Here is a 56,337-nt window from a genome sequence, read left to right on the forward strand (position 1 = left end):
GCCCGTCACCGCCGCCGGCGACAGCAGCGACCCGCACCCGCAGCCGCTCTTTACCTACGTGATCGAGGGACTGGCGAAATACGGCCTGGCTTATATCCACGTCATCGAAGGCCAGACCGGCGGCCCGCGCGACTTCCAGCAGGGCGAGACACCGTTCGATTATCAGGCACTGCACGCCGCCTACAAGGCTGCGGGCGGCAAGGCTGCCTGGATGGTCAACAACGGCTACGACCGCGAAATGGCGATCGAAGCTGTCGACAGCGGCAAGGCCGATATCGTTGCCTTCGGCCGTCCCTTCATCTCCAACCCCGACCTCGTTGCACGGTTGAAGCTGAATGCCGAGCTGACGCCGATGGATCCCGCCAAGCTCTACGGAGCCGTCAACGGCGCTGAAGGGTATACGGACTACCCGACGCTCGACAGCGCCGCCTGATCGCAAACCATATCCAAGGAAAATCCCGCCACGATGGCGGGATTTTTTGCGAACGGCTCAAAGACTGCCTATCGATTCCAGCGTCGCACGAACCGCGACATCGATGGGTGTCTGCGGCTCCTCGCCGATCGCAGCCACGAGCCGGTTGTTCGGCATCTGCAACGGTTCCGACCAGAGATAGCGCATCTCGCGCAACTCGCGCATGAAGCCGACGAACGGCGCTGCCAAGGGAAGCAACCACCAGGGGAAACTTCCCCGCTTCAAGGGCCGACCTGCGACTCGCTCGATTGATGCCACCATCTGTCTCCCGTCGGCATCCCAGAAACCCCGCATATGGTAGACGGCAAAGACCGGCAGGCGGTCGCCTTGCTCGAGAAGCCGGATCATCGTCTCCGCAACATCCGGCACATAGGCCCATTGATGGCCGATGCCCGGCTTGCCGGGATAGGTAACCGAGGCGACCGGCTTGCCTGATTTGACCAACCCTTGCGAAAACCAGCTGCTATCCGCGTGCGGCCCGAAATAGTCGCCCGCCCTGACGATGATGACAGGCACGCCCTGCCCCGCCGCCACCTGCAGGCGCCGTTCCATCTCGACGCGGATCGCGCCCTTTACGCTTGTCGGATGCTGGGGGCTTTCCTCGGTGATTTCCGGAAAGGTATCGGGACCGAAATTGTAGATCGTACCGGGCAACACGATCCGGGCACCAACGGCCTTTGCGGCTGCGACCGTATTATCGATCATCGGCAGGACCAGCTTGCCCCAGTTGACATAACCGGGGGGATTGACCGCATGGACGATGACACTGACGCCTTGCGCTGCCCGAAGCACATCGGCGGCATTCATCGCATCGCCTTTCACCCAGAGAAAGTCCGGCAAGCGGGAGGCGGCCTTTTCCGGGTCACGGTTCATTGCCACGACCTGCCAACCCCGTGCGGAAAGCCCGCGCGCTACGGCACCGCCGATACCACCCGTTGCGCCGAGTACCATTGCCGTTTTCTTCATGTCTATCTGATTTTGCATCGTCGTCTCCATTGGTTCGATGAAGAGACAATGCGCCCAAAGGCCACATAAACGAAATTGCCGAAATATGTGGACATGCTATACGAATATGCATGATTAGGAACGAACCCAGCTGGGACCTCTACCGCAGCTTCCTCGCCGTGCTCCAGCATGGATCGCTGTCGGCGGCAGCGCGCGAGCTCGGACTGACGCAGCCGACCATCGGACGTCACATTGACACGCTGGAACAAACGATCGGTGCCGAGTTGTTCACCCGCTCGCAGCTTGGCCTGCTGCCAACGGATGCCGCCGCCGACTTGAGACCCTATGCCGAGGCGCTACAATCGACTGCAGCCGCCTTGCTGCGAAGCGCATCCGCACGGCGCGACCGCGTATCGGGCACGGTCCGCATCAGCGCCAGCGAAGTCATCGGCGTCGAAGTGCTGCCGCCGATCCTTGCCGACCTGCAGGAGGCACATCCCGACCTGACGATAGAGCTGTCGGCCTCCGACACGGTGGAGGACCTGCTGCACCGACAGGCCGACATCGCCGTGCGGATGGCCGAGCCGTCGCAGGCGGCCCTCGTCGTCCGGCGCATCGGCGATATTCCGATAGCGTTCTTCGCCCATCGCCAATACCTCGAACGCCATGGGGTACCCACCACTCTCGAGGAGTTGGCCGGACACAGGCTGATCGGCTTCGACCGCCAGAGCGCCTATATCCGCTCAATGATACGCCGCTACCCTATTCTCGATCCCCAGCGTTTCTCGTTTAAAGCCGACAGTACGCTGGCGCAGATTGCCGCCATCCGGGCCGGCGTCGGCATCGGCCTCTGCCAGTCTCCGCTTGGAAATGCCAATCCGGACCTCGTTCGCCTGCTGCCGGAGGTAAGCCTGCCGCTTGGAACCTGGGTCGCCATGCATGAAAACCTGAAGGGATCGCCGCGATGCCGCGTCACCTTCGATGCGCTCGTGGCGGGATTGCTGGCCTATGGCGGGGAGAAACGGGTGGATGACGCCAGAAGAGTGACTTGAAGCCCGCCACCGCGGCAGGCCGTCATTTCGCTCAAGCGTCGGGCGATGCGCCCTCGCCGCTTTTTGTCCAGCTGCTATCGACGACCTCGGTTTCCGGCCTGTCGCCGCCGTCGGTATATTCCTCGTGCCACTTGCCCTTGTCATCCTGATAGCTGATCTCGGCCGGCTCGCCGCCGACCTGCTGTTCCGCCGCCACGATGCGCGCCGCCTGCAGCGCATCGGAGTGTGTCGGAAACGTCTCCGAGTAGACGTCCAGAAACTTGTAGGCCCAGCCGCCATCATGGGGAACGACTTCGTAGGTGACCTTGACCATATCCCTGTCTCCCGTTTCCTGCCCAAACCGTCCGTCTTCCCGATAAATCGAGCAGGCAGACAAGGCCCTCCCAAGCCTGTCAGCACTATCCCACCAAATGCCCTCAACTTCAACTTGAGCGGCGACCGACGCTTGATGTAGCGCCTCATTGCTTTAGATAGGACGAAACATTGAAGGGGCCGGGGGCCCAACAAAGGGGCCGGGGCCGTTGACGATATCGACTATTCTGAAGGAAGAGCGGCTGTTGCTGGTCGCCGTCGCCGTGGCTGTCGCCGCGTATTTCCTCGAGCATGCCGTGCTCGAGATGGGCCAGATGGCAGCTGTGATTAGCGCGGTCGTTTTGATCGCTACCATCGTCATCGCCTCGATGCGCGTCGCCCACCATGCCGAAGTCCTGGCGACAAAGGTCGGCGATCCCTACGGCACGATGATCCTGACACTGGCCGCCGTTGCCGTCGAAGTCATCATCCTCGCCATCCTGATGACCGGCGAAAGCTCGCCTACGCTGGTGCGCGACACGATCTATTCCGCAGTCATGCTCGACATCAACGGCATTCTCGGGCTGGCCGCCCTGCTGGGCGGGCTGAAGCATGGCGAGCAGTCGTACAATGACGATTCCGGCAAGACCTACGGTGTGATGATCCTCACGGCCATCGGCATATCGATGATCGTCCCGGAATTCGTGCCGCACGACAAATGGCACTATTATTCCGCCTTCACGATCTTTGCGATGATAGCACTCTACGCCCTCTTCCTGCGCATGCAGGTCGGCCAGCACAGCTATTTCTTCAGCTACAGCTATCCGCGCGCCGAAAAGAAGCGCAGCACGCACGAGGCCGAGGAGACGGAAGATTCGACCACCGCGTCGATCGTCACCATCCTCGTCGGTGTCGTCATCATCGGCGTGCTCGCAGAGTTCATGTCGGCCTTCATGAGCGTCGGGTTGAAGGATACCGGTGCGCCACCAGCCGTCGCCGCTGTCGTCGTCGCGGCAATCTCCGCCGCCCCCGAAATTCTCACGGCCCTCCGAGCAGCTTTGCGAAACCGCATGCAGGCGACCGTCAACATCGCCATGGGCGCCTCTCTGTCGACAGTCATTCTCACAGTGCCCGTCATGGAAGGCATCGCCCTCTACACCGGCCAGCCCTTCGTCATGGCGATGTCGCCGGTGCAAACCGTGATGGTCGTCATCACCCTCGTCGCCGCCGCTATCAATCTCAACGACGGCGAGACAAACGCCATCGAAGGCATGACCCATTTCATCCTCTTCGCCACCTTCGTGATGCTTACGGGATTAGGGCTTTGACTGCGATATCAAGGCGATAGGTGCGCGGGCGGAATCACGCCGGCAGCGAGTTCATGCGGGATGGCAGGTTGGACACCCGGCTTGCATTTGGATCCCCGGATCAAGCCCGAGGATGACGACGCGGCGGGGATGGCGGCGCTGTTGGCTTCGGTAGTGTGGTGCGCAGTTCGCGTGGGACTTGCCAGGCGAATGAACGTCCGTAAATCGCCGCCTCGCCCGATGCCTATTTTTGCCAAGCCAAGACCACCGAACTTCGTCATCCTCGGGCTCGACCCGAGGATCCACGCCCAAGCGCTGCGGGATATCAATACGCTCTGTCGTCAATTCGACGCATAGACACGCATCGGCCATCGTTGCGGACGGTTTGTCGAGATCGGACACCCGTTGCGCGCAATGTGCGGCGGCCATCGAGTCAGCGTATTTGGCGTTCCACAGAAGCCGACCAACGGGCTTGCGTATGGATCCTCGGGTCAAGCCCGAGGATGACGATGCCGAGGGGGTGGCAGCGCTGCTGTTGGCTTCGGTGGTGTGGTGCGCAGTTCGCGTGAAGGACTCGCCAGACGGAAAAACGTCCGTAACTCGCCGCCTCGCCCCGACGTCTCATTCTGCCAAGCCAAGACCACCAAACTTCGTCATCCTCGGGCTCGACCCGAGAAAGCGCATTTATACCAAAAAGGCCGCCATCGCTGACGGGCCTTCAAAATCTCGAGAGATCTGAAGCTTACTTGCAGGCGCCGCAGAAGCGCTGGATACGGCGGCAGGCTTCTTCGAGCAGATCTTCGGACGTCGCGTAGGAGATGCGGAAGTTCGGGCCGAGACCGAAGGCCGAACCGTGAACGACGGCAACGCCTTCGGACTCCAGCAACTCCGTGACGAAATCCTCGTCGTTGGTAATGACCTTGCCCGATGGCGCGGTCTTGCCGATCAGGCCGGCGCAGGACGGATAGACGTAGAATGCGCCTTCCGGAACCGGGCAGGAAATGCCCTTCGCCTGGTTGAGCATGCCGACGACCAGATCACGGCGGCCCTCGAAGATCTTCTTGTTTGCGGCAATGAAATCCTGCGGACCGTTGAGCGCCTCGACAGCCGCCCACTGGGCAATCGACGAAGCACCGGATGTCTGCTGGCCCTGGATCATGTCCATGGCCTTGATAAGCGACAGCGGGCCGGCAGCGTAGCCGATACGCCAGCCGGTCATCGCATAGGCCTTGGAGACACCGTTCATCGTCAGCGTCCGCTCATAGAGCGAAGGCTCGACCTCCACCGGAGTGACGAATTTGAAATCGCCGAAAGTCAGGTGCTCGTACATGTCGTCGGTGAGGACCCAGACATGCGGATGCCGGACCAGCACGTCCGTCAGCGCCTTCAACTCGGCGTGGCTGTAGGCCGCGCCTGTCGGGTTGGACGGCGAGTTGAACAGGAACCACTTCGTCTTCGGCGTGATCGCCTTTTCGAGATCGGCCGCCGTCAGCTTGAAATTGTTTTCCTGGGTCGCCGCCACGAAGACGGGCGTACCGCCGCACAGTGCCACCATCTCCGGGTAGGATACCCAGTAAGGTGCCGGGATGATGACTTCATCGCCCGCGTTCATCGTTGCCATGAAAGCATTGAAAAGAATCTGCTTTCCACCGGTGCCGACGATTGTCTGCTCCCAGCTGTAGTCGAGGCCGTTCTCGCGCTTGAACTTCGCCGCAATAGCCTTGCGCAGTTCAGGGATGCCGGAGACAGGCGTGTACTTCGTCTCGCCGCGATTGATCGCGTCGATGGCAGCCTGCTTGATGTTGTCCGGCGTGTCGAAGTCCGGCTCGCCGGCGCCAAGCCCGATCACATCGCGTCCCTTGGCTTTCAGCTCGCGCGCTTTCTGGGAAACGGCGATGGTGGCGGAAGGCTTCACACGGGAAAGAGCGTCGGCAAGAAAGGCCATGATGATCGGTCCTATTCGGTTGAGACAACAGAAACGCTGTGGGACCAGTTTTCTGCGGTAAGGTCTATGTCGAATGTACAGCCGCGTTTCAAGCAGAAAGGCGTCACCGGGACGTTATTTGTGTAACTCGCGCGCGCGGCCTATCACACGATGGCGTGAGACGCGACGGCAATGGCTTGAACCTGCCCTCTCCGCCCCCAGATCTCTCTGCTATCGATCCCGGGAGAAACAGATGACCCTTTCCACCAGAATGCGCGTCGCGATGCTATCTGCAGCTCTGCTGTCGGCCGGACCTCTGGCGGCGGCCGACGACATGGAGGTCATCAAGACGGACAAGGTCCGCGTCCAGGTCGAAACGATTGCCAGCGGACTGGACCACCCCTGGGCAGTCGAAGTTCTCCCCGACGGCGCCTATATCGTGACCGAAAGGCCGGGCGCGCTCAGGATCGTCCGCAACGGCACGATCGAGGCACCGATCTCCGGCCTGCCGAAGATCGCGGCAACCGGTCAGGGCGGGCTGCTCGACATCGCCCTCGATCCGCAATTTGCCACCAGCCGCACCCTGTATTTTAACGCCACCATTGCCGGCCCCGGAGGAACAGGCACCGCTGTTTACAGCGCACGTCTCTCCCCGGACGAAAAGCAGCTGACGGACGTCAAGCGCCTGTTCCTGATGAACCGCCTCAGTGGCGGCGGGCTGCAATTCGGCGCTCGCATCGCCATAGCGGCCGATGGCAGCCTGTTCGTCGGCCTTGGCGACCGTGGCGAGATGGATCGCGCGCAGGATTTCGAGGATGACGCCGGCTCCATTATCCACATCAATACCGACGGCAGCATACCGGCCGACAATCCGTTCAGGAAAAATCCAAAGGCACTGCCGGAAATCTGGTCCAAGGGTCATCGCAACCCGGAAGGCCTCACCTTCGACAGCGCCGACGGAACGCTGTACAGCGTGGAGCACGGCGCAAAGGGCGGCGATGAGATCAACCACCCCGAGGCCGGCAAGAATTACGGCTGGCCTGTCATCACCTACGGCCGTGACTACTCCGGCGAAAAGATCGGCGTCGGCACCGAAAAGGAGGGCATGGAGCAGCCACTGTTTTACTGGGATCCCTCGATCGCGCCTGGCGGACTTGCCGTTTATCGCGGCAAGATGTTCCCCGAATGGAACGGCGACTTCCTGGTGGCCGCGCTGAAATTCAAGCTGCTTTCGCGGCTGGAAAAGGATGCCTCCGGAAAAATAGTCGAGCGCGAAAGGATGTTCACCGGCGCGTTCGGACGGCTGCGGGATGTCATCGTTGCCCCCGACGGCGCATTGCTTCTTACAACCGACGCAACCGACGGCGCGCTCATCCGGATTTCCCGCGCCGTCGATTGAGCCCTGCAGCCGCACAACCTGACCTTGCCTGCCTGAAAAGCAGCTGCTAACAAGCCGCACTCCATCAGGGTGCACTCGCGCCTAGTCTGCCCTCCCCATAAGTTCCAGTTGCATGACATGACGCGCGTTCAGGCGAATCTTCTTCTATTGCTCGCAGCCGCGATCTGGGGCGGCGGATTCGTCGCCCAGTCGACGGCGATGCAGGCCATCGGGCCGCTCTGGTTCATCGGCCTGCGCTTTGCCGTGGCCGCAGTCGTCATCCTTCCGTTCGCCTGGTTCGAAAACCGCCGCGCCGCCACGCCCGTCAGCCCGAAACACTGGCGCGCCTTTATCCTGATCGGTCTTGCGCTGTTCGGAGGTGCTGCCACGCAGCAGATCGGGCTCCTGACCACCAGCGTCACCAATTCGAGCTTTATCACCGGCCTCTATGTTGTCTTCGTGCCATTGATCGCCGTCGGCATTCTCCGGCGTCCGCCACACTGGATCGTCTGGCCGGGCGCCCTGATGGCGCTGCTGGGCATTTTCCTGTTGTCCGGCGGCGCGCTGTCGCGGCTGACGGTCGGCGATATGCTGACGGTCGTCTGCGCCATCTTCTGGGCCATCCAGATCACTCTCGCCGGCACCGCCGTGACCGAGAGCGGCCGCCCGCTGATGCTGTCCGCCGTACAATTCGCCGTCAGCGCCGTGGCCGGGCTTGTTATCGCTGCGGCGCTGGAGCCGATCAGCTTCGACATCATACGCGCCTCGCTCGGTGAAATCCTCTATGTCGGCGTTTTTTCGTCGGGGCTCGCCTTCGCGCTGCAGGTCATCGGCCAGCGCTATACGACGTCGTCGCAGGCAGCGATCTTCCTATCGTCGGAAGCGCTGTTCGGCGCCTCGCTTGGGGCGCTTCTCCTGGGGGAAACCATCTCGCCGATCGGCTATGTTGGCTGCGCCCTGATGTTTGCCGCCATGCTCGTCGTCGAGATCGTCCCCGAGGTCCTCCGGCGACGGGATCGAACCGGCTGAATTCGCGAAAAAATTTGCGCACGAAATCCGTTGTCGACGATGGAAAAAAGCTACGCGTAGCCTGGCTGGTGAAAAATTGCCGCCGACGGCAGCACACTCCGCGCAAGTCATGGGATCGAGGCGCTTCCGACGCTTTAAAGTTTCCCTTGCCAAAGGCGAACAAAGACAGCACACTTGACCCGTTCAGGCGTTTTACGAGCTTGGAAAGTCCTAAAAAGAATTGCGCACCGGGAACGCAAATATTCCGGTCCGCCTCGTCCAAGAGCGATGTTTACAGGTCGTCTTTGGGCAAGGCTCGAGAGACGGGACAATTCCTTAAAATTCGAGAACCGCCTGAAAACTCCCGCAAGGGGTTGAGACACTGGTGCTGTCCGCGGGCATGGCGGGCAGCGAGAGAGGGACATAAGGCATGGCCGAGACTGGCATCGTGAAATTTTTCAACATCGACAAGGGCTTCGGCTTCATCAAGCCTGACAACGGTGGCGCGGATATCTTCGTGCATATCTCTGCCGTACAGGCCTCCGGCCTGGATGGACTGACTGAAAACCAGAAAGTCAGCTTCGACACGGAGCCGGATCGTCGTGGCAAGGGGCCGAAGGCCGTCAACCTGCATGTTTCCGCGTAAACCGGGTCTCTGCCTTTACACGAAACTCAGGCAGAGAGAGCCATCAATATTCAGTCTGGGTTCACCTTGCTGCCGCTAGATTGGCACAATCGAAGCATACGAAACAATTGTTCAAGTTTCTCTGCAAGGACAGGACCATGAAGACTCTCGGAAAGACCATTATCTTGTCGGCCGCTGCTGTCGCATTGACGGTGGCGTCCTTGACACCGGCTGCTGCCGACGATCGCTGGCATCATCACGGCAACGGCTGGGGCTTCGGCGCTGCTGGCCTCGCCACCGGCCTGATTGTCGGCTCGGCTATCGCCAGCCAGCCACGCTATGTCGAACCCGGCTACTACTATGACGACGGCTACGCGCCGCCGCCCCCGCCGCGCTACTATTACCCGCGTCGCGCTTACTACGCACCGCCACCCCCGCCGCCGGCCTACTACGCTGGCGGCCTGCGTCCGTGGTCGCCTCAGTGGTCGCGGTATTGCTATGACCGGTATGCCACTTTCGACGGCCGGACCGGCACCTATGTCGGCTACGACGGCGCACGTCACTTCTGCACCGCCGGCTGAGCGATCATCCGCCATCATACAAAAGCGTCGCCCTCCGGCGGCGCTTTTTTTATGCCGAGGTCACAGACCTCGCAGGTAGGGATTGCTGCGGCGCTCCTCGCCGATCTGCCCGCCCGGCCCATGGCCGCAGATGAAGCCGACGGCATCGCCAAGCGGCAGCACCTTGTCGCGAATGGAGTCCAGCAGCTGCTGGTGATTGCCGCCCGGGAGATCCGTACGCCCGATCGAGCCGTGAAACAGCACGTCGCCGACATGGGCGAAATTCTGCACCTTGTTGAAATAGATGACGTGGCCAGGCGAATGGCCGGGCGTGTGGAACACCTGGAACTCGTGCTCGCCGAAGGAGACGATATCGCCGTCCTTGAGGAAGCGGTCCGGAATGACGTTCTGGACACCCTCGATGTTGAAGGCCCGACCGCGAGCCTCAATCTGCCCGAGCAATGGCAGATCGTCCTCGTGGGGTCCGATAATCTCCAGCCCCAGCGCCTCCTTGACCTCCTTGGCACCGCCTGCGTGGTCGATATGGCCGTGGGTCAGCCAGATCTCCTTCAGCGTGATGCCGTTTTCCTTGACGGTCTGCAGGATCACGTCGACATCGCCGCCGGGATCGACCAGTACCCCCTCCTTGGTGTCGGGATCGAACAGGATGGTGCAGTTCTGCTGGAAGGGAGTTACCGGAATGATGCCGGCCTGGAGCATGCCCATGGACGCCTCGCGCGTTGAGTGACGATAAGGATCGATATAACGTCAAATGCCGGTCGGGGCAGCCCAGAGACGATAGAAAAGAATGCTCTGTCCTATCCTCTCCTCCGCCGACAGGTGAGCAGCCAGGCTAAAACCCTGCAAACACTGGATGACGTTCATTCCGTGAACGACACCGCCGCCGCTCTGCGCTAGGTTATCCCTGTCCCAAAAGAGGAAGGATGTGCCAAGGTGCCACGCCAGACGAACGAGAACGAGAAATCGGACCTGCTGTCGACGCCGCTTCAGGATACCGGGGGCATCGATTTCGAGATCATTGAGCTTCTCTTCTTCGCCTATCGCGATTTCGTCTCGGATCCGGACGCAATTCTGGCCATCGGCGGCTTTGGCCGGGCTCATCACCGCGTGGTGCATTTTGTTAACCGTGAACCGGGCATGACCGTTGCGGACCTTCTGGAAACTCTCAAGATCACCAAGCAGAGTCTGGCGCGGGTGCTCAAACAGTTGATTGATTCGGGTTATATTCATCAGGTTGCCGGCGACGAAGACCGGCGACAGCGCAGGCTCTATCCAACCAGAACAGGGCGCGACCTCGCGCTGGCGCTGGCCGAGCCGCAATCGCGCCGTATTGAAAAGGCATTCGAAGGAAGTTCGGCTCCGGCGCGAGACAGCGTCAAGGCCTTCCTGCGGGGGATGCAGGATCGACAGAAAAACGAGACGGATTGAATGACGACAAAAATGCCCATTTCGGACGATGCCCCGCACCTTCTGGTGGTGGACGACGACACCCGTATCCGGGTCCTTCTCAACCGCTACCTGATGGAGAAAGGCTTTCGCGTGACTGTTGCCGCCGAAGGCGCAGAGGCCCGGCGCAAGCTCGAAGGTCTGGATTTCGACCTGATCATCATGGACGTCATGATGCCCGGCGAATCCGGCATATCGCTCACCGCAGCCCTGCGGGAGATCAAGAACATCCCGATCATCATGCTGACGGCTCTCGCCGAATCCGATTCCCGCATTGCCGGCCTGGAGGCAGGAGCCGACGACTATCTCTCCAAGCCCTTCGATCCGCGCGAACTGGTGCTTCGCATCACCAACATCTTGAAACGAAACTCGCCGGCCGATGCACCGAAGATCGAACAGGTGATGTTCGGCCCCTATACCTTCTCGCTGTCGCGCAAGGAATTGAAGCGCGCCTCCGAGGTCATACGGTTAACCGACCGCGAGCAGGACATCATGCTGCTGTTTGCAAGGAAAGCCGGCGAAACCATTCCGCGCCATGAATTGATCGGCGATGATGCCGATGTCGGCGAGCGCACCATCGACGTCCAGATCAACAGGCTGCGCCGCAAGATCGAGGACGATCCTGCAAACCCCGTCTGGCTTCAGACGGTGCGCGGTATAGGCTACCGTCTCAGCATCGACTAGACTGAAGCGGACAGAGCCGGCAGGACCCGTAACGATGGCAGCATTCGACACGATCAGGCGCAACCACGAGCACGTGCCGACGTCGCGCATCAAGTCGGCAAACCGCTGGCTGCGTCGCCGCCTGCCGACCGGTCTCTATACGCGCTCGCTGCTGATCATCATCATCCCGATGATCCTGCTGCAGGCCGTCGTCGCCGCCGTGTTCATGGAGCGCTACTGGCAGATGGTGACCCAGCGGTTGTCGATGGCGACGACCCGCGATATCGCCAGCATTATCGACATCATCCAAACCTATCCCCAGGATGCCGACTACACCGAAGTCACCCGTATCGCTCGCGACAAACTCGGGCTCAGCATATCGATCGAGGCTAACAGCGAACTGCCGAGGCCGCTTTCCAAACCGTTCTTCTCCATCCTCGACGATATCCTCAGCGAGGAAATCCATGAGCAGATCAACCTGCCCTTCTGGATCGATACGGTCGGTGATTCCGGCGTCGTCGAAATCCGCATAAAGCTGAAGGACAAGGTCCTGCGGGTCTTTGCCCGCCGCAGCCAGACCTATGCCTCTAACACCCAGATCTTCATTTTCTGGATGGTCGGCACCTCGTTGGTGCTCATCATTATCGCGGTTCTGTTCCTGCGCGGCCAGATCAGGCCGATCGAAGCGCTGGCCAGGGCCGCCGAGAGCTTCGGCAAGGGCCAGAAGATGGAAACCTTCCTGCCACGCGGCGCCGACGAAGTCCGCCGCGCCGGCCTCGCCTTCATCCTCATGCGCGAGCGCATCGAGCGCCAGATCGAGCAGCGCACGGCGATGCTGAGCGGCGTCAGCCATGACCTGCGCACTGTCCTCACGCGGTTCAAGCTGCAACTGGCGCTGGCCGGCGACAATCCTGACCTCGCGGGCCTCAACGAGGACGTCGAGGACATGCAGAGCATGCTTGAGGGCTACATGGCCTTTGCTCGTGGCGAAGCGGAGGAGGACGTCGGAAGCCTGAAGCTGACCGATCTTTTCGACAGGCTGGAGGTCGATTTCAGCCTGCATGGCAAGTCGTTCGCCTATGAACTCGAAGGCGACAACGTCGTCTCCGTCCGCCCCAACGCCTTCAACCGGCTGGTCACCAACCTTGCCTCGAATGCACGGCGCTACGCCAATACCCTGCGTATCGAGGCCAAGCACAGCGCCCGCTGGCTGACGGTCGTTTTCGATGACGACGGCCCCGGCATTCCGGCCGCCAACCGCGAGGACGTCTTCAAGCCGTTCTTCAGGCTCGACGCCGCACGCAATCTGGACAATTCCGGCACGGGCCTCGGTCTGTCGATCGCACTCGACATCGCCCGCAGCCATGGTGGCAACATCACGCTCGGTGACAGTCCTCTTGGTGGCCTGAGAGCCACCGTCCGTATTCCTGCCTGAGGAGGCCCTATGACGTTCGATCTTTCGGCAATGACCTGGCTGAATGAACCGCCTTTATCGGAGTTGCGCGACGGACGACTGTTCGTCCGGTCCGGCGAAAAAACCGACTTCTGGCAGGGTACCTATTACGGCTTCCACCGGGACGACGGCCACTTCCTGCACCAGCCACGCCACGGCGATTTCACGGCCAGCGTCAGCTTTTCGGGCCATTACGAACATCTCTATGACCAGGCGGGCCTGATGATCCGCCACGACGCGACGCACTGGGTCAAATGCGGCATCGAATTTACAGATGGCGCCAAGCATTTCAGCGTCGTCGTCACCAACGGGCATTCCGACTGGTCGGCCTTCAGGCTCGATCACGACTTCGATGCCTTGTCGGTGCGTGTGACCCGCAACGGCGACGCGCTGTTCATCCAGTACCGCACGGACGCAATGACCGACTGGCGCATGGCAAGGCTCGCCTATTTCAACCCGGCGATCACGGAGTTGATGGTCGGCCCGGCCTTCTGCTCACCGCAGCGCGCCGGCTTCGAAGCGGAGTTTTTCGATTTCAGCGTTACCGACCCAGTGTCGCGGGATATCCACTGAGCGGCAATGCCGTTCACATCATCCGGCGCCCGTTCGGCGCGCCACGCTCGACAGCGGCAAGCACGATGGCGCCTGCCTCGTCCTCGAAACCGAGGGTGAGCACTTCCGAGCGGAACGGCCCGATCTGGCGTGGCGGGAAATTGACGACGCCGAGCACTTGGCGACCGATCAACGTTTCAATTGTGTAGTGGACGGTGATCTGTGCCGAGGATTTCTTGATGCCGATCTCCGGGCCGAAATCGATTTTCAGCTTGAAGGCCGGCTTGCGTGCCTGCGGAAAATCCTCCGCCTCGACGATCGTGCCGACGCGGATGTCTACCTTCTCGAAATCGCCATAGGTGATCTCTTCGGTCATGGGGAGCTCCGTTGTGTCAGCCAGCCAGTTCCTGCGCACGCAGACGGGCAGCAGCGATCGCCTCGTCGAACAACGGCTGCATGCCGTCCTCTGCCATCAGCACGGCGAGAGCCGCTGCGGTGGTGCCGCCCGGCGAAGTGACGTTCTGGCGCAGCCTCGACGCATCGTCGGGGAGCTGGTGAAGAAGTTCGCCAGCTCCCGCGACGGTTTCCCGTGCAAGACGCATGGCGAGGTCCGCCTGCAGGCCAAGCTTGCGACCTGCCTCCGCCATGCATTCCACGAGATAGAAGACATAGGCCGGTCCGCTTCCGGAAACAGCCGTGACGGCATCGATATCTGCTTCCTCGGGCACCCATTCGACGGGGCCGGAAACTTTCAGGAGATTCTGGACGATCTGGCGACGGCGCTCGTCTGTCGCCTCGTTGGCATAGGCGCCGGTGACGCCACGACCGACCATGGCCGGCGTGTTCGGCATGGCGCGGACCATGGCTGCCTTGCCGAGATGGGTCTCGAGGAAAGCCAGCGTCTTGCCGGCCGCAACGGATACGATGACTGTCTCAGTGCCCACGGCATGGCGCAGCGACGGCAGCACCGCTTCCATCACCTGCGGCTTCAGCGCCAGAAAAAGAACGCCGGCCTCTATACCCTCGGGCAAACTGGTGACATGACGGGCGCCGGCTTCCGCAATCATCGTCAGCATCGGGGCTGCCGGACCCGGATCGACGACGATCACCGAAGAACCGGCAACACCGCTCTTCAGCCAGCCAGTCAGCAGCGCGCCGCCCATATTACCAGCACCGACCAGAACGATCGGCCCCGAAGAAGGGACGGAAGCGGCGGCAGGCGTCATATCAGCACTCACCAACGGTTTCGAACAGGACAGCTTCCATCGCGCTCTTGGCCTCCATGCCGGACCAGACGACAAACTGGAAGGCCTGATAATACGCTTCGCAGGTTTCAAGACCGTTGGAAAGCAGCACTTCAACCTGACGGTTGGTCGGCTCGGCGCCACCGGCGAGCAGCAGCGACTGGCGGAAAATCACCACGTCTTCCTGGCGCCACAGGTCGAAATGACCCATCATCACCTGGCCGTTGATGCAGGAGAGCAGACGGATGACTTCGTTGACGCGGGTTTCTGCGACCTTGATGTCGAACGCGCAGGCAATGTGCAGGGCCTCGCACTCTTCCATCCATGAAAACGACACGTGATAATCGGCCCAGTGGCCGGCTACGGTCATGGCGATCTCGTCTTCGCCCGACCTCTCGAAGGACCAGTCGTTATTGGCAGCGACGAACTCGATCATATCGACCGGGTTGGACTGGCGCTCAAGTTCAATTTCCATCAGGCTCATACAGCACCTTTTCAACCGGAGTGAATGCAGCTGCTTGTGCTTCAACACACTACCCTGCAGACAGTAACTCCGGCACAACCACTGGGATGATGTTGAACGGGGCCAGTATATCGTGACCACCATGCCCGGAGCTTACCAAGGCCGTTCCGAATCATCATTTAAAATCAGTGTATAGGCGCTGTAGGCCGGCGCCATCCCCTCAAATTACAAATCCCCGATCCGCCTGTGGAAAGGTGTTGCGAGATCGATTCAGAAGCGAGTCATAAATGACTCTGGCGATTGAGTTTTTTGTACATGTCCACAGGTCTTAAAAAATTCGTTCAAATGATAACAAAACGGGCATGGTGGAGATCCACCATGCCCGTCGGACCAGCCTTGGGGGCTGAAATCACTTTGCCTTGGCGGAAAGCTTCGCCTCGAGCGCTTCGATACGGGCCTTGAGCGCATCGTTTTCGTCACGCGCCTTGACCGCCATTTCGCGCACGGCTTCGAACTCCTCGCGCTTGACGATGTCCATGCTGTTAAGCCAGCGTTCGGCCTGGGCATTGAAGGCGGTTTCGATTTCGCGGCGGACGCCCTGCGCGGCGCCAGCGGCATCGGTCATCAGCTTGGCGAATTCATCCATGATGCGGTTCGGTCCTGTGGTCATGCTGCTCTCCTTTGCGGCCAACGGCCCGGTGAAGGGTTTTCACCTCCAAGATAGTGTTGAGTTAGGATTTCGGAAGTCCCGTTGCAAGCGGTTTAAGCCGTGGGCAACTCAGCACAGCGCTTGCAATTGTCATGGTTCGGTTTAATCGACATCATCATGCCTCGTTTCGGCAGCATGTTCAGCGCGCATTATTGGATCGATCACCTTGCAGACACCCGCCCTTCTTATGGCAATGATTCCCTTCCCGGATATCGATCCGGTGGCCTTCTCCATAGGTCCGCTGGCGATACACTGGTACGGACTTGCCTATGTCATCGGCATCCTGCTCGGCTGGGGCTATGCGAGGCGTCTGGTCACCAACGAACGACTGTGGCGTGATGGCAAGGCGCCGATGACCATTGCCCATCTCGATGACTTCGTTGTCTGGATTGCACTCGGCATCGTGCTTGGCGGTCGCATTGGCTACGTGTTGTTCTACGACATGCAAGCCGTCAGCGAAAATCCGCTGCGCGCATTCGAAATCTGGAACGGAGGAATGTCGTTCCATGGTGGCCTTATAGGCTCGACCGTCGCGATGATCCTGTTCTCCCGCCGCAATGGCATTCCGATGTGGAGCCTGTTCGACGTCATCGCCACCGTCGTGCCGATCGGACTGTTCTGCGGACGCATCGCCAATTTCGTCAACGGCGAACTCTGGGGTCGCGTCTCGACGGTGCCGTGGGCTATCGTCTTTCCGACAGGCGGGCCGCTCAGCCGTCATCCGAGCCAGCTCTACGAGGCAGGCCTCGAGGGCATCGTGCTGTTCCTGGTGCTGTTTGTCATCACCCATTGGCTGCTGACCCTGAAGCGACCGGGCCTCACCAGCGGCGTTTTCGTCACCGGCTATGCGCTGTCGCGCATCTTCGTCGAGTTCTTTCGCGAACCGGATGCGCAGCTCGGCTATCTCCTCGGTACCGACTGGCTGACCATGGGTATGGTGCTGTCGCTGCCGATGATCCTGCTCGGTCTCTGGGCTGCCATACGCGCTGTTCGGGCTGTCCGGGCCGATACCATCCAGCGACATCCAGTCTGAGCGTTTCGGGGGAGATGCGATGACAACCGCGCTAGGGGAAAAGATCAAGACCATCATCCGCGCCAACGGGCCGATCAGCGTCACCGATTATTTCTCGCTGTGCCTCGCGGACCCGCAGCACGGCTACTACCGCACGCGCGAACCCTTCGGCCCTTCCGGCGACTTCGTGACCGCGCCAGAGGTCAGCCAGCTGTTCGGCGAGATGATCGGCGTCTTCATGGTGCATGCCTGGCAGCGCCACGGCACGCCGCCGGGTGTGCGCCTTGTCGAGATCGGCCCCGGTCGCGGCACGATGATGTCGGACATGCTGCGCGTCATTCGGCGCCTTGCACCGCTGCTCTACGACAGCATGCAGGTGCATCTGGTCGAAACCAGCGAACGACTGCGCGACATCCAGCAGGAGACGCTGCAGTCCCATGGCGCCAAGGTCGCCTGGCATGTGGATTTCAACGACGTCCCCCATGGCTTCACGCTGCTGGCCGCCAACGAGCTGTTCGATGCCATCCCGATCCGCCAGTTTGTACGCACCGCAACGGGCTTTCGCGAGCGGGTGGTGGTGCTCGACATCGATGACGAGCTCAGCTTTGCTGCCGGCATCGCAACCCTCGATCCAGCACTGATGCCTGAATCCGCGCCCAAGACGCCGCTCGGCACTGTCTTTGAAATCGCCCCTGCCCGCCAGGCGGTGATGAGCGCCATCTGCGAGCGGCTCGGCAGCAATGGCGGCACTGCCGTCATCATCGACTACGGCCATCTGTCGACGGGTTTCGGCGACACGCTGCAGGCCGTGCGGATGCATGAATACGATCCGCCGCTCGCCCATCCCGGCGAAGCGGACCTCACCAGCCACGTCGATTTCCAGAGCCTTGCCGAAGCAGCGCTCGCCGAAGGCATCCACGTCAACGGTTGCGCCTACCAAGGCGATTTCCTGATAGGGCTCGGACTGGCGGACCGCGCCGGTGCGCTTGGCCGGGGACAGGACGGCACGGTGCAGCGCGATATCCAGCTAGCCGTGGACAGGCTGGCCGGCGCTGGCGAAGGCAAGATGGGGGAACTGTTCAAGGTGCTGGCAGTTTCCAGTCCGGCCATCGACCTGATGCCGTTCCGCCCGGTGGATTGACAGCCCGCCTGCCGTGGGGAAAACATCTGCGCCATCGAAGCAGCGGACCGCACGCCAGGCAACGGCTGCGCAAGCCAGACGAAACCGGACGTGAAGGACGACTCATTGCTGCAACCTCTGGAAAGCCCGCTGCTGGCGGCAATCGGCCGTCCCGGCATCCGCCACGGCTACTTTACCCGACAAGGCGGCGTCTCCGAGGGTATCTATCGTGGCCTCAATGTCGGACTCGGCTCCCGCGATGAGCGGGCTGCGGTCGAGGAAAACCGCCATCGGGTCGCTGCGTGGTTCGGCCAGCCGGTCGAAAGGCTCGCCACCGTCCATCAAATCCACTCCGCCGACGTCGTTACCATCGATGCCGGCTATGACGGCACAAGACAGCAGGCCGACGCGCTGGTGACAGCCGTGCCCGGCATAGTGCTCGGCGTGCTGGCAGCCGATTGCGGCCCGATCCTTTTTGCCGATGCCAAGAACCGGGTGATCGGTGCAGCCCACGCGGGATGGAAGGGTGCGCTGACAGGCGTACTCGAAAACACCATCGACGCGATGGTGTCGCTTGGCGCAGAGCGCAGATCGATCGTTGCCTGCCTCGGCCCGTCGATCAGCAGCAGCAGCTACGAAGTCGGCCCGGAGTTCGTCGAACGCTTCCTCGCCCATGATCCGGCCTACACGCGCTATTTCTCGGGGTCGGCCAATCAGGGCCACGCGATGTTCGACCTGCCGGCCCTCACCATCGACCGGTTGACGGCAGCCGGCGTCACGGCCGAAAGCCTGGGCCTTTGCACCTACCCCGATGCCGACCGCTTTTTTTCCTACCGCCGCACGACCCATGAGCGCCAGGAAGACTACGGCCGGCAGATCTCAGCCATCGCAATCGAGGACACGTTTTAACATGGCCCTGCACTTCGAACGCACCGAATTCGCCGACCGCCTCGCAAGGTTGACGGCAAAGATGGAAGAGGAGAAGCTCGACGCGATGCTGCTCTTTGCCCAGGAGAGCATGTACTGGCTGACAGGCTACGATACCTTCGGCTACTGCTTCTTCCAGACGCTGGTGGTAAAGGCGGACGGCACCATGACGTTGCTGACCCGCTCGGCAGACCTGCGCCAGGCGCGCCAGACTTCCATCATCGAGGACATCCACATCTGGGTCGACCGCATCAACGCCGACCCGACGCTCGATCTGAAGAACCTGCTGAGCGAAATGGACCTGCTCGGCGCCCGCATCGGCGTCGAATACGATACGCACGGCATGACCGGCCGCGTCGCACGCCTGCTCGACGATCAGCTGACATCGTTCGCCCAGCTGGTCGATGCTTCCTACCTCGTCGGCCGTCTCCGGTTGGTAAAGAGCCCGACCGAACTTGCCTATGTCGAGCGCGCGGCAGCCCTTGCCGACGATGCGCTGGATGCGGCGCTGGCATTGACCGGGCCCGGCGGCGATGAAGCCGCGATCCTTGCAGCCATGCAGGGAGCGGTATTTTCCGGCGGAGGCGACTATCCGGCCAACGAATTCATCATCGGCTCCGGCATCGATGCCCTTCTCTGCCGCTACAAGGCGGGCCGTCGCAAGCTGGATGCCAACGACCAACTGACGCTGGAGTGGGCCGGTACCTACGCCCACTACCATGCTGCCATGATGCGCACGATCGTCGTGGGCGAGCCGACACATCGCCACCGCGAGCTGTTCAGCGCCTGCCTCGAAACTATCCAGGCCATCGAGACCGTGATGAAGCCGGGCCATAACTTTGGCGACGTGTTCGACATGCATGCGAGGATCATGGACGAGCGCGGCCTGGCGCGGCACCGGCTCAACGCCTGCGGCTATTCCCTCGGCGCCCGCTTCTCGCCCTCCTGGATGGAACAGCAGATGTTCCACATCGGCAATCCGCAGGAGATCGAGCCCGGCATGTCGCTGTTCGTTCACATGATCATCATGGATTCCGACACCGGCACGGCGATGACCCTCGGCCAGACCTACCTGACGACCGCGGACGCTCCCAAAACTCTTTCGCGCCATCCGCTCGAATTTCTTAACCGGTAAGGGCGTATCCTGTCTCTTCGAGCGGGAACGAGGATCAAGCCGATGCTGTCCTGTCACCCGCCGGCTCAACCGGGCGATGAAGGGACGCAGGAACCATGGTGTCTGTCAGGTCGATACCGATCATCGTGGTCGCATTCGCGGCCTTGTCCGCCTGTAACACGACCGACGCGCTGACACCTCGGGTCGGTATCGGCGACGATGTCGCCTCCGCCCCGGTCACCCAGCGCGAGGTCGAGCGGATGGCGGCGGCTCCCCACCAGCCGACTTATGGCGCCCAGACCCGGGACAGCTATCAATCCAGCTACCAGCAGCAGGGCTACAGCACCACCGGCAGTTCATCCGCAACGCTGGACGAGCAGGCCGATGCGCTGCGCAGCGGCGGCCGCAACCCGGTTGCGTCCAAGCCGCTCCACGATGGCATGTCGCAGGGTCAGGATGACGCGGAAAATTCCCTGCCGTCGCAATCCGACGAGCAACGCGAGGCCGAGCGTCGACTGAGCGACCCGCAGCCTGCGCAAGAGCAACAACAGGCCGCCGAGCAGAGCGATCAATCCGACGCCGGGCAACAACAGCCCGATGGCGAGCAGCAGCAAGCATCGCTTCCGCCGGCTGCAGCGAGCGACGGCAACACCATCCGCTTCCTGCCGATTATCGGAGGACCGGTTGAGGCCGTTACGCCGCTATCGCGACAGCTGGGCGTTGAGGCGCGCGCCAACGGGCTGACGATCAAGGGATCGGGCGACACCGCCGCCGCCTACATTCTGAAAGGCTACCTCACGACCTTTGCAGACGGCCCCCAGATCACCGTCTCCTACGTCTGGGACGTGCTGGACAGCACCGGCGGACGCCTGCACCGTATCCAGGGCACGGAGAGCGTACCGCTGAAGCGCGGCGATCCATGGGCCGCTGTTCCGCCCTCCGTCATGCAGAAAATCGCCTCGAAGACGATCGCCGAATTCAATGGCTGGCGTCAGACACGCGGTGGATAGCATCCCCCCTACACACAATTCTGGGCTTCACTTGTCCTAAGCCCTTGCATTCGAGACCGGGGCGGTTAAAAGCGCGGCTATCAAACTGGAAATGGGCGGACCAAAATGAAGGTTTTCGCAGGGAACTCGAACCGGCAACTTGCCGAAGCGATCTGCAATTATCTCAACGTGCCCTTGGGCAGGGCAACTGTCCGCAGGTTCGCAGACCAGGAGATCTTCGTCGAGATCCAGGAAAACGTCCGCGGCGAGGACGTCTTCCTTGTACAGTCTACTTCATATCCTGCTAATGATCACCTGATGGAACTGCTGATCATGATCGACGCAATGCGTCGGTCTTCCGCTCGGCGCATTACTGCCGTTCTTCCCTATTTCGGTTATGCCCGCCAAGACCGCAAGCCCGGTCCGCGCACGCCCATTTCTGCGAAGCTGGTGGCCAACCTAATCACCGAGGCCGGGGCTGACCGTGTTCTCACACTCGACCTTCACGCCGGGCAAATTCAGGGCTTCTTCGACATCCCGACAGACAATCTTTACGCCTTGCCAATCCTGACGCGGGACATCAAGGCGCATTACGACATCAGCAACATCACTGTTGTTTCCCCTGATGTCGGCGGCGTAGTTCGCGCACGGGCGCTTGCCAAAAGATTGGACTGTCTGCTCGCGATCGTTGACAAGCGGCGCGACCGCCCGGGCGAATCCGAAGTGATGAACATCATCGGCGACGTCCATGGCAAAGATTGCATCTTGATCGACGATATTGTTGATTCCGGCGGTACGCTAGTCAACGCCGCCGAAGCATTGTTGAAGAACGGCGCCCTTAGTGTCACCGCTTACATTACCCATGGGGTGTTGTCCGGTGGCGCCGTCACCCGCGTAACATCGTCGAAACTGAAAGAGCTGGTCATCACCGACTCGATCCAGCCGACGACAGCGGTACAATCTGCCCACAACATCCGCGTCATCTCGACGGCGAGCCTCATGGGCGAGGCGATAAACCGGACCAGCCTGGAAGAATCAGTTTCCAGCCTGTTCGACTGAGACTGCCGTCACCGCAAATGTATGACTCCTAGACCCTTTTCACCAAGGGGATCGCGCAGGCTTCGCCTCCGTCGAACATTCGTGAGCGCGTCAGAAACCTTTTCTCGCGGCCGTTGTCGAGCGAGAACATGCCGCCCCTGCCCGGCACAACGTCGATGATCAGCTGTGTGTGCCTCCAGGCTTCGAACTGGCTGCCGGATATGTAGACCGGGACGCCGCCGATCTCGCCGAGCTTCACGTCATGATCGCCGATCATGAACTCCTCCACGGGGTAGCACATCGGCGACGATCCATCGCAGCAGCCGCCGGACTGGTGGAAAAGCACGTGGGGATGGTCGACCTGGATTTCGCGGATCAACTCCAGCGCCGCATCGGTCGCCAGAACCCTCGGTTCGCCATTGATGGTTTCGGACATCTCGCCTCCTGCAAACGCTTTGCCCTCCCCCTTTGTCAGGGAGAGGGCCGATAGCTTCAGCCATTCGCACCGCTCTCAGAAGAAACCGAGAGCCTTTGTGCTGTAGCTCACCAGCATGCTCTTGGTCTGCTGGTAGTGATCGAGCATCATCTTGTGGTTTTCACGGCCGACGCCCGACTGCTTGTAACCGCCGAATGCCGCATGGGCCGGATAAGCGTGGTAACAGTTGGTCCAGACACGTCCCGCCTGGATTTCGCGGCCAAAGCGGTAGCAACGGTTGGCGTCACGGCTCCAGACACCAGCACCGAGGCCGTAAAGGGTGTCGTTGGCGATCTCCAGCGCTTCCTTGTCGTCCTTGAACATCGTCACCGAGACCACGGGGCCGAAGATCTCTTCCTGGAACACCCGCATCTTGTTGTGGCCCTTGAAGATCGTTGGCTTGACGTAGAAACCGTTGGCGAGTTCGCCGCCGAGGTCGTTGCGCGAGCCGCCAGTCAGCACTTCCGCGCCTTCCTGCCGGCCGATGTCGAGATAGGCCAGGATCTTTTCCAGCTGCTCGCTGGAGGCCTGCGCGCCGATCATCGTGGCGCTGTCAAGCGGATTGCCCTGCTTGATCGCCTCGACGCGCTTGACGGCCTTTTCCATGAAGCGGTCATAGATCGATTCCTGGATCAGCGCCCGGCTGGGGCATGTGCAGACTTCGCCCTGGTTGAGCGCGAACATCGCAAAGCCTTCCAGCGCCTTGTCGAGGAAATCGTCGTCCTGCGACATGACGTCGTCGAAGAAGATGTTCGGCGACTTGCCGCCCAGTTCCAGCGTCACGGGGATGAGGTTCTGGCTAGCATACTGCATGATCAGCCGGCCCGTCGAGGTTTCGCCGGTGAAGGCAATCTTGGCGATGCGCGGGCTGGTGGCCAGCGGCTTGCCAGCTTCGAGGCCAAAGCCATTGACGATGTTGAGAACGCCGGCAGGAAACAGGTCGCCGACCAGTTCGGCCCAGATCAGCAGGGACGCCGGCGTCTGTTCGGCAGGCTTGATGACCACGCAATTGCCGGCAGCAAGCGCCGGCGCGAGCTTCCACGCGGCCATCAGGATCGGAAAATTCCATGGAATGATCTGGCCGACGACACCGAGCGGTTCATGAAAATGGTAGGCGACCGTGTCGTGGTCGATTTCGCCGATCGAGCCTTCCTGGGCACGGATGCAGGCCGCGAAATAGCGGAAGTGGTCGATTGCCAGCGGAATGTCGGCCGCCATGGTTTCGCGGATCGGCTTGCCGTTATCCCAAGTCTCGGCCTTGGCGAGCAGCTCTAGATTGTCCTCCATACGCTGCGCCACCTTCATCAGGATGTTCGAGCGCTCCGTGGTGGACGTCTTGCCCCAGCTATCCTTGGCGGCATGGGCGGCGTCGAGGGCAGCGTTGATGTCCTTCTCGTCGGAGCGAGGAATTTCGCAGAGTTTGCCGCCGGTCACGGGGGTGGTGTTGTCGAAGTATTTTCCGGAGATCGGCTCGCGCCACTGGCCACCGATGTAGTTGCCGTATTTCAGCTTGAACGGCGACTCGACGATTTTCTGATGCAGCATGTCATTCTCCCTGGGTGAACTGATCCTGCGGATCGATGGGAGGAACCTGCACCCGGAAAGGCGCCTGAGGTAGAGCCGGCAATCAATGCCGCAGTGCACAGTGTTTCACTTGTGAGACAAGATGATGCCTATGCGACAGGCAAACGATCACACGATAGGCAACATCTACCCGGTCGGCTCGGTCCACACAGCCTCATGAGACTGCGTGCGAGCCGTATTGCCCATCGTCAGCTCCGACTGAAATGTCAGTGAAGCGCGAGCTTCTTCATCTTGCGGTGCATCGTCGCGCGACTGATGCCGAGCTGCTGGGCTGCCTGGGAAACGTTGCCGTGGTTGCGCGACAGCACGCGGCGCAGGGCTGCGCGTTCGGCCTCCATGAGGTCTGCGCCATCGTCACTGCGATCCTCGTGCAAGGCATCGGATGCCGGCAGTCCAGCCTTTATCCGGGCATCGTCGAGTTTGAGCGCCAGCCTTGCAGCGCGGGTGGCGCCGAGAATGAGGTCGTCCTTGTCGACGGCCAGAAGCGCTGCCGCCGGATTGCTGCCGCTTGGAACCATGACAATTCGGGAGCCGCGAAAAGCGCTGCGGAAGAGATTGGTCTCGATGCGAAGCGCGGCATCGCGCACCGCCTGCGACAGGATGGCCAGCGCCATTTCGTTGACGTCCTCGCGGCAGGTCGAAATATCGAGCGCGGCCGTCAGCTGCCCACGATGGTCGCGGATCGGCGCAGACGTGCAGCTGAGATTGATGTTCGAAGAGAGAAAATGCTGGTCGCGATAGATAGTCACCGAACGCTCGTCGGCCAGTGCTGTACCGATGCCGTTGGTCCCGGCGCTGGCCTCGCTCCAGACGGCGCCAGGCCAAAGCCCGAGGCTGCGAAAATCCTTGTCCTCGCTGCCGGTTCCGCGCCGCTCCAGCGCAACGCCCTTGCTGTCGGTGAGAAGCAGGCAGCAGCCGGCCTTGCCGACCGTCAGGAACAGGCGGTCGAGCTCGTCGGTCGCTTCGACGATGAGTTGTGCCGATTGCTCCCTTGCCAGCCGGAACTCCTCATCCGTCAGGCGCAGCGGTGCGCGGTTCTGCTCCGGCGCCAGCTGATACATCGACATGCAGCGGTGCCAGGAGGCTATGATCGGTGAACTCGCCGCAGCCGATTTAAGCTGCGCGCTGGCGTAGACCCGCTCCGCATGAGCCATCTCATTGTGCATGCGCCCCTCCCAAGGCTTCGAAGCTGAAATCTTCGCGCGAAACGCCGGCAAGCGCAATGCCTAAGTGCAGCTTGCCCTTGGTATCGGCACGTGAAGGGCAGCTCCTCGAAAAGGCGTCGTCACTTTGCCGGGGTGATTACCTGGCCATTGACGGTGAAGGCGCCATCCTCGGTCACAGTCACATCCCAGCGCTGCCGGCCGTCCGGATCGGTCTTGGCAAATCCCTTCGCCATCATCATCCCAAAGGAGATCTGGTTAAGCTCAGCGTCGGTCTTTGCGGCATTCTGGACGAAGGCGATAGTCTTGTCGTAGTCGCGGGAAAGCACGCTCATCTGCAACGCGTAGCGATTGGTTTGCTGGAGGTTGGAGACAACCTTGCCGGAGACAGCGATATCATAAACGCTGGAAACCGCGCTGATCTCGGGAAAGTCGATCGTCAGCTTGTCGTTTGGAAAGATGGCACTGCCGATCTTCCGGCCGCTTTCAGTGGACAGGCCCTCCGGCGTCGAGAAATCGGTGTTCAGCAGTATGTCGGCAGCCGCCGCGAAGTTCATGTCGGGGATACCGACTTCCACCACGGTCGTGTCGGGCACCAGCGCCTCGTAGCCCTCTGGCACCAGGCCGGAAGCAAGCTTCAGCTTTTCCGCCCTCAGCCCGAAGCCGATGCTGGACGCTTCGGTCAGGCCGTTCATCTTGAAGGAGTAGGTGAGCTTGTCCAGCGACGCCGTCCCGACATCGGTCAGTACCGAGAGATTGCTGGCGACGGCGGTTTCCTCGAGCGAGCCGAACAGCGGCAGCGCATTGCGCACCAGCTTCTGGAATTTTTCGCCACCGCGCTTCGACAGCTTCTTGGCTTCGGCGTGTTCGAAAACAAAGCGGATGAGATCGCGCAATGCATTGATCGGTACGCCGGTCGCCTTGGCGTCGAATGTCATATTGTCCGCCTTGATCTCGGCATTGCCCGAGGCCTGGCCGGCGATCTTCTCGTAAAAGCTGGGCATCGCACCGCTGGCGAGCATATCGACGGTGCCCGGCCTGGCCGTATCGATGGACGAGAACTTGTAGGTCATGCCGGCAGCGCCAGCCTCGACCTTTTGAGCCCCTGAGATCGAGGACATTCTGAAGTCCCTCGCCGTCGCATCCAGCGAGCGCATGTAGCTGATCGCAGGATCGAACACCCCGCTATAGACCATCGACCCCATCTGATATTGGATATCGGTCGCCGGCCCGTCGCCCAGCTTGGAATGAGCGGAAATATCGAGGGAATTGTCGCCATCGATGTTCCACAAGCCCTTCTCCGCAGGCGCCGCGAACATCGTGAGCGGCTTAAGGCCGGAAATCGTGAAATCAGGGGAAGGAAACCGGTCGAGCAACTTCGTGAGGTCGTAGGTAACCTCGTAACGATTGCCTATCGGCTTGACGGAGAGGAAAGTGCTGGCGATATCGTGGGGCAGGAACGCGCTGAGCGAGTTACGCAGATCCTTGGCACCCTGCTCGTTCACCTCGGCGCCGTAAGATGCGCCTGAAAGACCGGTTGTCAGAACGATTGCAGCAGCGATGGTCCGGTAACGCATAACAACTCTCCCTATGCCGTTGCACCGGGCGACTGTGAAAGACGACGCTACAACCTGTCAACCGTCGATCCGCCGAAACCCGACCGCCTCCGATATTATCCATGCGACGCGGATCGGTTCCGCACTTCGGTAAATGCCCAAGTCTCGCATGTCGGAGAAACCGCAACCGATTTTCCGTAGAATACCCGGCGCAAATAGCCTGACATTCCCGTCTCCAGAAGACGAGGCCAAACCGCTTTTCGGCGTTAATATCGCGTTTCCGTCGCGATGCGGCCGGTAGTCTTGCGTTTTACAGTCTTTTGCCCTATACGCCACGCGTCCGCGCAGACACCCTTGGAGGCAATGCGGATGGGGCCGGTTTCGGCCGTCCTCCGGTCTTGCCACGCGGTTCACCGCAAAGGCCAAGACTCTCCAGTAATCTTGAAAGGAATTGCCATGAGCAACCAAAGCTATCAGCTCAAGGCCGACGCACGCGAACGGGTCGGTAAGGGGTCCGCCCGTGAACTTCGCCGCAAAGGTCTCATTCCTGCTGTCATCTATGGCGACAAGCAGGCTCCCGTTTCCATCACCTTGAACACCAATGAAGTCACCAAGCGCGTTCACGCCGGTGGCTTCCTGACAACGATCGTAACGGTCGAAGTCGACGGCAAGTCCTACCGCGTCCTGCCGAAGGACTACCAGCTCGACCCGGTCCGTGACTTCGTTCTGCACGTCGATTTTCTGCGCGTCTCCGGCAACACCCAGGTGACCGTTGAAATCCCGGTTCACTTCCTCAACGACGACAAGGCCCCTGGCATCAAGGTCGGCGGCGTTCTCAACATCGTTCGCCACGCCGTTGAAGTCACCTGCCCTGCCGACAAGATCCCGGAATCCTTCTCGGTCGACCTGACCGGCCTGAAGATCGGCGACAGCATCCACATTTCGGACGTTACACTGCCGAAAGATGTACAGCCTGTGATCACCGATCGTGACTTCACGATTGCCACGATCGTTCCGCCGGTAGTCGACGTCGTTGAAGACGAAACGACAGAAGAAGAAGGCACTTCGGAAGAGTAAGCTTTTCCGAAAACGTCGAAGAGATCAGAACCCGCCATCCTCAACGGACGGCGGGTTTTTTCGTGCCTGCAACCAAGTTGGGACCATTGGCCTCGGGCACCGCAGTACCACACCGTTAACCCCGCCGTTTCAGCAACCCTTAACAAATCTGTGAAACTTTACGCCACAGAGTTGCAGCCGTCCGATCGACATCGCTCGAGCGCCACCTTCAACCAGGGGAAGATTCGGACGCGATGAACAATTCCGTCGAAAACAGGTTTTTTGCGATCGTCTGCGGCGCCCTTCTGGTCTTTGTCGCACCGCTGTTCGTGCTGTTCCTGTTTCTCTCGTCGGAACGCGCCGAGAAGGAAATCCGCGATCACATCACGGTCTTGCTGGCCGCCAATGCACAGGCGCTTGCCAAGCCCCTCTGGGATCTGGACGAGGATACCATCACCCAGGTCAGCGCCACCACTGTCTCCGAGGGCGAGCAGGTCCAGGTCAATGTCCGCGATACATCCGGCCAGTTGGACATCACCCAGTCGACCATTCCCAAATCCTTCGACGGCAAGCTGGAATCGATCTCGCGCGCCATCACCTACAACACGGTGGACGGCAAGAAGACGCTCGGCACCATCACCGTTCTCTACCCGCAACTCGGCATCTTCGACGGACTGAAGCACGAAGAGATCGTCTTCATCTCGATTTTCATCTTCGCCGTACTGACCGTTTTCGGAACAGCCCTGATCGGTAACCGGATATTTGTCATCCAGCCGCTGATGCGGCTCGCCCATGCCATCGAGGCGACACGCCAGCTCGGCTCCCGCCACCACGTCGACTGGCAGTCGAACGACGAAATGGGTCGGCTGGCGCGCAGCTTCAACGAGATGCAGATCAAGCTGGAGCGCGAGGAGACGGAGCTGAAGCTCGCCCATCGCGGCGCAACCGATACCTACAACCTCACGCCCGCCATGCTGTTCTCCCTCGACGAGAACGATTGCATTTCCGCCGTCAGTGATTACTGGCTGGCCGCGACAGGCTACCGACGGGAGCAGGTGCTCGGCCGCCCCTTCGCCAGCCTGCTGATGGAACAGTCCCGCGAGAAATACATTCAGCGAAAGCAGCAACACGGCCGGGCCGCACCGCAGATCGAGGTGACGGTCAAGTTCCCCTGTATCGACGGCCGGATCATGGACCTGCTCATCCTGGAATCGACAGCCGTCAAGGGCGGACGGTCGCTGTCGGTCATGACGGATGTCACCGAACTCAAGCAATCCGAAGACCGCAATCTGCGCCAGGCGATCACCGATCACCTGACCGGCCTCCTGAACCGCCAGGGTTTCGAGACCGCGCTCGATGCCAAGATCAACGAGGCAGACCTGCGTCACCGGGAACTCGCCTGCCTGTTTATCGATCTTGACCGTTTCAAGTGGATCAACGACAATCTCGGCCACGCTGCCGGCGATGCAGCACTGTGCGAACTTGTCGCGCGCCTGCAGGCCCACCTATCGCCGGGTGACATCGCAGCCCGCCTCGGCGGAGACGAATTTGCAATTCTGATCTTGTCCGAAGACGCGGAAGAAAAGGCACTCGCCATGGCAGCCAGCGTCGCAGAGATCTTCGCAGCCCCGTTCGTCGGCGACGCCCGCCTGAGCGCCAGCATCGGTATCGCTATCTATCCGCGCCACGCTGCCAACGCCTCCGAATTGCTGCAGAAGTCCGACATGGCCATGTATGCCAAGAAACGCGAGGGCAAAAATGGCGCGCAGATCTTCGACAACAGCATGCTGGACGACGCACGTGGCCGCGCCGAGGTCGAAACCTTCATCGAGACTGGGCTGACCGAAGACTGGTTCGAGGCTTACCTGCAGCCGATCGTCAACATCGAGGATCGCGCGATCGCCGGCTTCGAGGCGCTCATGCGCCTGCATCATCCGCAGAAGGGCATCCTGCCGCCAAAGCCGATCATCGATATCGCCGAGGAAACGGGATCCATCATCCGCATCGGAACGCGGATCATGGAAAAAGCCATCGCCAACCTCGCCCGCATCTCCAAGCTCGACGGGATGCAGGATGTCTATCTCGCGATCAACTTCTCGCCGCTGCAGTTCGAGCCGGCACTGCCGGCCCTGATCGCCGGTTTACTCATGCGCCACGAAATCAAGCCGCAGCGGATCGTCATCGAGATCACCGAGGCGGTCCTGATGGACGACAATCCCGAGGTCCGCAACATCATCAATGAGATCTGCAGTTTCGGATGTCGCATCGCACTGGACGATTTCGGGACGGGCTATTCGTCGCTGAGCTACATCAACCGCTTTCCAGTCGACATCATCAAAATCGACCAGTCGTTCACCAAGGCCATCAACGACGCGTCTCCGGACGTCCGTCGCAAGAGCCGGATGCTGGTCGAAAGCATCACGACCCTGTCGCACAAGATGAACTGTACGGTGATCGCAGAAGGCATAGAGACCGAGGACGAGTGCGCGACGCTGATCGCCATGGGTATCGACTATGGCCAGGGCTATCTCTTCCACAGGCCACAGCATCCGGATGCGCTGATGGAAACGCTGGCAGGCCGCATGCCCGGCGGTCGCAGCAGCATGGCCATCGCATCCTGAACCTCGCGCGGGAGAAGCCCATGATCAAAATGCTTTTGCCTCTCCTGATCGCCTCCCATCTCACCGTCACGGCCGAGGCGCAGACCGTATCCTTCGTGACCGAAGAATATCCGCCCTTCAGCTACCGCGAAGGAAGCGACATCAAGGGCGCTGCCGTCGACCAGATCAAGCTGCTGATGCGCGGATTGAACGACTTTACCATCGACGTCGTCCCTTGGGCTCGCGCCTATTCACAAGCCCGCACGACACCGATGAACTGCGTATTTGCAACTGCCCATACAACGGAGCGCGATGCCCTGTTCAAATGGGTGGAGCCACTGCTGATCGACCGCAATTTCCTCGTCAAGCATACCGGCACCGCGGTGAACGCTGCAACCCTCGAGCAAGCAAGGCAGTTTTCCGTCGGCACCTGGCGCGAGGACTATACGGAGACCCTGCTGCGCAATCTCGATTTCCCGAAGATCGACGTTGCCACCACCATGTCGGCGACGCTGAAAAAACTGATGAACGACCGCATCGACATGATGCCGCTATCGGAACCCTACATGGACAAGCTGATCAAGGAGGGCAAGCCGCTGGAGCGCGTCGTCCTCTTATCGCGCCAGGTGATTGGCATCGCCTGCCACAAGGATTTTCCGGAGGATTTGCGCCAGAAGATGCAGGTTGCCTTGACCGCACTGATCGCCGACGGAACGCAGAAGCAACTCTTCGAGCAATACGGCATGGCGCTCGAAAACTGACGCTTGGCCCCCTCACCCGTCAGAAAATCCGTCTTGACTTGACGACCCATTCGCGTCGATGAACGGCTCCGTCATCTGCGAAAGGACGACAGCCATGCTTCTTATCGCCGGCCTCGGCAATCCCGGCCCCCAGTACAAAGCCAATCGCCACAACATCGGCTTCCTGGCCGTCGATGCCATCCACCGTCGCCACAGCTTCTCGCCCTGGACGAAGAAGTTCAAGGCCGTCATTGCCGAAGGTGAACTCGATGGCCAGAAGGTACTGCTGATCAAGCCGCAAACATTCATGAACCTGTCGGGCGAGTCCGTCGCGGAGGCGATGCGCTTTTACAAGCTGCAGCCTTCGGATCTCGTCGTCATCTACGATGAACTCGATCTCGTTCCGGGCCGCGCACGGCTGAAGACGGGCGGCGGCCATGGCGGACACAACGGCATCAAGTCGATAGACGCCCATGCCGGCCGGGAATATCGCCGCCTTCGCCTCGGCATCGGCCATCCCGGCGTCAAGGACCTGGTACAGAGCTACGTGCTCGGCGACTTCGCCAAGTCCGACAAGACCTGGCTCGAGCCTCTGCTCGAAACGCTGGCCGACCACGCCGACATGCTTGTCCGCAACGAGGACTCGCAGTTGATGAACAAGCTGGCGCTCGCTGTCGGCGACAAGTCGTCGGAAGAAAAGGCACCGAAGCTGGCCGCATCGGGAAAGCCACCAGGCCAGTCGCACATCCGCGCTGCACGCAATTTCAACCAGCCCAAGGCCCTGCCGACCACAGGACCGATGGCGGACATGCTGAAGAAGTTGTTTGGCGGTAAGGACGGCGACCAATGACCGGCAGCGGGGAAGCAGGGTTTGCCGTACGCCAGGCCGAAGCTTCGGACCTTGACCAGCTTCTCGACCTCTACCGGCAACTAAACCCCGCCGATCCCGAACCGACGGCGGATGCGGCGCAGACCGCTTACGCAGAAATGCTGGCGCAGCCGGGCCTCCGTGTCTTTCTCGGGACCGCCGACCATCGACCGGTGTCCACGGCAACGCTTCTGATCATCCCCAACCTTACCCGTGGAACTCGACCTTACGCTCTCATCGAAAATGTCGTGACGCTGGAGGAGCAACGCAGCAAAGGCTATGGGCGCACTGTTATGCTGCACGCCATTGATGTCGCCTTTACCGCCGGCTGTTACAAGGTGATGCTGCTGACAGAGCGGCAGCGCGAACATATACATCGCTTCTATGAAAGCTGCGGTTTCACCCAGAACAAGGCCGGCTTCCAGATCCGCAACGATTGAACGTCAAAAGAGGATAGCCTCCCAGGCAACAATGCTCTCCCCGCCTATTCCTCCGGCTCGGTGGTGAACATCAGCGGGAATCCGGCTTCCTTGCCGTAGTCGGTGGCTTCCTTGGCCTTGGTCTCGGCAATGTCCTTGGCGCATACGACGATGACGCAGGAACCCAGTTGATGGGCTGTCATCATCATCCTCGCTCCGGTTTCCTCGCTCATGCGGAACACGGCCTTCAGCACCATGATGACGAAGTCGCGCGGCGTAAAATCGTCGTTGATCAGGATGACCTTGTACATCTTGGGCTGCTCAAGCTTAGGCTTGGTCACGGTCTTGGGTTTGAGGTTTGTACTGCTGGCACTCATGGAAAATCCGTCTCCTGAAGACGCCGGAGCTCTGCTGGGCTCGACTTGGCCTTATATTGCGCTGCGACAGGCTGTGTTCAAGCGGACAATGTTCAAGAACGAACATGCGTGTCTTACAAGCTGAGGCCCCTGCTCGATAACCAGCGCGGCCGATGGGCAAACCATAGCGCCCCCGATAGAATCGACCGGCCTTTTGACGTTATCGCGCCGCCTTTCAATCCCATCGCCTCGTCGCGGATTGTAGGGCAAATCCGCCATACCTTCAAGACAACGGCCCTGCAGGTGCCGAAAGGCTTGACCGCCCTGCTCCTTTATCTCATACGCACAGAACATTTCCAGTAAATCAGGTGTCACAGCCATGGGCTTCAAATGCGGTATCGTCGGCCTTCCGAATGTCGGTAAGTCCACACTCTTCAATGCGCTGACCAAGACGGCGCAGGCTCAGGCGGCCAACTATCCGTTCTGTACCATCGAACCGAACACCGGCGAAGTCGCCGTGCCGGATCCGCGCATGCAGAAGCTGGCCGGTATTGCGGGCTCGAAGGAAATCATCCCGACCCGCATTTCCTTCGTCGACATCGCAGGCCTCGTGCGCGGAGCCTCCAAGGGCGAAGGCCTCGGCAACAAGTTCCTCGCCAATATCCGCGAAGTCGATGCTGTCGTGCACGTGCTGCGCTGCTTCGAAGACGACGACATCACCCACGTCGAAGGCCGCATCAATCCGGTCGGCGATGCCGAGACAATTGACACGGAACTGATGCTGGCCGATCTCGAGAGCCTGGAGCGCCGCACCGAGCAGACTCGCAAGCGCGCCAAGAGCAACGACAAGGAATCGATGACGCTGTTGCCGATGATGGACGCGTCGCTCGCGCTCCTCAACGAAGGCAAGCCGGTCCGCACCCTGCTGCCGAAACTCGACGCCGAAGAGCTGGAGATCCTGAAGGGGCTGAACCTGCTGACGTCGCACCCGGTGCTCTACGTCTGCAACGTCGCCGAAAGCGATGCGGTCAGCGGCAACGCTCATACTAAGGCCGTGGAAGAAATGGCCAAGGCGCAAGGGTCGCAATGCGTCATCATCTCGGCTGCCATCGAATCCGAAGTGGCGCAGCTGCCGGATGAGGAATCCAAGGAGTTTCTGGAGGCCCTCGGTCTAGAGGAAGCCGGTCTCGACCGCCTGATCCGCGCCGGCTACAGCTTGCTCGACCTCATCACCTACTTCACCGTCGGCCCCAAGGAAACGCGCGCCTGGACGATTGCGCGTGGCACGAAGGCACCGGCAGCGGCCGGCGTCATCCACACCGATTTCGAACGCGGCTTCATCCGCGCCTTCACCATCAGCTACGACGACTACATCAACTTCAAGGGTGAAGTCGGCGCCAAGGAAGCTGGCAAGGGCCGCGACGAAGGCAAGGAATACGTGGTCCAGGACGGCGACGTCATCCACTTCCGCTTCAACACCTGATCCGGCGCAAGCCGTATCGCGCGAAACGAGAGGAGACCGCGATGGCTGACGAGAGACTTGCATTCGAAGATTTCACCGTCGGCCGCAGCTTTCCGCTCGGCCCGATGGCGGTGGCGTCGGCGGAAATCATCGCATTCGCGCAGGAATTCGATCCGCAGCCGATGCATCTTGACGAGGAAGCCGGCCGCGCCAGCATCCTCGGAGGCCTTGCAGCGTCGGGCTGGCATACCTCGTCGATGTTCATGCGGATGATGTTCGACAGCTTCCTGTGCCGTTCGCTTTCCGAAGGCTCGCCGGGCATCGACCTCATGGAATGGCGCAAGCCGGTCCTCGCCGGCGATACGCTGTCCGGTCGTTCCACGGTACTCCAGTCCCGTCCCATGCGGTCCCGCCCGGGGATCGGTATCGTCAAATTCCGTCACGAGGTGGAGAACCAACGCGGCGAGATCGTCAGCCTCGGGGAAAACTCCATCATGTTCCGCATCGAGACTGCGGCACGGGGTCCGGCATGACCATGGCGGAGACCTATGCCATCGGCCTCAAGGTCGATATCGGCACCTATACCTTCGACGCGGATCGCATCGTCGCCTATGCGACGCGCTTTGACCCTCAGCCTTTCCACGTCGATCCGGAAGCGGCGAGACAATCGCTGTTCGGCGGCCTCTGCGCCTCTGGCTGGCACAGCTGCTCGGCCTGGATGAAGACCTTCGTCGCCTTCTGGAACGAAGAAACCGCCCGCCTCGAAGGCCAAGGGCTGAAAACGCCGAAACTCGGCCCCTCGCCCGGCTTCAAGAACCTGCAATGGCTGCGACCGATCTTTGCCGGCGACACGGTGCGCTATTCGGTGACGCTGTTGTCGAGCCGCAGCCTCGCCTCGCGCCCGGGATGGATCATCAACACCATCCTCTGCGAGGGCGGGAACCAGGACGGCATCCCGGTTCTCCGTTTCGAAAGTAGCGTCCTCGAATTCGAGTGACGCCGCTCTCGATGGCTCGGGAACCGGCTAGTGGCCCGAGAATTCCACCAGCGTGTGCACGGCCACATCCAGCGCTTCGAGCTTCCGGCGACCACCGAGATCCGGCAGGTCGATGACGAAGCAGGCAGCCACCACCTCAGCGCCCATCTGCCGCAGCAACTGCGTCGCGCCGACAGCGGTGCCGCCGGTGGCGATGAGGTCGTCGATAAGGATCACCTGTTCGCCGGGCATGACCGCATCGCGGTGCATCTCCATTTCGTCGAGGCCGTATTCCAGGCTGTAGGCGATGCTGACTGTTTCATGGGGCAGCTTGCCCTTCTTGCGGATAGGGATGAAGCCGGCAGACAGCTGGTGAGCCACAGCGCCGCCGAGAATGAAGCCACGCGCTTCCATGCCGGCGACCTTGTCGATCTTCATGCCGGCACAGATCTGCACAAGTTCATCGACGGCACGCCGGAAAGCCCGGGGATTGCCGAGCAGCGTAGTGATATCGCGGAACATGATGCCGGGCTTAGGATAATCCGGAATGGAGCGGATCGATCGGATAAGTTCATTGTCACGGGTTGTCATTGGCGAAGGAGCCTGCTGCTGTTCGTTGCAAAAAGCCACCAATAGGGTGGAGCAGCCAGCCATGTCCAGCCGAAAGCGTAATCGTCATTGCGCAAGCAGAGACAGCTTCGAACCTAGCAATGACGAGGCCGCCCGAGGCGGCATCGTCTTAAACCTATTGTCCTTCTTAGTGCTCGGTCTTGGCGTAGACCGACCGCTTTACCAGATAGATCAGGACGGTGAAGATCAGCAGGAACACCATGACCATGAAGCCGGTGTGCTTGCGCTCCTCCAGATGCGGCTCGGCGGCCCACATCAGGAAGGAAGAGACATCGCGGGCGTACTGGTCGACCGTCTGGGGCGATCCGTCGTCATAGGTCACCTGGCCATCCGACAGCGGCTTCGGCATAGCCAGCACGGCTGCCGCATGGAAGTACGGATTGTAGTGCCCGTTCGGCGGCACCTGGAAACCGGCCGGCGGTTCCTCGTAGCCTGTCAGCAGCGAGTATATGTAATCCGGCCCGCTCTCCTGATACTGCGTGAAAATATCGAAGACGAACCCCGGGAAGCCGCGCTCGACCTCACGCGCCTTGGCAAGCAGCGAGAAGTCCGGCGGTGCGGCACCGTGGTTGGCAGCCTCAGCCGCTTCCTTGTTGGGAAAAGGCGACGGGAAATGGTCGGATGGAACAGCCTTCCGGGTGTACATCTCCCCTTGCGCGTTCGGTCCGTCCTGCGTCTCGTAGTTGGCGGCGAAGGTCTTAATCTGCGCCTCCGAATAGCCGAGATCGCTGAGCGTGCGAAACGGCACGAGGCTCATCGAATGGCAGGCGGAACAGACCTCGGCATAGACCTTAAGCCCACGCTGCAGCTGCGCCTTGTCGTAGTAGCCGAAGGGACCGGCGAACGTCCATTTTTGCTCCCGCGGCTCCTTGAGCGGATAGACCGGTGTTGCCTCGGCGGGCGGCTTGGTGTCCTCGGCATGAAGCGCCGTGCCTGCGCCGGCGAGGAGTGCCAGCGTCAGAAAGCCGGCAGCAAACTTGCTCATCATCGTCTTCCCCATCGCCACGCTCATGCCCCGACCACGACCGCTGGAGCGGACTTGCGGTTCTGCTTCTCGAGTACCGCCTCGGTGATCGAGTTCGGTATTCGTCGCGGTGTCTCGACCAGGCCGAGGACCGGCATGATCACCAGGAAGAAGCCGTAGTAGAAGAGTGTCCCGAACTGCGAGTAGGCGACGTAATTGCCCCTGAGGTCGCCATGGAACAAGAGGCCGAAAAGCCCGGTCCCCTCCGCCGGCATAGCTCCGAGCCAACCGAGGAAGATTGCGTTGGCGACGAACAGCCAGAAGCACACCTTGTACCAGGGACGGTAGACAGCCGAGCGAACCTTCGACGTATCGAGCCACGGCACGAAAAACAGCACCAGGATCGCGCCGAACATGGTGAGCACGCCGGCCAGCTTCGAGTCGATGGGCCCGATGTTGAAGGTAATCGAGCGCAGCATCGCGTAGAACGGCAGGAAATACCATTCAGGCACGATATGCGCCGGCGTTTTCAGCGGATCGGCAGGAATGTAGTTGTCGGCGTGGCCAAGATAGTTCGGCAGGTAGAAGACGAAGTAGGCGTAGACCAGCAGGAACACGGATACACCGAGCGCATCCTTCATCGTCGCATAGGGCGTGAAGCGCACCGTATCCGTCTTGGTCTTGATCTCGACGCCGGTCGGGTTCGTCTGGCCCGCCACATGCAGCGCCCAGATGTGCAGCACGACGACGCCGGCGATCATGAACGGCAGCAGGTAGTGCAGCGAGAAGAAGCGGTTCAGCGTCGGATTGTCGACGGCAAAGCCGCCAAGCAGGAATTGTTGGACCCATTCACCGACGTAGGGCAGCGCAGAGAAAAAGCCGGTGATCACGGTCGCGCCCCAGAACGACATCTGGCCCCAGGGAAGCACATAGCCCATGAACCCGGCCGCCATCATCAGCAGGTAGATGATGACGCCAAGGATCCAGAGAACCTCGCGCGGTGCCTTGTAGGAACCGTAATACAGCCCTCGAGCGATGTGCAGGTAGACAGCGACAAAGAAGAACGAGGCACCGTTGGCATGCATGTAGCGCAGCAGCCAGCCATGGTTGACGTCACGCATGATCTTTTCGACGGAATTGAACGCCACGGTCGTCTCGGCGGCGTAATGCATCGCCAGAACCACGCCTGTCAGGATCTGCAGCACCAGCATGACAGCCAGCATAGCGCCGAACGTATAGGCATAGTTCAGGTTGCGCGGCACCGGATAGGCGACAAAGCTGTCATAGACCAGACGCGGCAAAGGAAGCCGCGAGTCGATCCACTTTTCAAGTCCGGTGGATGGCTCGTAGGTTGATTGACCACTCATGATTCAGTATCCCCCTCAACCGATCTTGATCACTTTGTCGGATGTAAATGCGAACGTCGGTATGGCGAGGTTCATGGGTGCGGGACCCTTCCGGATACGACCGGCAGTGTCATAGACCGACCCATGGCAGGGACAGAACCACCCGCCATATTCCCCCGACGTGCCGAGCGGCACACAGCCGAGATGGGTGCAGGAACCGATCATCACGATCCAGTTCTCCTTGCCCTTGCCGGCCGAGCGGGCGACGTCACTAGCTGGTTCTTCGGGAGGCAGGTTGGCGTTGCGCGCGACCGGATCTTTGAGATCGCCGATCGGGGCGGAATTGGCCTCGGCGATTTCTTTTTCTGTCCGGTTGCGGATGAAGACCGGTTTGCCACGCCATTTGACTGTCAACGACATGCCGGGCTCAAGGCTGGAAACATCGATTTCGACGGAAGCAAGCGCCAGTGTGGATTGATCCGGCCGCATCTGGTCGATAAATGGCCAGACGGCCGAAACGGCACCGACCACGCCGGCCATGCCGGCTGCTATATATAGAAAATCGCGCCGCGTCGGCTCGCCCAAGGTCTCGCTCTTCGTGTCGTTCTCGCTCACGCGGCCCCTCCTCTTCACGCAGAACCGCGGATGTGCCGCGGCAATCCTTCAACTCCGGCGAATCGCCCAGGCCACAATTCTGCCATAGATTTTCTCCGCCCCCAGCCGGTTTCTAAGCTTGATCGAACGCCATGTCCAGTCTTGCCAGCGGAGGTGGGCACAATGTCGCGGGCAAAACTACAGTTTTATGGGCGCATGACAGATCAAAACCGTCTACGCTTGGGGTATTGTGGTAACCGCATGAATTGCCGACGAATTCGCAAAGCAAATCCCCGCGTTGCACTGCAAAAATAACTATCGCAAACTTGCTGCGTTGCAACAACAGGGGCACCGTGCTAGTCGCTCCACAGAAGCGCCCATCCAGAGGTTACCCAGGGTCATGAGAGATACCATCTACTGCGTGATATCGGTGGTGACCACCTGCATTCTCGGCATCCTGGCGGCCCGTTATGTCACGCACCTGTGGATCCTCGCCTTCTTCGAGAGCCTGCAGACCCACATCGGCATCGCCTGCATTGTCGGAGCGCTGCTGGCGCTTGCCGTGCGTCGCCACTGGTACGCCATCGCCATGCTGGTCGTGGCGATCGCCATCACCGGTCATTCGATCGTCCTGCTTCAGGCCCGCGCAGAAACGCCGGCTCCCGCTGACGCGCAGCCATCCTACCGGCTGCTGTCTTTCAACATCGACGGCGACAATTTCGCCAATTCGGAAAAAATTGCCGATCTCGTTCTCAACTCCAAGGCCGATGTCGTGGAAATGTTCGAGGCGCCGCCGATGCTGTCGCAGATGACGCGACTGGCTGCCATCTATCCATACCGCATCGGCTGCGGCGTGATGGAGGACAATTGCGACAGCCTGTTGATGTCCAAACGCCCGTTCCTCTCGCAGTCGATTGGTAGCCTCAGCGGGTTGTGGAGAAACCGGTTCATTCTGGCGACCATCGACATCGATGGCCAGAAGATCGCCTTCGCCTCCGCCCATCTGAGCAAACCCTATTTCGACGACTTCCATGCCGACGAACTGGCTGCCCTGTCCGACGACTTGAACGCGGTCGGCGAACCGCTGCTGCTCGCCGGCGATTTCAATGCGGCCGTGGTCGAACCAGACATGCAGGCGTTTCTCCGCCGCAGCAATCTGGCCCACGTTTTCCCGGAGCCCGCGACCTGGCCGATCGAGACCGGCGCCTTAGGTATCGCCATCGATCACGTGTTTGCGAGGCCGCCGCTGCAGCTGAAATCCGTGCGTCGGATCGAGGATGCCATGGGGTCAAACCACTACGGGCTCATCACCGACTTCACCATCGCCCGTTAGCCCGACTATTCCGCGTCGACGGCAATGAAGCCTCCCGATTGCCTCGCCCAGAGCTCGGCGTAGAGGCCGTTGCGCGAGAGCAGTTCCGCGTGGCTGCCATCCTCGATTATCCGCCCCTTCTCGATGACAACGAGGCGGTCGAGGGCTGCAATCGTCGACAGCCGATGGGCGATTGCCAGAACCGTCTTGCCCTCCATCATCGCCAGCAGATTGGACTGCAAGGCTGCCTCCACTTCGGAATCCAGTGCCGAGGTCGCCTCGTCGAGCACCAGGATCGGCGCATCCTTGAGCATGACCCTGGCAATGGAGATGCGCTGACGCTGGCCGCCGGACAGCTTGACCCCACGCTCACCGACATGGGCGGAGAAGCCTTTGCGGCCATTCTGGTCCTCGAGATCGGCGATGAATGTGTCCGCCTCGGCCCGCCTGGTAGCCTGAAGCAGCAGGTCGGCGCCCGCATCAGGCCGACCAAACAGGATGTTGTCGCGGATGGAGCGGTTGAGCAGCGCCGTATCCTGCGTCACCATGCCTATAGCCGCGCGCAGCGATTCCTGGGTGACGCCGGAAATATCCTGACCGTCGATCAGGATGCTGCCGGCTTCCAGATCGTAAAAACGCAGCAGCAGGTTAACCAGCGTCGTCTTGCCGGCACCGGAGCGGCCGACGATACCGACCTTTTCACCAGGCTTGATGACCAGCGAGAAATCTTCGATTACGCCGCTGCCGCGCCCATAATGAAACCTGACCTTCTCGAAGCGAATCTCCGGCCGCGACACCACCAGCGCCTTTGCGTCCGGCCGGTCGACCAGCCCGATCGGCTGAGAGATCATCTCCGCGGCGTTCTGGATGGTCCCCAGATTGCGCATGATCGAGTTGAACTGCGTCATCATCCGGCCGAACAACATGTTGAGGCGCAGCACCATGCTGAGCGTAAAGGCCACCCCGCCCGTCGTGATTGTCCCGGAGAGCCAAAGCTGGATCGCAAAGGCGGCAATGCTGGTGATCATCACACCCGACAGCAAGGCGAGCGACGAGCGCACCCCGGTCAACAGCCGCGTGAAAGGCATGACCGCCGCCTGGAAGCGGTCGAAGCCGTCGCGGATATAGAGATCGTTGCGGTCCTCGCGGCCGAAGAGCTTGAGTGTCTGGATATTGGCGTAGGCATCGACCATGCGGCCGTTGAGCATCGACGAGGCCTCGGCGGCATCGCGGGCATGGCGACGGATGCGCGGTACGAAAAAGCGTGCCAGCAGGCAGAACATGCCGATCCAGACGGCAACGATCAGCGCCAGCCTCCAGTCGAGCCCGCCGACAAGGGCTACCGTGGACGCCGCATAGATGATGATGAACCACACCACCTGCAGCAACGACACCACGAGATCGCCGGTCGACTGGCCGGCAGACCAGACTTTGGTGACGATCCGCCCGGAAAAGTCGTTCTGGAAGAAGCTCAGCGATTGGCGGGCGACATGCACATAGGCCTGCCAGCGAACCAGGTTCAGAAAGCCCGGCACGACCACCTGCTCCTCGACCAGTGCACCAAGGCTGACGACGATGAAACGCACGACGAGCACGACGAAAACCATGCCCAGCAACGACCAGCCGTGACCGGACAGAAGCCCGTGCCAGCCATCGCCTTTGGGAACCGTGTCGAGGATGTCAACGAGATGGCCGACGAACCAGAACAGCGCCGCCTCGAGCATCGCCACGGCACCACCGAGCACTGCCATCGCCAGAAACGGCCCTTTGGCCTGGCGGACATAGTACCAGATGAACGCGTAAAGCGACTGCGGCGGCCGCAGTTCGTCATTGCGATAGAACGGATCGAGCCATGTCTCGAAAAGGCGGACGACGGTGCGGATCAACATGTGTGCGATATAGGCAGTTTTCTACGGAGGGCAAAGGGTTGGTTCGCCCCAAGTGTCTGCACGTCCGTCACGTTGGCGACCGCCTTTCCGCTCGGGAGCAGCCGGCGAACGCAGCGTGATTTTGCCCCCTTTCGGCACAAATTCGCGGGCAGACAATCAGTCGGACATCGAGAGTTCACCAAAACCTGACAATGACGCTTGCACTCGAGCGGCACGCAAACGAAGACGACCTGCCCATCCTCGAGGAGATTTGCCGATGGCCGACGAAATCCTACTCGCCAGGCCAGACCGCAACACCTCCATAGATGCGATGCGCTATGTGTTCTCGTTCGTTATCGTTCTGCTGCATTGCCTGCCTCCGGCGCAGCATCCGCCTCACCCCGCATGGGCAGCACTCGTCGCCATCGCCTGTCGCGTTTCGGTGCCGTTCTTCCTCATCACCAGCGGCTATTTCCTGAAACCCTTGGCGAGGCTCGATCTATCGGTGGTCTTCAAGCCGCTGAAACGCCTGCTGCCGATCTACCTGTTCTGGATGTTCGCCTACTTCGTCTTCCTGCAAATCTGTCCGATCCAGCAATGGTCATTCGGCCCGCGCGACCTGATCTCTGGAGGCACCGCTTTCCACCTCTGGTTTCTGCCGGCACTGGGACTTGCGCTGGTGCTGGTATCGGCGGGGACGAGCCTCATCGGCATCAGGGCCACGGGCGCCCTATGCGTCGTCCTTGCAGCCATTGGCGTGATTTTCAGCAGCTATCACAATGTGCTTCACATGCCAGGCAGTCCTCAACGCGGAGGCCTGTTCATAGCACCGCTGTTCGTCTACCTCGGCCTCTGCGCCAAGGTCGGAAACTGGAGGCTGGGCAGATGGGCGGTCCCGGCGATCTGTCTCTCCTACATTGGCCTCATCCTGGAGGAATGGATGATCTACCGCGTTTCAAATGCAGCCGTTTTCATCAGCCACGACTTCACCATCGCCACCTATCTGGTCGGCCTGACGTGTTTTCTCGGGGTGCGCCAGATACCGCGTTCACAGTTTGTGGATCGGCTCGCGTGGTCTGGCCGGATCAGCCTGACTGTCTACGCAAGCCACGTCTTTTTCCTCTGGCTGCTCGCACCCGTCCTAGGCAACGATGAAATCTGGAGGGTCGGGATCCTGACCCTCCTGTGCTTCGGGCTGGCAACGCTCCTGAGCCTTGCGCTCATGCGCGTTCCGGGCCTGCAGCGCGTCATCGTATGACGACGCGCTGCCTTGTCGTTACCGCGCCTATTCCGCAGCCGCTTCCGTCGAATGGTCGGCGAGGAAGCCGCCGGACTGGCGGTTCCAGAGATCGGCGTAGATGCCGCCCCGGGTGATCAGGTCGGCATGGCTGCCGGTCTCGATCAGCTTGCCCTTGTCGAGAACCACGACCCGATCCATCTCCGTCAGCGTCGACAGCCGGTGGGCGATGGCGATGACCGTCTTGCCCTGCATCAGCGCGAACAGGTTCTCCTGGATGGCCGCCTCGACTTCGGAATCGAGTGCCGAGGTCGCCTCGTCGAGGATCAGGATCGGTGCATCCTTGAGGAACACCCGGGCAATCGCCACCCGCTGACGTTGGCCGCCGGAGAGCTTGACGCCACGCTCGCCGACCTGCGCATCGAGACCCCTGCGGCCGTTCAAGTCGACGAGGTTCTCGATGAACTCCCATGCATTGGCACGCTTGGTCGCCTCAATGATCTCAGCGTCGGTGGCATCCGGGCGACCGTAGGCGATGTTATCGCGGATGGAGCGGTGCAGCAGCGACGTATCCTGCGTCACCACGCCGATCAGCGCACGCAGGCTCTCCTGCGTCACGCCGGCGATATCCTGCCCGTCGATGGTGATCTTCCCGGACTCCAGTTCGTAGAAGCGCAGCAGCAGGTTCATCAGCGTCGTCTTGCCTGCGCCGGAGCGCCCGACAAGGCCGATCTTCTCGCCGGCATGGATATCCAGCGTCAGATCCTCGATCACACCCTTCGCCTTGCCGTAATGAAAGCGGATATGATCGAAGCGGATTGCGCCCTTCTGCGCCACCAGCGTCGGAGCCGAAGGCCGGTCGATGATGTCGTGCTTCTTGGTCATCATCTCCATGCCGTCATAGACCGTGCCGATATTCTCGAACAGCGCCGAGACTTCCCACATGATCCACTGCGACATGCCGTTGACGCGCATCGCCAGGCCGATGGCGATCGCGATCGAGCCGACCTCGATGGCGCCGTTCAGCCAGAACCATATGGAAATCGCCGAGATGACGAAGAGTGCCACGCAGTTGTTGATGTAGACCGATGCCTGGAAGAGGCTGACGTAGCGCATCTGCCCGTAAACCGTCTGCAGGAACAGATCCATGCCCGCCTTGGCATAGGACTCCTCGCGGCCGGCATGGGAGAACAGCTTGACGGTCGCGATATTGGTGTAGCTGTCGACGACACGACCGGTCATGGTCGAGCGCGCGTCGGCCTGCGTCGCGGCGATCTTGCGCAGCTTCGGGACAAAGAAGCTGACGATGCCGATGTAGATCGCCAGCCAGACCAGCAGCGGCAGCAGCAGCCGCCAGTCCGCTGTTCCGACGATGACGATCATCGTGATGATGTAAGTGACGACATAGACGAAAACGTCGAGCAGCTTCATCACCGTTTCGCGCACGGCAAGCGACGTCTGCATCACTTTGGTGGAAACGCGTCCGGCAAATTCGTTGGCAAAGAACGTCATGCTGTGGCGCAGCAGGAACCGGTGCATCTGCCACCTGGCGATCATCGGATAGTTGCCGAGCAACACCTGGTGCATGATGATGGAGTCCAGCACGGCTGCGACCGGCAGGCCTACGAGCACCATCGCCGCCATCCAGAAAAGCGTGGCGCCTTCCGTCTGCAGGAACGTTGCCTTGTCGGCATGCGACAGCCAGTCGACGATCTGGCCAAGAAACCGGAAAAGCGTGACCTCGCCGATGGCGATCAGCATCGTCAGGACGCCCATGGCGGCAAGCCAGGGGGCTGCAGGCTTTGTGTAGTGCCAACAGAAAGCAAACAGCCCGTGCGGCGGAACACTGGGTTCCTCGCTCGGGAATGGGTTCAGACGCCGTTCAAACCAGCCAAACATAAAATGCTCCAGAAACGTCGAAGCCGCATCCCGCCGCTGCGTCCAATGGTTTCGCAGCGTCATATGGGAGCGGTCGCGGAAAGAACGAGGCCGTATCAGCCGCGCGATGGTTCAGAAAGGGAGAAAGTCGTCAGATCCTGACGGAGACAACCGGATGAAACACCGGCGTACGCACCGGGAGACGAACAGCCAAAAATCGATCCATTAGCGCCTCCTGCTGGTTTGCGTTGTGAACAAGGCGTCTTTTATCGCAAAAGCGACGGCTGCAAAAGCCCCTAAGACGGCGCGAACATGCAGAACTTGCAATGGGACTCATCAGAGACGTTGATGACCGCACATTTCAGTTGCGGGTTTTGCTGCCGATCGGATAGTCGAGGAGCCATGACCGCCCTGCACATCGCCCTCTACCAGCCGGATATCGCCGGCAACACCGGCACGATCCTACGGCTTGCCGCCTGTCTCGATCTTGCCGTCGACATCATAGAGCCCGCCGGCTTCGACATCTCCGACCGCAACCTCAAGCGCGCCGGCATGGACTATCTCGCCGCGGTCTCCCTGACCCGTCATATCAGCTGGACGCATTTCGAAGCCTGGCGACGCGGCACCGGGCGCCGCCTGATCCTTGCCTCGACGAAGGCCGCGGACCGCTACACCGATTTCGTCTTCCACTCCGACGACATCCTGCTGTTCGGTCGGGAAAGCGCCGGCGTTCCGGATGCGGTCCACGAGGGAGCCGATGGTCGCATCCTCATCCCGATGGTAGAGGGCCAGCGGTCCATCAATGTTGCGATGTCGGCGGCAATGATCGCGGGCGAGGCGTTGCGCCAGACACGCTGGGCCTGAGGGCGCGCTGTCACCAGTGACGCAAATTTGACCTTTAGATGTCGCTACAAGCGTTGATTTGCAGCGGGTTTTGTCCATATAATAGTTAGCCGACGAGCAAACTTTGCCGGGTGCGGCTCTTTCCAGCGCTGAAATTACGTGCCTTTTCAGTCTCCGGTCGATGCCGGAACCCTACGGCATGAGAAGGAAATCCCGCGAAAAATGGACTCAACCACGGTCATGATCAACCTGTTCGGCGCAGTGGCATTGCTGCTGTTCGGCCTGTCGCAGGTAAAGGACGGCGTCACCCGCGCTTTCGGTGCCCGCCTGCGGACCGGGCTGGCGACCGGGACACGCAGCAGCGGCCGTTCCTTCGTCTCCGGCTTCGTCGCGACGATCGCGCTGCAGAGTTCGACCGCGACCGCGCTAATGGTCGCGTCTTTCGTCGAACGTGACCTGGTGATCCCGTCCATGGCACAGATCGTGCTGCTCGGCGCCAATGTCGGCACCGCCGTGACCGCATGGATCGTGGCAACCGGCATCGAATGGCTGTCGCCGCTGATCATACTGATCGGCATCGTCCTCTACCGCCGCTCGTCGAGCAATCAGCAGGGCGCAGGCACGGCGCTGATCGGCATCGGCCTGATGCTGCTGTCGCTGCAGCTACTGAGCATGGCAACGGCACCGATCCGCGAATCCCAGGCGCTTGCCGCCTTCATCGGCCTGCTCGACGGCGCCCTGCCGGTCGCGTTGATCTTCTCGGCCGCCCTCGCCTTCATCTCGTCGTCCAGCCTTGCCGTTGTCGTGCTGATCCTGTCGCTCGCCTCCACCGGCATCCTGTCGCCCGCTCTCTCCATTGTCCTGGTGCTCGGCGCCAACCTTGGCGGCGCCGTTCCGCCCGTCGTCGCGACCATGTCCGGTCCCGCAACCGCCCGCCGCGTGACGCTTGGCAACCTCATCGTGCGTGCCATCGGCTGCGCCATTGCCATGCCATTGGCCGGCCACGCTGGCGCCCTTCTGCAAGGCCTCGGCTTTGTGCCCGCAAAACTGCCCGTCGACGCGCATCTGATGTTCAACATCGCGCTTGCCGCCCTCGCCTGGCCGTTTTCTCCCCTGATTTCAAGGCTGATGCTGCGGCTGGTGCCTGCCGATGCCGCGACCGATGACAGCCCGAGGTTCCTCGACGAACAGGCTCTCGGCACGCCTGTGGTTGCCGTCGCCAGCGCAACCCGCGAAGTTCTGGCCGTCGGCGATCTCATCGAACGCATGTTGATCCGCACGCAGACCGCATTCGATAACAACGACCTGGCATCGTTGAAGGAAATCCCGCTGCTGGAAAAGCGCGTCGACCGGCTGCAGCAGGAAGTCAAGGTCTACCTCTCCAGGCTCGGCCGTGGCGGGCTCGACGAGGAAACCAGCCGCCGATCGATCGTCATCATCGACTACGCCATCAATCTCGAACATATCGGCGATATCATCGAGAAAGGCCTTTCGGAGCAGGTGGCAAAGAAGATCGCCCACGGCCTCGCCTTTTCCGACGACGGCTTTGCCGAGCTGCAGCGCCTGTTCACCATGACCATCGACAATCTGAGGGTAGCCCAGACGATCCTCGTGACGCGCGATTTCAATCTCGCCCGCCAAATGATGGAAGTGAAGGTCGATGTCCGCCGGCTCGAGAAGCAGTCTTCGGATCGCCATATCGCCCGGCTGCGTGACGGTCGAATGGACAGCCTGCAGACCAGTTCGCTGCATCTGGACATGCTGCGCGACCTCAAGCGGATCAATGCCCACATCGTCTCCGTCGCCCACCCCATCCTCGATGAAAGCGGCCTGCTGATCGAAAGCCGCTTGCTGAACGCAGCTGAGTGATAGCTAGCGGGATGAGCCTGGAAATCGGTACTAACGAATGAGCGTCAAACGCCGGCGCAAAAAAGCGATCAGTCTGCGGTCGGCAGGCGGCGCATGGTGAATTCGATGCGGTCGCCCTCGACCTGTCGCCAGCTTTCGACTTCCGTCCAGTAGGCAGCCTTCGGAAAATCGTCGAACCATTGGCGGGCTTTTTCGCGCGCGTCGGGGCGGCTGAGGCAATAGGTTTCGCGCACGAAATCTCCCTTGCCGCCGGCAAGCTTGCTGCGGCGGTGGCGGTCGATCTGGCGCTTGAGCCCATCAAGGGGCGGCGATCCCGTAATCTTCATGATAAACCTTGCCTTTGCGCCCAAGATAATACCAGACGGTTCATTTTGCGAGTCGATTATGCCGGTGTTCAAGCGGGGGATGCTGGCTGCCACCTTGCTTTGCTGTTATGCAAAAACCGATTTTGAAGGCCGTGCGAGTCGTGGCCGCTGCACACATGGCACCGGAGATACTTATGGAAAGACCACAGCTTCCAACCGGATTGCCTGACGACATCGAGGACAAGAAGCTTGCTGCGCGCGGCTGGTTTGAAAGCCTGCGCGACACGATCTGCGCGGAATTCGAGGCGCTGGAAGACGAGTTGACTGGCCCGCTTGCCGACCAGGAACCGGGCCGCTTCGTTGCCAAGGACTGGCAGCGCGAAAGCGATGGCGGCGGCGGCAGGATGTCGATGATGGAAGGCCGCGTTTTCGAGAAGGTCGGCGTCCACACCTCTACCGTGCACGGCGAGTTTGCCCCCGATTTTCGCAGCCAGATCCCTGGTGCCAATGAGGATCCGCGCTTCTGGGCCTCCGGCATCTCGCTCATCGCCCATCCCGTCAATCCCAACGTGCCGGCCGTGCACATGAACACCCGCATGGTGGTCACGACCAGCCGCTGGTTCGGCGGCGGCGCCGACTTGACACCCGTCCTTGATAACCGGCGAACACAGGAAGATCCCGATAGCCAGCTTTTCCATCGTGCCATGGAGATCGCCTGCGGCCGTCATAAGGTTGCAGACTATCCACGCTATAAAGCCTGGTGCGAGGAGTATTTCTTCCTGAAGCACCGAAACGAATCACGCGGCATCGGCGGGATTTTCTACGACTGGCTTCATTCGAGCGAGGAGGACGGCGGCTGGGAGGCCGACTTTACCTTCACGCGCGATGTCGGAAGGGCGTTTTCGATGGTCTACCCGCGGATTGTAAGGTCGAACTTCAACAAGCAGTGGACAGAGCAGGACCGGGACGAACAATTGATTCGCCGCGGACGCTATGTCGAGTTCAATCTTCTGTACGACCGCGGCACGATCTTCGGCCTGAAGACCGGCGGCAATGTAGAGTCTATCCTGTCGTCCCTGCCGCCCGTGGTTCGTTGGCCCTGATGTCAACAAAACGTGAGGGTCTTACAAAGTAACGCGTTGCTACTACTTTAACTTGAACATGGTACAGTCAGAGGAGGATTGTCATGTCTACGAAGAGCAGTGCAGCCCCTACCCCGACCACAGCGAGTGCGATGGACACTCCTGATTTTATCAGGAGGCTGGCGGAGGACCAGCGCATCCGAAGCGGCTCCGATCTGCCTTTGTCCTGCTTCATCGAGCAGGTGAAGATGCAACTGAAAGGCCGGCCGGCCAACGATGTATCCCGTATTCCGCAGGACCGCATCGCCAGGCGCTCCGTCGCCCACCGCCACCAGACGTCGGAGCTTTTCAAAGCCTGGGCAATGCCTGAATAGGCTGAGCGGGCTGTGACACCATCATCGGGCGCAGCTTCCGCAGTGAAGCGGAGGCTGCCCTGAAAATCAGACCATTTCTCGCAGCCGCGACAGCAGGGTCGCCTTGTCGGTCGCAAAATTCTCTTCGACCCACTGGCGTTCAAGATCGCCCAGCACCTCGCCCACGCGCGGGCCGGCAGCAATTCCTGCTTTCAACGCATCGGCTCCGCTGAGAGGAAAGACCGGTTTCTGCCAGCCGCCTGCGCGGTCCAGCAGCTTGCCGATGCGTGCCGTTCGCGCCATCTCGGCGAAGTCGCCCTCCGCCTTGCCCCGCGCCACAGCAAGCGCGAGCTTCAACTTGGTGCGGATACCCTCTGTTCCATGGCCGTACAGCAATCTCTGAAACGCTGCGTCAGAGATCTCGTCGTCGATGACGGGTGCGGCGGCCCATGCGGTAAGCCTCGCCGCCTCTGCCTTCGACAGGCGCAACCGGATCGCGAGCTTTGCCAGCCTGTCGGCATCCGGCGGCACGATGGAAGCAAGCCGCAGCAATGGATCCGGCGACCAGCCAAGCGCCCGTTCGGTGGAGACAAGCGCCGGGATGGCGTCGATGCCCCATTTTTCGGTTTCCGGCAGGATATCGGTGAGCACGCTGATCTGCCGCATCCAAAGCAGCGCACGCCCCGGATCGGGTGCTCCCAGCAACTTCTTCATTTCCGACCAGATGCGCTCGGCCGACAGCGAAGCCAGTGTGCCTCGCGCCCCGGCGCAGGCCCTGAGGCCCGCCGCGTCTGGCCGGCCGGTGCCATAGAAGGCAAAGAAACGGAAAAAGCGCAGGATGCGTAAATGATCCTCGGCGATCCGCGTTGCCGGCTCGCCGATGAACCGGATGGTCCTGGTCTCTATGTCCGCGAGGCCGCCAACGAGATCGATGACCTCGCCGCTAGCCGTTGCATAGAGCGCATTGATCGTCAGGTCGCGGCGTTCGGCATCCGCCTGCCAGTCCGTGCTGAAAGCCACTTCGGCATGACGCCCGTCGGTCTCGACGTCCCGGCGCAAGGTCGTCACCTCGAACGGCTTGCCATCGATCACCAGCGTCACTGTGCCATGCGCTATGCCGGTCGGTACGGCCTTGATGCCGGCCGCTTTGGCGCGGGCCACGACGGCGTCCGGCAGCAGCGTCGTCGCGATGTCGATGTCGGCGACATCGAGCCCCATCAGGCTGTTGCGGACTGCCCCGCCAACGATGCGCGCCTCGCCGCCGTCGCTGTTCAGCAGCGCCAGAACCTGTCCGAGCGCCGCATCCGCAAACCACGTCTCTCCGGCAACAGTCGTCATGCGTAAAGCCTCTCGTACAATGTCCGGACGATCCCGGCGGTAATGCCCCAGATCATCCATTGACCGTAGGGCATGCGGTAGAAATGACGCTCGCTGCCCTTCCACTCCATGCTGTCGCGCATGTGGTGCGTCGGGTCCATCAGAAACGACAGAGGCACTTCGAACGCATCCTCGACCTCGGTCGGGCTCAGCGTCAGCTCGAAACCCGGTTTGACGACCGCAAGGATCGGCGTGATGCGGAACCCGGTCGCAGCTAGATAATGCGGCAAGCGGGCCACCGGTTCGACAAACAGATTGGCAAGGCCGATCTCCTCCTCAGCCTCGCGCATCGCGGCAGCCTCCGGCGACGCATCTTCCGGATCTATGGCGCCGCCCGGAAAGGCGATCTGGCCGGAGTGCTTGCGCAGATTTGTCGTGCGCTGCGTAAAGATGACCCGTGCGTCGTCTCCCTCGTCGATGACCGGCACCAGCACCGCGGCGTCGCGTAGCGTCATCCCCTCGACGTCGAGAATTCTCTCTCGGTTGAGAAGGTGATCGCCGTGCTCACGCCAGGCAAGCTCGACGGGGTTACCCGTCTGGTTGAGCGCGCGGCGGCGGAATTCGGCTGCCGAATAAAGCGGAAACTCACTCATCTGCCAGGGCATTCAGCGTCAGCGCCGGCATGATCGGGAAAGTCGCGCCGCCGGAGCGGACGCAGAACATCGCGACGCCGTCGATGTCGAGCGTTTCGCCGAGAGCCACCAGATCGTACATGACGGCCCGTGACACCAGCGCCTCCAGCCGGCCGCGCACATGCAGATAGGGCTTGAGTTCGTTGTTGTCGCCATGCACGACAAAGCGCAGCGGATGGTCCTCGCCTGCCTCCACGACGTCCCCAACGTTCGTCCGGAATGTCAGTAGCGGATGGCCGTCGACCTGCGTCATCGTCATCTCGACCGCCAGAAACGGCGCATCGACGACGCGGATGCCGACTTTTTCCACAGGCGTCACGAGATAGGTCTTACCGTCCTCGTCCTTGCGCAACACCGTCGAGAACAATCGCACCAGCGGCGCACGGCCGATCGGCGTCCCCATGTAGAACCAGGTACCGTCGCTGCGGATTTCCATGTCGAGATCGCCGCAGAAGGGCGGGTTCCACTTGTCGACCGGTGGAGGCCCCTTGGCGTGGTCTCCGGCATCTCCGGCGGCGCGCGAAATCAGGGCAGCCAGGCCTGCCGCGTCGGTCGTCGCGCTGATTTCCTCGGCTGCCATTGTTCCGTCCCGGTTCGTCGCTAGTTCTTGCTGTCACACGAGATAGTCATTCGAGACGCGCTTGTCAGCATTGTTGTGAGGGATAAATTCTCTTGAGTATGGGGCAAATCTGTATGAACTGCGAATCGACACACCCGTCTTTCAGCCGCCGGAGATGCACATGGGCATGATCAATTCGACAGAGGCTAGCCTCGACGACAAGGCCATGATTGCGTCTGCAGAGCGTGCGCTTGCCGATATCGCCGCAATTCGCGACCAGGTATCGAAGGTCATTTTCGGCCAGGAAAGCGTCGTCGAGAAGACTGTGCTCGCGGTTCTGGCCGGCGGTCACGCGCTGCTGGTCGGCGTTCCCGGCCTCGCCAAGACCAAGCTGGTGACGACGCTCGGCGACGTGCTCGGGCTGGGAGCCAGCCGCGTACAGTTTACCCCCGACCTGATGCCATCGGACATTCTAGGCTCGGAAGTGATGGACCAGGACGACACTGGTCGCCGTTCATTCCGCTTCCTCAAAGGCCCCATCTTCGCACAATTGCTGATGGCAGACGAAATCAACCGCGCCTCGCCCCGCACCCAGTCGGCGCTGCTGCAGGCCATGCAGGAATATCATGTGACGATCGCCGGCCAGCGCTACGACCTGCCAGCGCCCTTCCATGTGCTCGCCACCCAGAACCCGCTGGAGCAGGAAGGCACGTACCCGCTGCCGGAAGCCCAACTCGACCGGTTTCTGCTGCAGGTCGACGTCGGCTATCCGGAATTGGCCGACGAGCGCAGAATCCTGCTCGACACGACCGGCATGTCGGAAGCCAAGGCCGGCGCTGCCATCGATGCCGGCAGGCTGTCCGAAATCCAGAAGCTGATCCGCCAGATGCCGATCAGCGACAGCGTCGTCGATGCCATCCTGTCGCTGGTCCGCTCGGCCCGACCGGGCCAGGGCAATGCCACAACAGACAAGCACGTCGCCTGGGGACCGGGCCCGCGCGCCGGCCAGGCGATGATGCTCTGCACCCGCGCCCGCGCCCTCTACCAGGGTCGCCTTGCCCCGTCGCTGGACGATGTACACGCGCTCGCCGAACCGATCCTGCAGCACCGCATGGCGCTGACGTTCGTCGCCCGCGCCGAAGGCATGTCAGTGCGCGACGTCATTTCCGACTTGGTCAAGCAGGCCAGGACCTAGGGAGAGAGCGCCGCGTGGCATCCATCGGACAGATCGTCAATCCGACATCCGGCAGTGATGCCCTTTCCCGCGCCCGGCAACGGGCAGCTCTCGTCCCCGATTGCCTGGTCGAGGCGAAACGCATCGCCAACACCGTGATTGCCGGCTGGCATGGCCGCCGCAAGCGCGGTATCGGCGAGAATTTCTGGCAGTTCCGCCCCTACAGCGATGGTGAGAGCCTGTCGCGCATCGACTGGCGGCGCTCGGCCCGCGATGACCATACCTATATCCGTGACCATGAATGGGAAGCGGCGCACACCATATGGCTCTGGGCCGACATGTCGCCGTCGATGATGTTCAGGTCGTCGCTTGGTCATGTCTCCAAGGAAAGCCGGGCGCTGGTCGTCATGCTGGCACTGGCGGAAATCCTCGCCCGCTCCGGCGAGCGTATCGGCTGCCCCGGCATCATGGAACCGATTTCCGCCCGCAACGCTGCCGAAAGACTGGCAACGGCGCTGATGCACGCGCCGCTGGGCGGTGGCCTGCCGCAGACGGCGATGATCCGCGGCTGGAGCGACGTCGTGCTGATCGGCGATCTCCTCGACGATGCCGATAGCATCATGGCCCGTCTCGGCCCTCTTGCCCGGCGCGGATTGCGCGGCCATGTGGTCGAGATCGCCGACCCTGCCGAGGAAACCTTTCCCTATAGCGGCCGCACCGAGTTCACCGATCCGGAAACCGGCGAAAAGCTGGTGGCCGGCCGCGCCGAGACCATCCGCGAGGATTACCAGCGTGCCTACCTGGCGCGTCGAGACAGCCTCGGAGAGACGCTGCGCCACCTCGGCTGGACGTTCGTCACCCACCGCACCGACCACCTCGCCTCCGAGGCGCTTGTCGCCGTGCACACCTACCTGTCCGGCATGCCCACCAGAGCCACCCATGGTGGTCAGTTGTGAGCGCGCTGGGCTTTGCCTATCCGGCGATGCTGGCAGCTCTGATCGCCCTGCCGGCGATATGGTGGCTGCTGCGCATGACGCCGCCGCGCCCGCAGATAGAAGTCTTTCCGCCCCTGAAGATCCTGGCCAAGGTGCTCAGACGAGAGGAAACCCCGGCCAACAGCCCGTGGTGGCTGACGCTGCTGCGTATGCTGATGGCGGCGGCCGTGATCCTTGCAATCGCCGATCCCGTCTTCAATCCGCGCACCAACACCCTTTCCAAGGCGGGACCTCTCGTTCTGCTGATCGACAACAGCTGGGCGAGCGCTGCCGATTGGGATCGTCGCGTGCAGACCGCCGACGCGCTGATCGGCGATGCCGATGCCAGCGAGACGCCCGTCGTCATCGCGTTCACCGCCAACCAGACCAACGATGCCATCCCCGGCACCGCGATGGCAGCGCGCGACAAATTACATGCCGCAGCCCCTATGCCGCTGGTGCCGGATCGCCCCCGCGCCGTACAGGCCCTGAAGTCGGCTCTCGGTGGCGCCAAACCCGGCACGCTCGTTTTCCTGTCCGACGGGATTGCTGCTTCAGATAGAGACGATACGGTTCAGCAGCTTGCGTCCTTGGCTCCCGCAGACCTGCGCCTGCTGGAGGGCGATGCCAGTGAAGCCATCGTCCTGACCAAGGCCGCCAACGCCGCCGACGCCATGACCGTCACCGCGAGCCGCCTCGACAGCGCCGGCCCCGCCGGTTTCACGCTCAGCGCGCAAGACGCCCAGGGGCGCCCGATCGCTGCCGGCAAGCTCGCCTTTACCGCTGGCCAATCGGTCGCATCGGGCACGATCACCGCGCCCTTCGAGATGCGCAACGACTTTGCCCGGGTCAGCATCGATGGACACACGACCGCAGGCTCGGTTCATCTCCTCGACGACGGCTTCAAGCGTCGCCGCGTTGCCCTGCTCTCCGGCCAGGCCGTCGACGAGTTCCAGCCGTTGCTTTCGCCGCTCTACTATATCCAGAAGGCACTTTCGCCTTTCGCCGACCTCGTCAATCCGGAAGCAGACGATCTGGCGAAATCGATCACCGAGCTGTTGGCTGGCAATCCGTCTGTCATCATCATGGCCGACATCGGCCGCCTGCCGGCAGATGCCTATGCCCCGATGCAGCGCTGGATCGCCAATGGCGGGACGTTGATCCGTTTCGCCGGTCCGCGCCTTGCTGCAGCACCCGCCGACGATCCGCTCGTGCCTGTGATCCTGCGCCAGGGCGAGCGGGCGCTGGGCGGCGCCATGTCCTGGGCCGAGCCGCAACCGCTCGCCGACTTTCCGGCTTTCGGGCCGTTTGCCGGCATGCCAAAACCATCAAACGTGCTGGTCAAGCGTCAGGTTCTGGCTGAGCCGACGCCAGATCTGGCCGAGCGGACATGGGCAAGCCTTGCCGATGGAACACCGCTGGTCACCGAGAAAAACGTCTCCGCCGGCCGCATCGTGCTATTTCATGTCAGCGCCGAGGCGTCGTGGTCGGATCTGCCGATTTCCGGCGATTTCGTCGAGATGCTGCGCCGTATCGTGCAGATGTCCCGCTCCGGCGGCGTCACTGCCGCCGATGGCTCCGCCAAATCATCCGCCGGTACGCTGCCGCCGTATCGGCTTCTGACGGCCAAGGGTGCGCTGAACGGTGAGACCGGCAGTGCCCGGCCCCTCGACACCGGCAAGAAGGGGCCTCTGCTCGCAAGCTTCGACAACCCGCCGGGTCTCTACGGCTCGGAAGAAGGATTTACCGCATTGAATGTCCTGCCCGAGGGC

General features: G+C 61.2%; 57 protein-coding genes (2 of these 57 running past the window's edge). 34 read left to right on the forward strand and 23 right to left on the reverse strand.

Annotation, left to right across the window (positions count from 1 at the left end):
• Positions 1-433: the 3' end of an alkene reductase gene (locus tag J5274_RS15775; protein WP_142823310.1), read on the forward strand. 692 nt of this gene lie to the left of the window's left edge; 433 of the gene's 1,125 nt are visible here — the last part of the coding sequence; its start codon lies beyond the left edge, outside the window; the stop codon is at positions 431-433.
• 57 nt (positions 434-490) lie between these two features.
• Here the strand turns inward: J5274_RS15775 and J5274_RS15780 are convergent, their stop codons facing one another.
• Positions 491-1,456: an SDR family oxidoreductase gene (locus tag J5274_RS15780; protein ID WP_224127753.1), complete on the reverse strand. Its 966-nt coding sequence runs from the start codon at positions 1,454-1,456 to the stop codon at positions 491-493.
• A 95-nt stretch (positions 1,457-1,551) separates the two neighbouring features.
• On the opposite strand from J5274_RS15780, the gene J5274_RS15785 reads away from it, so the two are divergent.
• The gene (locus J5274_RS15785; protein ID WP_202617113.1) at positions 1,552-2,469 is read left to right on the forward strand and encodes a LysR family transcriptional regulator; all 918 of its coding nucleotides are present in this window, start codon (positions 1,552-1,554) and stop codon (positions 2,467-2,469) included.
• A 31-nt stretch (positions 2,470-2,500) separates the two neighbouring features.
• Here J5274_RS15785 and J5274_RS15790 read toward each other — a convergent pair whose 3' ends face one another.
• Complete coding sequence (locus J5274_RS15790; RefSeq protein ID WP_142823313.1) at positions 2,501-2,782, reverse strand: DUF2188 domain-containing protein; 282 nt, start codon at positions 2,780-2,782, stop codon at positions 2,501-2,503.
• Positions 2,783-3,086: 304 nt separating this feature from the next.
• Between J5274_RS15790 and J5274_RS15795 the strand changes: the two genes are divergently transcribed.
• The gene (locus tag J5274_RS15795; protein ID WP_374113747.1) at positions 3,087-4,088 is read left to right on the forward strand and encodes a calcium:proton antiporter; all 1,002 of its coding nucleotides are present in this window, start codon (positions 3,087-3,089) and stop codon (positions 4,086-4,088) included.
• A gap of 721 nt (positions 4,089-4,809) precedes the next feature.
• Here the strand turns inward: J5274_RS15795 and J5274_RS15800 are convergent.
• Positions 4,810-6,012 (reverse strand): pyridoxal phosphate-dependent aminotransferase, encoded by a 1,203-nt coding sequence (locus tag J5274_RS15800; RefSeq protein WP_142823315.1) that lies wholly within the window; start codon positions 6,010-6,012, stop codon positions 4,810-4,812.
• A gap of 232 nt (positions 6,013-6,244) precedes the next feature.
• On the opposite strand from J5274_RS15800, the gene J5274_RS15805 reads away from it, so the two are divergent.
• From J5274_RS15805 to J5274_RS15820, 4 genes are all read left to right on the forward strand, one after another.
• A complete protein-coding gene (locus J5274_RS15805; protein WP_224127756.1) occupies positions 6,245-7,390 on the forward strand; it encodes a PQQ-dependent sugar dehydrogenase in 1,146 nt (381 codons plus the stop codon).
• Between the two features lie 117 nt (positions 7,391-7,507).
• Positions 7,508-8,398 (forward strand): DMT family transporter, encoded by an 891-nt coding sequence (locus J5274_RS15810; RefSeq protein ID WP_142823316.1) that lies wholly within the window; start codon positions 7,508-7,510, stop codon positions 8,396-8,398.
• Positions 8,399-8,807: 409 nt separating this feature from the next.
• Positions 8,808-9,023: a cold-shock protein gene (locus tag J5274_RS15815; protein WP_142823317.1), complete on the forward strand. Its 216-nt coding sequence runs from the start codon at positions 8,808-8,810 to the stop codon at positions 9,021-9,023.
• Between the two features lie 137 nt (positions 9,024-9,160).
• Positions 9,161-9,583, forward strand: coding sequence for a BA14K family protein (locus J5274_RS15820; protein ID WP_142823318.1), 423 nt, complete (start codon positions 9,161-9,163; stop codon positions 9,581-9,583).
• A 60-nt stretch (positions 9,584-9,643) separates the two neighbouring features.
• Here J5274_RS15820 and J5274_RS15825 read toward each other — a convergent pair whose 3' ends face one another.
• The gene (locus J5274_RS15825; RefSeq protein WP_209184311.1) at positions 9,644-10,288 is read right to left on the reverse strand and encodes an MBL fold metallo-hydrolase; all 645 of its coding nucleotides are present in this window, start codon (positions 10,286-10,288) and stop codon (positions 9,644-9,646) included.
• A 228-nt stretch (positions 10,289-10,516) separates the two neighbouring features.
• Between J5274_RS15825 and J5274_RS15830 the strand changes: the two genes are divergently transcribed.
• The 4 genes from J5274_RS15830 to J5274_RS15845 are packed head-to-tail and all read left to right on the forward strand — an operon-like array spanning position 10,517 to position 13,718.
• Positions 10,517-11,011 (forward strand): MarR family winged helix-turn-helix transcriptional regulator, encoded by a 495-nt coding sequence (locus J5274_RS15830; protein ID WP_111222719.1) that lies wholly within the window; start codon positions 10,517-10,519, stop codon positions 11,009-11,011.
• Complete coding sequence (locus J5274_RS15835) at positions 11,012-11,713, forward strand: response regulator (RefSeq protein ID WP_142823319.1); 702 nt, start codon at positions 11,012-11,014, stop codon at positions 11,711-11,713.
• A gap of 34 nt (positions 11,714-11,747) precedes the next feature.
• The gene (locus J5274_RS15840) at positions 11,748-13,127 is read left to right on the forward strand and encodes an ATP-binding protein (RefSeq protein WP_142823320.1); all 1,380 of its coding nucleotides are present in this window, start codon (positions 11,748-11,750) and stop codon (positions 13,125-13,127) included.
• A gap of 9 nt (positions 13,128-13,136) precedes the next feature.
• Positions 13,137-13,718 (forward strand): DUF1349 domain-containing protein, encoded by a 582-nt coding sequence (locus tag J5274_RS15845; protein WP_142823321.1) that lies wholly within the window; start codon positions 13,137-13,139, stop codon positions 13,716-13,718.
• Between the two features lie 13 nt (positions 13,719-13,731).
• Here J5274_RS15845 and J5274_RS15850 read toward each other — a convergent pair whose 3' ends face one another.
• From J5274_RS15850 to J5274_RS15865, 4 genes are all read right to left on the reverse strand, one after another.
• Positions 13,732-14,073 (reverse strand): tRNA-binding protein, encoded by a 342-nt coding sequence (locus J5274_RS15850; protein WP_142823322.1) that lies wholly within the window; start codon positions 14,071-14,073, stop codon positions 13,732-13,734.
• A gap of 16 nt (positions 14,074-14,089) precedes the next feature.
• Positions 14,090-14,923 (reverse strand): pyrroline-5-carboxylate reductase, encoded by an 834-nt coding sequence (gene proC, locus J5274_RS15855; protein WP_142823323.1) that lies wholly within the window; start codon positions 14,921-14,923, stop codon positions 14,090-14,092.
• Between the two features lies 1 nt (position 14,924).
• Complete coding sequence (locus J5274_RS15860) at positions 14,925-15,425, reverse strand: YbjN domain-containing protein (RefSeq protein ID WP_111222713.1); 501 nt, start codon at positions 15,423-15,425, stop codon at positions 14,925-14,927.
• Positions 15,426-15,813: 388 nt separating this feature from the next.
• Positions 15,814-16,074, reverse strand: a complete 261-nt coding sequence (locus tag J5274_RS15865) for an accessory factor UbiK family protein (protein ID WP_142823324.1) — start codon at positions 16,072-16,074, stop codon at positions 15,814-15,816.
• 205 nt (positions 16,075-16,279) lie between these two features.
• Between J5274_RS15865 and lgt the strand changes: the two genes are divergently transcribed.
• From lgt to J5274_RS15895, 6 genes are all read left to right on the forward strand, one after another.
• Positions 16,280-17,146, forward strand: coding sequence for a prolipoprotein diacylglyceryl transferase (gene lgt, locus J5274_RS15870; protein ID WP_142823325.1), 867 nt, complete (start codon positions 16,280-16,282; stop codon positions 17,144-17,146).
• Between the two features lie 19 nt (positions 17,147-17,165).
• Positions 17,166-18,266: a class I SAM-dependent methyltransferase gene (locus J5274_RS15875; protein ID WP_142823326.1), complete on the forward strand. Its 1,101-nt coding sequence runs from the start codon at positions 17,166-17,168 to the stop codon at positions 18,264-18,266.
• Between the two features lie 90 nt (positions 18,267-18,356).
• Positions 18,357-19,154, forward strand: a complete 798-nt coding sequence (pgeF, locus tag J5274_RS15880; RefSeq protein ID WP_142823327.1) for a peptidoglycan editing factor PgeF — start codon at positions 18,357-18,359, stop codon at positions 19,152-19,154.
• Position 19,155: 1 nt separating this feature from the next.
• The gene (locus tag J5274_RS15885) at positions 19,156-20,307 is read left to right on the forward strand and encodes a Xaa-Pro peptidase family protein (RefSeq protein WP_142823328.1); all 1,152 of its coding nucleotides are present in this window, start codon (positions 19,156-19,158) and stop codon (positions 20,305-20,307) included.
• Positions 20,308-20,402: 95 nt separating this feature from the next.
• Entirely contained in the window at positions 20,403-21,296 is an 894-nt protein-coding gene (locus J5274_RS15890; RefSeq protein WP_142823329.1) for a hypothetical protein, read from the forward strand.
• A 105-nt stretch (positions 21,297-21,401) separates the two neighbouring features.
• Complete coding sequence (locus J5274_RS15895; protein ID WP_142823330.1) at positions 21,402-22,334, forward strand: ribose-phosphate pyrophosphokinase; 933 nt, start codon at positions 21,402-21,404, stop codon at positions 22,332-22,334.
• 28 nt (positions 22,335-22,362) lie between these two features.
• Here the strand turns inward: J5274_RS15895 and J5274_RS15900 are convergent, their stop codons facing one another.
• The 4 genes from J5274_RS15900 to J5274_RS15915 form a co-directional block, all read right to left on the reverse strand.
• On the reverse strand, positions 22,363-22,749 hold the full coding sequence (locus tag J5274_RS15900) for a DUF779 domain-containing protein (protein WP_142823331.1): 387 nt from the start codon (positions 22,747-22,749) through the stop codon (positions 22,363-22,365).
• Between the two features lie 75 nt (positions 22,750-22,824).
• Positions 22,825-24,333, reverse strand: a complete 1,509-nt coding sequence (gene adh, locus J5274_RS15905; protein WP_219274672.1) for an aldehyde dehydrogenase — start codon at positions 24,331-24,333, stop codon at positions 22,825-22,827.
• Between the two features lie 245 nt (positions 24,334-24,578).
• On the reverse strand, positions 24,579-25,538 hold the full coding sequence (locus J5274_RS15910; RefSeq protein ID WP_142823333.1) for a helix-turn-helix domain-containing protein: 960 nt from the start codon (positions 25,536-25,538) through the stop codon (positions 24,579-24,581).
• Between the two features lie 119 nt (positions 25,539-25,657).
• Entirely contained in the window at positions 25,658-27,112 is a 1,455-nt protein-coding gene (locus J5274_RS15915; protein WP_142823334.1) for a hypothetical protein, read from the reverse strand.
• A gap of 435 nt (positions 27,113-27,547) precedes the next feature.
• On the opposite strand from J5274_RS15915, the gene J5274_RS15920 reads away from it, so the two are divergent.
• The 5 genes from J5274_RS15920 (at position 27,548) to J5274_RS15940 (ending at position 32,795) form a co-directional block, all read left to right on the forward strand.
• Positions 27,548-28,168, forward strand: a complete 621-nt coding sequence (locus J5274_RS15920; protein WP_142823335.1) for a 50S ribosomal protein L25/general stress protein Ctc — start codon at positions 27,548-27,550, stop codon at positions 28,166-28,168.
• Between the two features lie 233 nt (positions 28,169-28,401).
• Positions 28,402-30,768 (forward strand): bifunctional diguanylate cyclase/phosphodiesterase, encoded by a 2,367-nt coding sequence (locus tag J5274_RS15925; RefSeq protein ID WP_142823336.1) that lies wholly within the window; start codon positions 28,402-28,404, stop codon positions 30,766-30,768.
• Positions 30,769-30,791: 23 nt separating this feature from the next.
• Positions 30,792-31,508, forward strand: a complete 717-nt coding sequence (locus J5274_RS15930; protein WP_374113748.1) for a substrate-binding periplasmic protein — start codon at positions 30,792-30,794, stop codon at positions 31,506-31,508.
• A 94-nt stretch (positions 31,509-31,602) separates the two neighbouring features.
• Complete coding sequence (pth, locus tag J5274_RS15935; RefSeq protein ID WP_142823338.1) at positions 31,603-32,337, forward strand: aminoacyl-tRNA hydrolase; 735 nt, start codon at positions 31,603-31,605, stop codon at positions 32,335-32,337.
• Positions 32,334-32,795, forward strand: a complete 462-nt coding sequence (locus J5274_RS15940) for a GNAT family N-acetyltransferase (RefSeq protein ID WP_142823339.1) — start codon at positions 32,334-32,336, stop codon at positions 32,793-32,795. The genes pth and J5274_RS15940 overlap by 4 nt, the downstream gene beginning before the upstream one ends.
• Before the next feature lie 44 nt (positions 32,796-32,839).
• Here J5274_RS15940 and clpS read toward each other — a convergent pair whose 3' ends face one another.
• Positions 32,840-33,151: an ATP-dependent Clp protease adapter ClpS gene (clpS, locus tag J5274_RS15945; RefSeq protein WP_142823340.1), complete on the reverse strand. Its 312-nt coding sequence runs from the start codon at positions 33,149-33,151 to the stop codon at positions 32,840-32,842.
• 358 nt (positions 33,152-33,509) lie between these two features.
• On the opposite strand from clpS, the gene ychF reads away from it, so the two are divergent.
• From ychF to J5274_RS15960, 3 genes are read left to right on the forward strand one after another with little or no spacing between them, the layout of a single operon-like run.
• Positions 33,510-34,613 (forward strand): redox-regulated ATPase YchF, encoded by a 1,104-nt coding sequence (ychF, locus tag J5274_RS15950; protein ID WP_142823341.1) that lies wholly within the window; start codon positions 33,510-33,512, stop codon positions 34,611-34,613.
• Between the two features lie 41 nt (positions 34,614-34,654).
• Positions 34,655-35,125, forward strand: a complete 471-nt coding sequence (locus J5274_RS15955) for a MaoC family dehydratase (RefSeq protein WP_142823342.1) — start codon at positions 34,655-34,657, stop codon at positions 35,123-35,125.
• Entirely contained in the window at positions 35,122-35,589 is a 468-nt protein-coding gene (locus J5274_RS15960; protein ID WP_142823343.1) for a MaoC family dehydratase, read from the forward strand. Before J5274_RS15955 ends, J5274_RS15960 begins: the two co-directional genes overlap by 4 nt.
• A 27-nt stretch (positions 35,590-35,616) precedes the next feature.
• On the opposite strand, the gene J5274_RS15965 is transcribed toward J5274_RS15960, so the two are convergent.
• From J5274_RS15965 to petA, 4 genes are all read right to left on the reverse strand, one after another.
• Positions 35,617-36,159 (reverse strand): adenine phosphoribosyltransferase, encoded by a 543-nt coding sequence (locus tag J5274_RS15965; protein ID WP_142823344.1) that lies wholly within the window; start codon positions 36,157-36,159, stop codon positions 35,617-35,619.
• Between the two features lie 166 nt (positions 36,160-36,325).
• Positions 36,326-37,183, reverse strand: coding sequence for a cytochrome c1 (locus J5274_RS15970; protein ID WP_142823345.1), 858 nt, complete (start codon positions 37,181-37,183; stop codon positions 36,326-36,328).
• A gap of 23 nt (positions 37,184-37,206) precedes the next feature.
• Positions 37,207-38,529, reverse strand: a complete 1,323-nt coding sequence (locus J5274_RS15975) for a cytochrome b N-terminal domain-containing protein (protein ID WP_142823346.1) — start codon at positions 38,527-38,529, stop codon at positions 37,207-37,209.
• 15 nt (positions 38,530-38,544) lie between these two features.
• On the reverse strand, positions 38,545-39,123 hold the full coding sequence (petA, locus tag J5274_RS15980) for a ubiquinol-cytochrome c reductase iron-sulfur subunit (RefSeq protein WP_142823347.1): 579 nt from the start codon (positions 39,121-39,123) through the stop codon (positions 38,545-38,547).
• A 379-nt stretch (positions 39,124-39,502) separates the two neighbouring features.
• Here petA and J5274_RS15985 point away from each other — a divergent pair, with 379 nt between their 5' ends.
• Positions 39,503-40,435: an endonuclease/exonuclease/phosphatase family protein gene (locus tag J5274_RS15985; RefSeq protein ID WP_219274673.1), complete on the forward strand. Its 933-nt coding sequence runs from the start codon at positions 39,503-39,505 to the stop codon at positions 40,433-40,435.
• A gap of 5 nt (positions 40,436-40,440) precedes the next feature.
• Here J5274_RS15985 and J5274_RS15990 read toward each other — a convergent pair whose 3' ends face one another.
• The gene (locus tag J5274_RS15990) at positions 40,441-42,303 is read right to left on the reverse strand and encodes an ABC transporter ATP-binding protein (protein WP_142823349.1); all 1,863 of its coding nucleotides are present in this window, start codon (positions 42,301-42,303) and stop codon (positions 40,441-40,443) included.
• A 256-nt stretch (positions 42,304-42,559) separates the two neighbouring features.
• Here J5274_RS15990 and J5274_RS15995 point away from each other — a divergent pair, with 256 nt between their 5' ends.
• Entirely contained in the window at positions 42,560-43,540 is a 981-nt protein-coding gene (locus J5274_RS15995) for an acyltransferase (protein ID WP_219274674.1), read from the forward strand.
• A gap of 27 nt (positions 43,541-43,567) precedes the next feature.
• Here J5274_RS15995 and J5274_RS16000 read toward each other — a convergent pair whose 3' ends face one another.
• Positions 43,568-45,418 carry an ABC transporter ATP-binding protein gene (locus J5274_RS16000; RefSeq protein WP_142823351.1) on the reverse strand — a complete coding sequence of 617 codons (1,851 nt, stop codon included), beginning with the start codon at positions 45,416-45,418 and terminating at the stop codon, positions 43,568-43,570.
• A 381-nt stretch (positions 45,419-45,799) separates the two neighbouring features.
• Between J5274_RS16000 and J5274_RS16005 the strand changes: the two genes are divergently transcribed.
• Positions 45,800-46,261: a tRNA (cytidine(34)-2'-O)-methyltransferase gene (locus J5274_RS16005; RefSeq protein ID WP_142823352.1), complete on the forward strand. Its 462-nt coding sequence runs from the start codon at positions 45,800-45,802 to the stop codon at positions 46,259-46,261.
• A gap of 201 nt (positions 46,262-46,462) precedes the next feature.
• A complete protein-coding gene (locus J5274_RS16010) occupies positions 46,463-48,109 on the forward strand; it encodes a Na/Pi cotransporter family protein (RefSeq protein ID WP_142823353.1) in 1,647 nt (548 codons plus the stop codon).
• A 68-nt stretch (positions 48,110-48,177) separates the two neighbouring features.
• On the opposite strand, the gene J5274_RS16015 is transcribed toward J5274_RS16010, so the two are convergent.
• Positions 48,178-48,435, reverse strand: coding sequence for a hypothetical protein (locus J5274_RS16015; RefSeq protein ID WP_142823354.1), 258 nt, complete (start codon positions 48,433-48,435; stop codon positions 48,178-48,180).
• 173 nt (positions 48,436-48,608) lie between these two features.
• Between J5274_RS16015 and hemF the strand changes: the two genes are divergently transcribed.
• Both hemF and J5274_RS16025 read left to right on the forward strand, forming a co-directional pair.
• Complete coding sequence (gene hemF / locus J5274_RS16020; RefSeq protein WP_142823355.1) at positions 48,609-49,517, forward strand: oxygen-dependent coproporphyrinogen oxidase; 909 nt, start codon at positions 48,609-48,611, stop codon at positions 49,515-49,517.
• An 83-nt stretch (positions 49,518-49,600) separates the two neighbouring features.
• Positions 49,601-49,870 (forward strand): hypothetical protein, encoded by a 270-nt coding sequence (locus J5274_RS16025; protein ID WP_111222682.1) that lies wholly within the window; start codon positions 49,601-49,603, stop codon positions 49,868-49,870.
• Positions 49,871-49,936: 66 nt separating this feature from the next.
• Here the strand turns inward: J5274_RS16025 and J5274_RS16030 are convergent, their stop codons facing one another.
• The 3 genes from J5274_RS16030 to J5274_RS16040 are packed head-to-tail and all read right to left on the reverse strand — an operon-like array spanning position 49,937 to position 52,438.
• Positions 49,937-51,187, reverse strand: a complete 1,251-nt coding sequence (locus J5274_RS16030) for a CCA tRNA nucleotidyltransferase (RefSeq protein WP_142823356.1) — start codon at positions 51,185-51,187, stop codon at positions 49,937-49,939.
• Positions 51,184-51,819 carry a CoA pyrophosphatase gene (locus J5274_RS16035; protein ID WP_142823357.1) on the reverse strand — a complete coding sequence of 212 codons (636 nt, stop codon included), beginning with the start codon at positions 51,817-51,819 and terminating at the stop codon, positions 51,184-51,186. Before J5274_RS16035 ends, J5274_RS16030 begins: the two co-directional genes overlap by 4 nt.
• Entirely contained in the window at positions 51,812-52,438 is a 627-nt protein-coding gene (locus tag J5274_RS16040; protein ID WP_142823358.1) for a DUF1285 domain-containing protein, read from the reverse strand. The genes J5274_RS16035 and J5274_RS16040 overlap by 8 nt, the downstream gene beginning before the upstream one ends.
• Positions 52,439-52,598: 160 nt before the next feature.
• Between J5274_RS16040 and J5274_RS16045 the strand changes: the two genes are divergently transcribed.
• The 3 genes in view from J5274_RS16045 to J5274_RS16055 are tightly spaced (at most 14 nt apart) and all read left to right on the forward strand, a layout consistent with a single transcriptional unit that may run on beyond the window.
• The gene (locus J5274_RS16045) at positions 52,599-53,612 is read left to right on the forward strand and encodes a MoxR family ATPase (protein ID WP_142823359.1); all 1,014 of its coding nucleotides are present in this window, start codon (positions 52,599-52,601) and stop codon (positions 53,610-53,612) included.
• Positions 53,613-53,626: 14 nt separating this feature from the next.
• Positions 53,627-54,547 (forward strand): DUF58 domain-containing protein, encoded by a 921-nt coding sequence (locus J5274_RS16050; protein ID WP_142823360.1) that lies wholly within the window; start codon positions 53,627-53,629, stop codon positions 54,545-54,547.
• Positions 54,544-56,337, forward strand: the 5' portion of a protein-coding gene (locus J5274_RS16055; protein ID WP_142823361.1) for a DUF4159 domain-containing protein. Its footprint extends 1,032 nt past the window's final position; only the first 1,794 of its 2,826 coding nucleotides appear in the window; the start codon lies at positions 54,544-54,546; the stop codon falls past the right edge of the window. Before J5274_RS16050 ends, J5274_RS16055 begins: the two co-directional genes overlap by 4 nt.

It is taken from the genome of Rhizobium sp. L51/94 (assembly GCF_019355555.1).
In the GTDB taxonomy this organism is placed as follows: Bacteria; Pseudomonadota; Alphaproteobacteria; order Rhizobiales; family Rhizobiaceae; genus Rhizobium; species Rhizobium rhododendri.

What these genes read in the sequence shown, in the direction of transcription:
- J5274_RS15890 (WP_142823329.1), top strand. Translation starts at nt 20,403, where the DNA reads ATGGTGTCTGTCAGGTCGATACCGATCATCGTGGTCGCATTCGCGGCC.
- adh (WP_219274672.1), bottom strand. Translation starts at nt 24,333, where the DNA reads ATGCTGCATCAGAAAATCGTCGAGTCGCCGTTCAAGCTGAAATACGGC.
- J5274_RS15965 (WP_142823344.1), bottom strand. Translation starts at nt 36,159, where the DNA reads ATGACAACCCGTGACAATGAACTTATCCGATCGATCCGCTCCATTCCG.
- J5274_RS15820 (WP_142823318.1), top strand. Translation starts at nt 9,161, where the DNA reads ATGAAGACTCTCGGAAAGACCATTATCTTGTCGGCCGCTGCTGTCGCA.
- proC (WP_142823323.1), bottom strand. Translation starts at nt 14,923, where the DNA reads ATGACGCCTGCCGCCGCTTCCGTCCCTTCTTCGGGGCCGATCGTTCTG.
- J5274_RS16040 (WP_142823358.1), bottom strand. Translation starts at nt 52,438, where the DNA reads ATGGCAGCCGAGGAAATCAGCGCGACGACCGACGCGGCAGGCCTGGCT.
- J5274_RS15985 (WP_219274673.1), top strand. Translation starts at nt 39,503, where the DNA reads ATGAGAGATACCATCTACTGCGTGATATCGGTGGTGACCACCTGCATT.
- J5274_RS15835 (WP_142823319.1), top strand. Translation starts at nt 11,012, where the DNA reads ATGACGACAAAAATGCCCATTTCGGACGATGCCCCGCACCTTCTGGTG.
- J5274_RS15795 (WP_374113747.1), top strand. Translation starts at nt 3,087, where the DNA reads ATGGGCCAGATGGCAGCTGTGATTAGCGCGGTCGTTTTGATCGCTACC.
- J5274_RS15900 (WP_142823331.1), bottom strand. Translation starts at nt 22,749, where the DNA reads ATGTCCGAAACCATCAATGGCGAACCGAGGGTTCTGGCGACCGATGCG.
- J5274_RS15895 (WP_142823330.1), top strand. Translation starts at nt 21,402, where the DNA reads ATGAAGGTTTTCGCAGGGAACTCGAACCGGCAACTTGCCGAAGCGATC.
- J5274_RS15845 (WP_142823321.1), top strand. Translation starts at nt 13,137, where the DNA reads ATGACGTTCGATCTTTCGGCAATGACCTGGCTGAATGAACCGCCTTTA.
- hemF (WP_142823355.1), top strand. Translation starts at nt 48,609, where the DNA reads ATGGAAAGACCACAGCTTCCAACCGGATTGCCTGACGACATCGAGGAC.
- J5274_RS15940 (WP_142823339.1), top strand. Translation starts at nt 32,334, where the DNA reads ATGACCGGCAGCGGGGAAGCAGGGTTTGCCGTACGCCAGGCCGAAGCT.
- J5274_RS15825 (WP_209184311.1), bottom strand. Translation starts at nt 10,288, where the DNA reads ATGGGCATGCTCCAGGCCGGCATCATTCCGGTAACTCCCTTCCAGCAG.
- J5274_RS15910 (WP_142823333.1), bottom strand. Translation starts at nt 25,538, where the DNA reads ATGCACAATGAGATGGCTCATGCGGAGCGGGTCTACGCCAGCGCGCAG.
- J5274_RS15995 (WP_219274674.1), top strand. Translation starts at nt 42,560, where the DNA reads ATGGCCGACGAAATCCTACTCGCCAGGCCAGACCGCAACACCTCCATA.
- J5274_RS15860 (WP_111222713.1), bottom strand. Translation starts at nt 15,425, where the DNA reads ATGAGCCTGATGGAAATTGAACTTGAGCGCCAGTCCAACCCGGTCGAT.
- J5274_RS15955 (WP_142823342.1), top strand. Translation starts at nt 34,655, where the DNA reads ATGGCTGACGAGAGACTTGCATTCGAAGATTTCACCGTCGGCCGCAGC.
- J5274_RS15915 (WP_142823334.1), bottom strand. Translation starts at nt 27,112, where the DNA reads ATGCGTTACCGGACCATCGCTGCTGCAATCGTTCTGACAACCGGTCTT.
- J5274_RS15815 (WP_142823317.1), top strand. Translation starts at nt 8,808, where the DNA reads ATGGCCGAGACTGGCATCGTGAAATTTTTCAACATCGACAAGGGCTTC.
- J5274_RS15800 (WP_142823315.1), bottom strand. Translation starts at nt 6,012, where the DNA reads ATGGCCTTTCTTGCCGACGCTCTTTCCCGTGTGAAGCCTTCCGCCACC.
- J5274_RS16005 (WP_142823352.1), top strand. Translation starts at nt 45,800, where the DNA reads ATGACCGCCCTGCACATCGCCCTCTACCAGCCGGATATCGCCGGCAAC.
- J5274_RS15875 (WP_142823326.1), top strand. Translation starts at nt 17,166, where the DNA reads ATGACAACCGCGCTAGGGGAAAAGATCAAGACCATCATCCGCGCCAAC.
- J5274_RS15810 (WP_142823316.1), top strand. Translation starts at nt 7,508, where the DNA reads ATGACGCGCGTTCAGGCGAATCTTCTTCTATTGCTCGCAGCCGCGATC.
- J5274_RS15925 (WP_142823336.1), top strand. Translation starts at nt 28,402, where the DNA reads ATGAACAATTCCGTCGAAAACAGGTTTTTTGCGATCGTCTGCGGCGCC.
- pth (WP_142823338.1), top strand. Translation starts at nt 31,603, where the DNA reads ATGCTTCTTATCGCCGGCCTCGGCAATCCCGGCCCCCAGTACAAAGCC.
- J5274_RS15850 (WP_142823322.1), bottom strand. Translation starts at nt 14,073, where the DNA reads ATGACCGAAGAGATCACCTATGGCGATTTCGAGAAGGTAGACATCCGC.
- J5274_RS15865 (WP_142823324.1), bottom strand. Translation starts at nt 16,074, where the DNA reads ATGACCACAGGACCGAACCGCATCATGGATGAATTCGCCAAGCTGATG.
- clpS (WP_142823340.1), bottom strand. Translation starts at nt 33,151, where the DNA reads ATGAGTGCCAGCAGTACAAACCTCAAACCCAAGACCGTGACCAAGCCT.
- J5274_RS16045 (WP_142823359.1), top strand. Translation starts at nt 52,599, where the DNA reads ATGGGCATGATCAATTCGACAGAGGCTAGCCTCGACGACAAGGCCATG.
- ychF (WP_142823341.1), top strand. Translation starts at nt 33,510, where the DNA reads ATGGGCTTCAAATGCGGTATCGTCGGCCTTCCGAATGTCGGTAAGTCC.
- J5274_RS16015 (WP_142823354.1), bottom strand. Translation starts at nt 48,435, where the DNA reads ATGAAGATTACGGGATCGCCGCCCCTTGATGGGCTCAAGCGCCAGATC.
- J5274_RS15990 (WP_142823349.1), bottom strand. Translation starts at nt 42,303, where the DNA reads ATGTTGATCCGCACCGTCGTCCGCCTTTTCGAGACATGGCTCGATCCG.
- J5274_RS16035 (WP_142823357.1), bottom strand. Translation starts at nt 51,819, where the DNA reads ATGAGTGAGTTTCCGCTTTATTCGGCAGCCGAATTCCGCCGCCGCGCG.
- J5274_RS15970 (WP_142823345.1), bottom strand. Translation starts at nt 37,183, where the DNA reads ATGAGCAAGTTTGCTGCCGGCTTTCTGACGCTGGCACTCCTCGCCGGC.
- J5274_RS15805 (WP_224127756.1), top strand. Translation starts at nt 6,245, where the DNA reads ATGACCCTTTCCACCAGAATGCGCGTCGCGATGCTATCTGCAGCTCTG.
- J5274_RS16030 (WP_142823356.1), bottom strand. Translation starts at nt 51,187, where the DNA reads ATGACGACTGTTGCCGGAGAGACGTGGTTTGCGGATGCGGCGCTCGGA.
- J5274_RS15840 (WP_142823320.1), top strand. Translation starts at nt 11,748, where the DNA reads ATGGCAGCATTCGACACGATCAGGCGCAACCACGAGCACGTGCCGACG.
- J5274_RS16000 (WP_142823351.1), bottom strand. Translation starts at nt 45,418, where the DNA reads ATGTTTGGCTGGTTTGAACGGCGTCTGAACCCATTCCCGAGCGAGGAA.
- J5274_RS16010 (WP_142823353.1), top strand. Translation starts at nt 46,463, where the DNA reads ATGGACTCAACCACGGTCATGATCAACCTGTTCGGCGCAGTGGCATTG.
- J5274_RS15885 (WP_142823328.1), top strand. Translation starts at nt 19,156, where the DNA reads ATGGCCCTGCACTTCGAACGCACCGAATTCGCCGACCGCCTCGCAAGG.
- J5274_RS15780 (WP_224127753.1), bottom strand. Translation starts at nt 1,456, where the DNA reads ATGCAAAATCAGATAGACATGAAGAAAACGGCAATGGTACTCGGCGCA.
- J5274_RS15960 (WP_142823343.1), top strand. Translation starts at nt 35,122, where the DNA reads ATGACCATGGCGGAGACCTATGCCATCGGCCTCAAGGTCGATATCGGC.
- J5274_RS15975 (WP_142823346.1), bottom strand. Translation starts at nt 38,529, where the DNA reads ATGAGTGGTCAATCAACCTACGAGCCATCCACCGGACTTGAAAAGTGG.
- J5274_RS15920 (WP_142823335.1), top strand. Translation starts at nt 27,548, where the DNA reads ATGAGCAACCAAAGCTATCAGCTCAAGGCCGACGCACGCGAACGGGTC.
- J5274_RS16025 (WP_111222682.1), top strand. Translation starts at nt 49,601, where the DNA reads ATGTCTACGAAGAGCAGTGCAGCCCCTACCCCGACCACAGCGAGTGCG.
- J5274_RS15790 (WP_142823313.1), bottom strand. Translation starts at nt 2,782, where the DNA reads ATGGTCAAGGTCACCTACGAAGTCGTTCCCCATGATGGCGGCTGGGCC.